General features: G+C 72.6%; 54 protein-coding genes and 2 tRNA genes (2 of these 56 cut by a window edge). 26 read left to right on the top strand and 30 right to left on the bottom strand.

Translation table 11 applies throughout. The features are described from left to right. The 8 genes from C892_RS0106190 to C892_RS0106150 form a co-directional block, all read right to left on the bottom strand. Positions 1-909: the 5' portion of a tyrosine-type recombinase/integrase gene (locus C892_RS0106190; protein ID WP_017556513.1), read on the bottom strand. Its footprint begins 372 nt before the window's first position; 909 of the gene's 1,281 nt are visible here — the first part of the coding sequence; the start codon lies at positions 907-909; its stop codon lies beyond the left edge, outside the window. Further along, positions 909-1,115, bottom strand: a complete 207-nt coding sequence (locus C892_RS0106185) for an excisionase family DNA-binding protein (RefSeq protein WP_017556512.1) — start codon at positions 1,113-1,115, stop codon at positions 909-911. Before C892_RS0106185 ends, C892_RS0106190 begins: the two co-directional genes overlap by 1 nt. Continuing rightward, a complete protein-coding gene (locus C892_RS0106180; RefSeq protein WP_026124169.1) occupies positions 1,112-2,773 on the bottom strand; it encodes a replication initiator in 1,662 nt (553 codons plus the stop codon). The genes C892_RS0106185 and C892_RS0106180 overlap by 4 nt, the downstream gene beginning before the upstream one ends. Positions 2,774-3,014: 241 nt before the next feature. Further along, positions 3,015-4,448 (bottom strand): PH domain-containing protein, encoded by a 1,434-nt coding sequence (locus C892_RS28635; protein WP_017556509.1) that lies wholly within the window; start codon positions 4,446-4,448, stop codon positions 3,015-3,017. After that, positions 4,448-4,741, bottom strand: a complete 294-nt coding sequence (locus C892_RS0106165) for a hypothetical protein (RefSeq protein WP_040685273.1) — start codon at positions 4,739-4,741, stop codon at positions 4,448-4,450. The genes C892_RS28635 and C892_RS0106165 overlap by 1 nt, the downstream gene beginning before the upstream one ends. 104 nt (positions 4,742-4,845) lie before the next feature. After that, positions 4,846-5,268, bottom strand: coding sequence for a hypothetical protein (locus tag C892_RS0106160; protein ID WP_017556507.1), 423 nt, complete (start codon positions 5,266-5,268; stop codon positions 4,846-4,848). Between the two features lie 115 nt (positions 5,269-5,383). Then, positions 5,384-6,115, bottom strand: a complete 732-nt coding sequence (locus C892_RS0106155) for a GntR family transcriptional regulator (RefSeq protein ID WP_017556506.1) — start codon at positions 6,113-6,115, stop codon at positions 5,384-5,386. A 197-nt stretch (positions 6,116-6,312) separates the two neighbouring features. After that, on the bottom strand, positions 6,313-6,561 hold the full coding sequence (locus tag C892_RS0106150; RefSeq protein WP_152513343.1) for a hypothetical protein: 249 nt from the start codon (positions 6,559-6,561) through the stop codon (positions 6,313-6,315). 362 nt (positions 6,562-6,923) lie between these two features. Between C892_RS0106150 and C892_RS0106145 the strand changes: the two genes are divergently transcribed. The 6 genes from C892_RS0106145 (at position 6,924) to C892_RS0106125 (ending at position 13,976) form a co-directional block, all read left to right on the top strand. After that, positions 6,924-8,321: a helix-turn-helix domain-containing protein gene (locus C892_RS0106145; protein WP_239647274.1), complete on the top strand. Its 1,398-nt coding sequence runs from the start codon at positions 6,924-6,926 to the stop codon at positions 8,319-8,321. Further along, positions 8,318-8,845 carry a flavoprotein gene (locus tag C892_RS0106140; protein ID WP_017556503.1) on the top strand — a complete coding sequence of 176 codons (528 nt, stop codon included), beginning with the start codon at positions 8,318-8,320 and terminating at the stop codon, positions 8,843-8,845. Before C892_RS0106145 ends, C892_RS0106140 begins: the two co-directional genes overlap by 4 nt. Before the next feature lie 133 nt (positions 8,846-8,978). After that, positions 8,979-9,761, top strand: coding sequence for a hypothetical protein (locus tag C892_RS31195; RefSeq protein ID WP_152513342.1), 783 nt, complete (start codon positions 8,979-8,981; stop codon positions 9,759-9,761). Positions 9,762-10,778: 1,017 nt separating this feature from the next. Next, a complete protein-coding gene (locus tag C892_RS31570; protein ID WP_161631980.1) occupies positions 10,779-10,985 on the top strand; it encodes a hypothetical protein in 207 nt (68 codons plus the stop codon). Positions 10,986-11,076: 91 nt separating this feature from the next. Continuing rightward, on the top strand, positions 11,077-11,526 hold the full coding sequence (locus C892_RS0106130) for a helix-turn-helix transcriptional regulator (RefSeq protein WP_017539879.1): 450 nt from the start codon (positions 11,077-11,079) through the stop codon (positions 11,524-11,526). A gap of 59 nt (positions 11,527-11,585) precedes the next feature. Beyond that, complete coding sequence (locus C892_RS0106125) at positions 11,586-13,976, top strand: ATP-binding cassette domain-containing protein (RefSeq protein ID WP_017556501.1); 2,391 nt, start codon at positions 11,586-11,588, stop codon at positions 13,974-13,976. A gap of 22 nt (positions 13,977-13,998) precedes the next feature. Here the strand turns inward: C892_RS0106125 and C892_RS0106120 are convergent, their stop codons facing one another. From C892_RS0106120 to C892_RS0106105, 4 genes are read right to left on the bottom strand one after another with little or no spacing between them, the layout of a single operon-like run. After that, the gene (locus tag C892_RS0106120; RefSeq protein ID WP_017556500.1) at positions 13,999-14,793 is read right to left on the bottom strand and encodes an ABC transporter permease; all 795 of its coding nucleotides are present in this window, start codon (positions 14,791-14,793) and stop codon (positions 13,999-14,001) included. Between the two features lie 2 nt (positions 14,794-14,795). Further along, on the bottom strand, positions 14,796-15,755 hold the full coding sequence (locus C892_RS0106115; RefSeq protein ID WP_026124168.1) for an ABC transporter ATP-binding protein: 960 nt from the start codon (positions 15,753-15,755) through the stop codon (positions 14,796-14,798). Between the two features lie 33 nt (positions 15,756-15,788). Further along, entirely contained in the window at positions 15,789-16,634 is an 846-nt protein-coding gene (locus C892_RS0106110; protein WP_017556498.1) for a DUF4097 family beta strand repeat-containing protein, read from the bottom strand. Next, positions 16,631-17,155 (bottom strand): hypothetical protein, encoded by a 525-nt coding sequence (locus C892_RS0106105; RefSeq protein WP_026124166.1) that lies wholly within the window; start codon positions 17,153-17,155, stop codon positions 16,631-16,633. The genes C892_RS0106110 and C892_RS0106105 overlap by 4 nt, the downstream gene beginning before the upstream one ends. A gap of 176 nt (positions 17,156-17,331) precedes the next feature. Here C892_RS0106105 and C892_RS0106100 point away from each other — a divergent pair, with 176 nt between their 5' ends. The 3 genes from C892_RS0106100 (at position 17,332) to C892_RS0106090 (ending at position 19,563) form a co-directional block, all read left to right on the top strand. Next, a complete protein-coding gene (locus C892_RS0106100) occupies positions 17,332-18,126 on the top strand; it encodes a VOC family protein (RefSeq protein WP_017556496.1) in 795 nt (264 codons plus the stop codon). A 161-nt stretch (positions 18,127-18,287) separates the two neighbouring features. After that, a complete protein-coding gene (locus C892_RS0106095; protein ID WP_239647273.1) occupies positions 18,288-18,884 on the top strand; it encodes a DUF1707 and DUF4870 domain-containing protein in 597 nt (198 codons plus the stop codon). Between the two features lie 97 nt (positions 18,885-18,981). Then, on the top strand, positions 18,982-19,563 hold the full coding sequence (locus tag C892_RS0106090) for a TetR/AcrR family transcriptional regulator (protein WP_040685313.1): 582 nt from the start codon (positions 18,982-18,984) through the stop codon (positions 19,561-19,563). Here C892_RS0106090 and C892_RS0106085 read toward each other — a convergent pair. Both C892_RS0106085 and C892_RS0106080 read right to left on the bottom strand, forming a co-directional pair. Further along, a complete protein-coding gene (locus tag C892_RS0106085; RefSeq protein WP_017556494.1) occupies positions 19,532-20,746 on the bottom strand; it encodes an MFS transporter in 1,215 nt (404 codons plus the stop codon). The genes C892_RS0106090 and C892_RS0106085 overlap by 32 nt on opposite strands. A gap of 144 nt (positions 20,747-20,890) precedes the next feature. Then, complete coding sequence (locus C892_RS0106080; RefSeq protein WP_017556493.1) at positions 20,891-21,451, bottom strand: hypothetical protein; 561 nt, start codon at positions 21,449-21,451, stop codon at positions 20,891-20,893. A 333-nt stretch (positions 21,452-21,784) separates the two neighbouring features. Here C892_RS0106080 and C892_RS0106075 point away from each other — a divergent pair, with 333 nt between their 5' ends. Then, complete coding sequence (locus C892_RS0106075; RefSeq protein WP_026124164.1) at positions 21,785-22,309, top strand: peptidylprolyl isomerase; 525 nt, start codon at positions 21,785-21,787, stop codon at positions 22,307-22,309. 7 nt (positions 22,310-22,316) lie between these two features. Beyond that, positions 22,317-23,225, top strand: coding sequence for a rhomboid family intramembrane serine protease (locus tag C892_RS0106070; protein WP_017556491.1), 909 nt, complete (start codon positions 22,317-22,319; stop codon positions 23,223-23,225). Positions 23,226-23,432: 207 nt separating this feature from the next. Here C892_RS0106070 and C892_RS0106065 read toward each other — a convergent pair whose 3' ends face one another. From C892_RS0106065 to C892_RS0106030, 8 genes are all read right to left on the bottom strand, one after another. Beyond that, positions 23,433-23,693 carry a cell division protein CrgA gene (locus C892_RS0106065; RefSeq protein ID WP_017539867.1) on the bottom strand — a complete coding sequence of 87 codons (261 nt, stop codon included), beginning with the start codon at positions 23,691-23,693 and terminating at the stop codon, positions 23,433-23,435. 64 nt (positions 23,694-23,757) lie between these two features. Then, complete coding sequence (gene pknB / locus C892_RS0106060; protein WP_017556490.1) at positions 23,758-25,566, bottom strand: Stk1 family PASTA domain-containing Ser/Thr kinase; 1,809 nt, start codon at positions 25,564-25,566, stop codon at positions 23,758-23,760. A gap of 45 nt (positions 25,567-25,611) precedes the next feature. After that, positions 25,612-27,075, bottom strand: a complete 1,464-nt coding sequence (locus tag C892_RS0106055) for a serine/threonine-protein kinase (RefSeq protein ID WP_026124163.1) — start codon at positions 27,073-27,075, stop codon at positions 25,612-25,614. Then, the gene (locus C892_RS0106050) at positions 27,072-28,508 is read right to left on the bottom strand and encodes a peptidoglycan D,D-transpeptidase FtsI family protein (protein ID WP_017556489.1); all 1,437 of its coding nucleotides are present in this window, start codon (positions 28,506-28,508) and stop codon (positions 27,072-27,074) included. Before C892_RS0106050 ends, C892_RS0106055 begins: the two co-directional genes overlap by 4 nt. Further along, the gene (locus C892_RS0106045) at positions 28,505-29,938 is read right to left on the bottom strand and encodes an FtsW/RodA/SpoVE family cell cycle protein (protein WP_017556488.1); all 1,434 of its coding nucleotides are present in this window, start codon (positions 29,936-29,938) and stop codon (positions 28,505-28,507) included. The genes C892_RS0106050 and C892_RS0106045 overlap by 4 nt, the downstream gene beginning before the upstream one ends. Further along, positions 29,935-31,293, bottom strand: coding sequence for a Stp1/IreP family PP2C-type Ser/Thr phosphatase (locus tag C892_RS0106040; RefSeq protein ID WP_017556487.1), 1,359 nt, complete (start codon positions 31,291-31,293; stop codon positions 29,935-29,937). Before C892_RS0106040 ends, C892_RS0106045 begins: the two co-directional genes overlap by 4 nt. After that, positions 31,290-31,790 carry an FHA domain-containing protein FhaB/FipA gene (locus C892_RS0106035; RefSeq protein WP_017539862.1) on the bottom strand — a complete coding sequence of 167 codons (501 nt, stop codon included), beginning with the start codon at positions 31,788-31,790 and terminating at the stop codon, positions 31,290-31,292. The genes C892_RS0106040 and C892_RS0106035 overlap by 4 nt, the downstream gene beginning before the upstream one ends. 271 nt (positions 31,791-32,061) lie before the next feature. Beyond that, positions 32,062-32,823, bottom strand: coding sequence for an FHA domain-containing protein (locus C892_RS0106030; protein WP_449406514.1), 762 nt, complete (start codon positions 32,821-32,823; stop codon positions 32,062-32,064). Between the two features lie 236 nt (positions 32,824-33,059). Between C892_RS0106030 and C892_RS0106025 the strand changes: the two genes are divergently transcribed. Beyond that, positions 33,060-33,142, top strand: a tRNA-Leu gene (locus tag C892_RS0106025). 79 nt (positions 33,143-33,221) lie between these two features. Here C892_RS0106025 and C892_RS0106020 read toward each other — a convergent pair. Beyond that, positions 33,222-33,680: an SSI family serine proteinase inhibitor gene (locus C892_RS0106020; RefSeq protein ID WP_017556485.1), complete on the bottom strand. Its 459-nt coding sequence runs from the start codon at positions 33,678-33,680 to the stop codon at positions 33,222-33,224. A gap of 105 nt (positions 33,681-33,785) precedes the next feature. Between C892_RS0106020 and C892_RS0106015 the strand changes: the two genes are divergently transcribed. The 7 genes from C892_RS0106015 to pheA all read left to right on the top strand — a co-directional run bounded on the left by C892_RS0106015 (position 33,786) and on the right by pheA (position 39,541). Beyond that, on the top strand, positions 33,786-34,118 hold the full coding sequence (locus C892_RS0106015) for a rhodanese-like domain-containing protein (protein WP_017556484.1): 333 nt from the start codon (positions 33,786-33,788) through the stop codon (positions 34,116-34,118). Positions 34,119-34,158: 40 nt separating this feature from the next. Next, a complete protein-coding gene (locus C892_RS0106010; RefSeq protein ID WP_017556483.1) occupies positions 34,159-36,099 on the top strand; it encodes a PAS domain S-box protein in 1,941 nt (646 codons plus the stop codon). A gap of 79 nt (positions 36,100-36,178) precedes the next feature. Further along, the gene (locus C892_RS0106005) at positions 36,179-36,736 is read left to right on the top strand and encodes an ATP-binding protein (RefSeq protein WP_239647272.1); all 558 of its coding nucleotides are present in this window, start codon (positions 36,179-36,181) and stop codon (positions 36,734-36,736) included. A 117-nt stretch (positions 36,737-36,853) separates the two neighbouring features. Further along, positions 36,854-37,207 carry an STAS domain-containing protein gene (locus C892_RS0106000; protein ID WP_193374741.1) on the top strand — a complete coding sequence of 118 codons (354 nt, stop codon included), beginning with the start codon at positions 36,854-36,856 and terminating at the stop codon, positions 37,205-37,207. 26 nt (positions 37,208-37,233) lie between these two features. Then, the gene (locus tag C892_RS0105995) at positions 37,234-38,061 is read left to right on the top strand and encodes a glycosyltransferase (protein ID WP_026124161.1); all 828 of its coding nucleotides are present in this window, start codon (positions 37,234-37,236) and stop codon (positions 38,059-38,061) included. 39 nt (positions 38,062-38,100) lie between these two features. Continuing rightward, entirely contained in the window at positions 38,101-38,589 is a 489-nt protein-coding gene (locus C892_RS0105990; RefSeq protein ID WP_239647271.1) for a DUF4446 family protein, read from the top strand. Between the two features lie 10 nt (positions 38,590-38,599). Continuing rightward, entirely contained in the window at positions 38,600-39,541 is a 942-nt protein-coding gene (gene pheA / locus C892_RS0105985) for a prephenate dehydratase (RefSeq protein WP_017556481.1), read from the top strand. 31 nt (positions 39,542-39,572) lie between these two features. Here pheA and C892_RS31730 read toward each other — a convergent pair whose 3' ends face one another. Continuing rightward, entirely contained in the window at positions 39,573-39,746 is a 174-nt protein-coding gene (locus C892_RS31730; RefSeq protein WP_017556480.1) for a hypothetical protein, read from the bottom strand. A 72-nt stretch (positions 39,747-39,818) separates the two neighbouring features. Continuing rightward, on the bottom strand, positions 39,819-40,484 hold the full coding sequence (locus C892_RS0105975) for a GNAT family N-acetyltransferase (protein ID WP_017556479.1): 666 nt from the start codon (positions 40,482-40,484) through the stop codon (positions 39,819-39,821). 58 nt (positions 40,485-40,542) lie between these two features. On the opposite strand from C892_RS0105975, the gene serS reads away from it, so the two are divergent. Next, on the top strand, positions 40,543-41,808 hold the full coding sequence (gene serS / locus C892_RS0105970; RefSeq protein WP_017556478.1) for a serine--tRNA ligase: 1,266 nt from the start codon (positions 40,543-40,545) through the stop codon (positions 41,806-41,808). A gap of 102 nt (positions 41,809-41,910) precedes the next feature. On the opposite strand, the gene C892_RS0105965 is transcribed toward serS, so the two are convergent. After that, positions 41,911-42,441 (bottom strand): bacterial proteasome activator family protein, encoded by a 531-nt coding sequence (locus C892_RS0105965; RefSeq protein ID WP_017556477.1) that lies wholly within the window; start codon positions 42,439-42,441, stop codon positions 41,911-41,913. A gap of 56 nt (positions 42,442-42,497) precedes the next feature. Further along, a complete protein-coding gene (locus C892_RS0105960; RefSeq protein ID WP_017556476.1) occupies positions 42,498-43,499 on the bottom strand; it encodes an NAD(P)H-quinone oxidoreductase in 1,002 nt (333 codons plus the stop codon). Between the two features lie 1,685 nt (positions 43,500-45,184). On the opposite strand from C892_RS0105960, the gene C892_RS32775 reads away from it, so the two are divergent. The 6 genes from C892_RS32775 (at position 45,185) to C892_RS0105930 (ending at position 53,246) form a co-directional block, all read left to right on the top strand. After that, entirely contained in the window at positions 45,185-47,683 is a 2,499-nt protein-coding gene (locus C892_RS32775) for an AAA family ATPase (RefSeq protein WP_017556475.1), read from the top strand. Positions 47,684-49,388: 1,705 nt separating this feature from the next. Beyond that, positions 49,389-51,212 carry a sensor histidine kinase gene (locus C892_RS0105950; RefSeq protein ID WP_017556474.1) on the top strand — a complete coding sequence of 608 codons (1,824 nt, stop codon included), beginning with the start codon at positions 49,389-49,391 and terminating at the stop codon, positions 51,210-51,212. A gap of 74 nt (positions 51,213-51,286) precedes the next feature. Then, positions 51,287-51,721, top strand: a complete 435-nt coding sequence (locus C892_RS0105945) for a roadblock/LC7 domain-containing protein (protein ID WP_017556473.1) — start codon at positions 51,287-51,289, stop codon at positions 51,719-51,721. Further along, a complete protein-coding gene (locus C892_RS0105940) occupies positions 51,711-52,079 on the top strand; it encodes a DUF742 domain-containing protein (protein WP_017539845.1) in 369 nt (122 codons plus the stop codon). Before C892_RS0105945 ends, C892_RS0105940 begins: the two co-directional genes overlap by 11 nt. After that, positions 52,057-52,632: a GTP-binding protein gene (locus tag C892_RS0105935; protein ID WP_017539844.1), complete on the top strand. Its 576-nt coding sequence runs from the start codon at positions 52,057-52,059 to the stop codon at positions 52,630-52,632. Before C892_RS0105940 ends, C892_RS0105935 begins: the two co-directional genes overlap by 23 nt. A 32-nt stretch (positions 52,633-52,664) precedes the next feature. Beyond that, positions 52,665-53,246 carry a GAF domain-containing protein gene (locus tag C892_RS0105930; RefSeq protein ID WP_017539843.1) on the top strand — a complete coding sequence of 194 codons (582 nt, stop codon included), beginning with the start codon at positions 52,665-52,667 and terminating at the stop codon, positions 53,244-53,246. 150 nt (positions 53,247-53,396) lie between these two features. Here C892_RS0105930 and C892_RS0105925 read toward each other — a convergent pair whose 3' ends face one another. The 3 genes from C892_RS0105925 to C892_RS0105915 all read right to left on the bottom strand — a co-directional run. After that, complete coding sequence (locus C892_RS0105925; RefSeq protein ID WP_083934321.1) at positions 53,397-54,596, bottom strand: acyl-CoA dehydrogenase family protein; 1,200 nt, start codon at positions 54,594-54,596, stop codon at positions 53,397-53,399. A gap of 303 nt (positions 54,597-54,899) precedes the next feature. Further along, positions 54,900-54,988, bottom strand: a tRNA-Ser gene (locus tag C892_RS0105920). A 543-nt stretch (positions 54,989-55,531) separates the two neighbouring features. Then, positions 55,532-55,990, bottom strand: the end of a protein-coding gene (locus tag C892_RS0105915; RefSeq protein WP_017556471.1) for a cation:proton antiporter domain-containing protein. The gene runs 1,554 nt beyond the window's last position; only the last 459 of its 2,013 coding nucleotides appear in the window; its start codon lies off the right edge, out of view; it ends in the stop codon at positions 55,532-55,534.

The following is a 55,990-nucleotide window of genomic DNA, read 5'->3' as shown; positions in this document are numbered from 1 at the left end:
GAGGCGATGCTCTCTGAGGACGGAGACCAGGCGGGAGGGCAGCTCTACCGACCGGCGTGACCGGTGCGTCTTCGGAGGGACGAACTCCAGACCGGCCCGAGTGCGCTGTAGCGTCTGCCGAACGGTCAGCCGGCCATGTGTGAGGTCCACGTCTTCCCAGCGCAGACCCAGAGCCTCACCACGGCGCAGTCCGATCCCCAGCGCGACCGCCCAGACTGCGTGCAGCCGGTCCCCCTCGGCCGCCTGGAGAAGCTGCTTGGCCTCTGCCACGGTGAGCGGCGTGATCTCGGGGTTCTCCACGCTCCCGAACTGAACGTTCTTGGCGACGTTGCGTACGATCAGGTCCTCCCGTACCGCTTGTTGAAGTGCCGTTCGGAGTAGGGCGTGTAGGTGCTTCACGGTCCGAGCCGAGGGGTAGCGCTTGCAGCACTTGCCGATCGCGCAGCAGCGTTGACGCTTGGACGGGTCACGGTGCTCCGAGGGCCGCTTGGCGTCGTGTCCGTTCGCGCAGCAGGTGCAGGTCTTACGCACCGAGGACAGCCACGTTCGGATGTCCTTGGCCGAGAGCTTCTTCAGCTTCTTCCTGCCGAGTCCTGGAGTGATGTACAAGCGGATGTACGTCTCGTAGCTCGCGTAGGTCGACGGGCGGACCTTCGGACGCGCCACGTGTTCCAGCCAGTAGGCCAGATACTGACCGACGCTCAGTGTGGTCGTCGCGGTCGGCAGGCCTTTGCGCGCGTTGGCGAGAGCTTCGGTGAGCTTGTCGTTCGCCTCGTCCCAGGAGCGGCCGTAGACGCTGACGCGGTGCCGGTCGCCGCTGAGGGTTTCGAAGTAGGCCGCGCCTTCCCAACGGCCGTCCTTGCGCTGGTAGACCGTGCCCTTGCCGTTCGGCTGGCGCTTGCGTGCCACTACGCGGCCTCCTCGTCGAGTCGCTGGGAGACGAACGAGTGCAGCCCTGCGGCGGGGATGAGCCGATGCCGTCCGGGCTTGAAGGACGGGAGGTCGCCGGTACGTAGGAGATCGAAGACCTTCCAACGGCTCATGTGCAGCAGCTCAGCAGTCTCCTGCACGGTCAGATAGGGCTTGCCGAACATCGCGGCAGCGTCGTTGCTCATGCGGCGTTCCCTTCCGTTGCCGAGAGTTGCGGGGAGCGTGCTGCGTCGAGCTGGGCCCGGCGTTTGAGGGTTTCGCCGACCGCGCGGAGGAGGCGGTGTTCGCGGGGCGGCACGTCCGGGTCGGTGGGGCGGGCGAGTTCCCAGGCGTAGGAGCCGTTGACCACCGGGAAGCCGCCGGCTTCGTCCGGGCCGGGGTCGGTGGGGTCGACGCCGAGCTGTTCGAGCACCCAGGCCAGGCGGTCTGCTTTGTGGTCGGCGAGGGTCTTGTTGGACCACTTGCGCGAGACCAGGACGCGCCGTCCGGCATAGCCCAGGTGCTGGCGCTTGTGGGCCTTGGAGCGGCAGAACCCCGGGGCCAGGCCCTCTTTGGCGCCGTCGGGTTGGATCCCGTAGCGCAGCCAGTTCGCGCAGCGGGGAGAGCAGGGTTCGAAGCGCAGGGCCTCCACGAGGCGGTCAACGTGGGCCTCCTGTGCGGGGGTTTCCACGGTGTGGCATTCGGCGATGTCCTTGGTCAGGTACTTCGCGAGGTAGCGCACGCACCGGTCCGCATCCTCGGACCCGGCCACGACGCCTTTGGCGTCGATCTGGGAGCCGAAGCGCACTACGTGGTGGGGTTCGGCGTGGGGGTCCTCGTCGAGAGCATCAAGGGCCTGTTCCCAGGTCGGCAGGACTTCCCCGGTGGCCGGGTCGCAGTAGTTGCCGGTCGCCTCGTCGAAGACGGGCAGGTGCGCCCCTTCGTAGACGGGTCCCTCGGCGGCTGGCCACCAGACCTGGTGGTAGGTGGCCGCCGCCACCTGGCGCAGCTCCGCACGCGGGAGCGTGCCTCTGACGGCCATGTGGACGTGCGGGGCGAGGCGGCGTTGGGGTTCGACCGAGGCGAAGTACTGCACGTCGAAGCCGGCCACCCGTCGGAGGTTCTGTACGAACCGGTCGATGAGCTTGGAGAAGTGCAGGGCGTCCCGCGCGGCCCGCCGGTAGTCGTAGGTCGAGGGGTCGACCGGGGTCCCGTCGCTCTTCACGCGGCCGTAGGAGTCCAGCGTCAGCGTGAGGAACATGGAGGGGCGGAAGACCTTGCCCGAGGCGGTGTCGGTGAAGGCCCGCCCCAGGGTGGAGCGCTTCATCTGCCTCTTGGGCAGGTCCGGGGCATCCTGCCGACGCCGGGTCGACCGGGACCGCCGGGACTTACCCGACGACGAGGAGGGGGCGACCGACCCGCGCAGGCCGGAGGCGGTGATCTCCTCGTCAAGGTCGGCGATCGCACCGTCGAGCGCTGCCAACTCCTCCGCCGAGGCCGTTCCCTCGTCGGCCAGGCGGTCACGTTCGGCCGTCACCACGGCCCGCTTGGCGACCCAGTCCTGTTGGACCTCGGTCGGGTCGTCGGGGGCGGGTTCGGGCTCGGAGGTGAGGTGCCAGCCCTCTTCGCACTGCGAGCGCCGCATGGACCTCTTGCGGCGGGCGCAGGCCGGGCACCGGGAGGCCAGGGTGGTCCCGCACGGAACGTCGATCACCTCGGTCGCACCGGTGGTGATGTCGGTCCGCCGCAGGGACACGGGGCGGATGCACACGCCCTTGTCGGCGGCGATCTGCTCGGCCACCTCACGCGCCAGGGGTTGCGCCATGCGTTCGGCCCTAGTGGACTTACCCGTCGGAGTCGGCATCAGCGCACCCCCGCCACGCAAGGCCTGGAGACCCGAACCGCATGCAGTCCCGAACCCCCAAACGCTCCGACCTGTACATGTGGACCGGTTGGCTGGTCTTCTCTGTGGCCCTCGTCTGGCTGACGTGGACCTGGGGCAACGGATATCGGTGGGCTTTTGCTTTCTACGCCGCCTCTTTCATCTGGTTCCTGATCCGCGACGGCCGCAAGTACCGCAGGGCGAAGGCCGCTTCCCGTGCGCATCAGGCCACCTCCCCTTCGCAGGACGAGGACCGGTAGCCGTCGGCCATGGCGTCGATGTCCTCGTCCGAGACGTAGGCCGCCCGCACCCTCGTCGGGACCTTCGAGCCCTCCAAGCGGACGAACGCCGTGCCCGGGGCCGCCGGATCGATCAGATGCGCATCGGCCCCCCGGTCCCGGGCGTCCGGGCCCAGGACCATGTCGACTTGGGTCGCCTCGTCCAACCGGAGGGCGACCTTGTCGGGGAAGAGGTTGCGCAGGTTCATGACCTCCTTGCGCGGATCCTGCAGCGCGGCGACCACCGTGAAGCCGACCGACCTTCCCTGTGAGGTGAGGGTGGCCATGGCGTTCTCGGCGCGGCGGCGGACGTCCTTGTTGGGGTGGTAGGCGGTCAGGAACGCCACCTCGTCCAGAACCACCACCTCGAACGGGTCATCAACGCTGGGAGTGTGCGAGCGGATGCGGCCGGCATAGGCATCGGCCCGCGCCTGCATGTCGGCCACGGCCTCTTCCAGCAGCTCCACACACGCTTCCCCGGAGTCGGCGTAGCGGTAGAAGAGCGGGCGCCCGTAGGACAGTTCCATCCGCTTGGGGTCCACCGCCCGCACCCGAGCCAGCCCTTCGCGGATGGCGGGGAGCATCGCGCGGATGGCCGACCAGATCACCGAACCCTTGCCCGCGCCGGTCACCCCCGCGACCAGGACGTGCGTACCGTGCAGCCGCATGGTCCAGGTGCGCCCGTCCTCACAGCGGCCCATGGGAAGCGCGCCCAGGTCCACCTCGTCGGCCGAGTCAGGGACGTCCATGGCTCCGATGGGTTCGGCGAGCATGTCCCGGCGGGGGAACTCCAGGACCACATCGAGCGGCCCGCGCACCTCCACCCGGCAGGCCGGGGCACCGAACCCGTGCGCGAGCTGGGCCGTGCGCTCTTCGAAGTCACCCGGGGCGGTGCCTGGCACGAGCTTCACGCGGACCCGGTCGGCCCACTCCGAGCAGACCACCGAGCGGATGCGGGGAAGGTACTGGCGCTCAAGGTAGGACTCGGCCAGGCCGGAGACCACGAGGACGGGTTGCCAGTGCCGCCGGTAGACCCACACCCCGCGCACCAGGGCCAGGGCCCGCAGGGCGGCCCAGCGGCGGAACGACACGGGGTGCCAGTGGCGCCAGGCGAGCCCGCCGACGACGGCGACGGTGGAGACCACCGCCGGGCCGATCCAGTCGAGGACCCACCAGGAGGCGGCCAGCACCGCCACCGAGGCGACCGAGAGCGGGTAGCGCACCGGCAGCGCCCCCATGAACGCCAGGAGGCGCCAGAGCCAGCGGCCGAGGATGAAGGCCGCCGGGGTCTGAACCACCGGGGTGGTGAAGCGCACCGCATGCGCGGGGACCGGGGTCGTGTGCTGAACCGGGGCGGCTCCGTTCGCCTTTCCGGGCATCAGTGATCACCTCCGGTGCGCAGCACGTAGGAGTCGGCCAGGCCTTCGGCACGCTGGGCCGCAAGCTCGGCGCGGGCGGCGGCCAGGTCGGCACGCGCAGCCGCGGCCGTGGCGCGGGTCTCGGGGTCACGGGTGCCGGCCGCCATGCGGCCGAGCAGGGAGGCCTTCCACGCCAGGATGTCCACCCGGGAGGCCGCCTCAGCGGCGGCCGGGACCGAGCGGTGCTCGCGCAGCGCGGCCAGGAAGTCGGCGATCTCGCGGGCCGACACACGGGCGGGCTGTTCTGCCATCATGAAGACGCACCTCTCTTGGGTTTGACCAGTTCTCAGGGGGTGAGGGGGCGGCCGAAGGTGTTGGCGCACCAGGCCGCCCCGCCGCATGTTCAGGGGCGTTCGCGCTACTCGCCGCCCTTGCCACCCGCACCGGCCGGTGCCGGAGCCTTCTGCCGTGCACCGCCGCCCGGGGCGCGCATGCCGCGTGCCCGCAGCGAGTAGGCCACCCGAGGACGCCGGCCGTTGTCGTCCACATACGGGCGCACCGCCATGTGCTCGAACTCCACCGGCCGGAACGGCACACCCGCCGCCTCATCCGGCATGGTCGGGCACACCTCGGCCGGGATCTTGACCTTCACCGACTTGGCCTTGCCCCGCGCCTCAGGGTCGGCGTCGATCACCTCCACCGCCCACAAAGGCAGCCCGGTGTCCTTGTCCATCTGGGGGCGCTTGGTCTCGAAGTCGGTGATCGCCTCCACGCTCAGCGCAAAGGCCCCGTGGGGGAACACCGTCCCGAACTCCACCGGGATCGCACCCTGAATCGCCATCAGAAAACTCCTCTTCCATACGTTCCGTCGACCACTTGTCCGGTCGAGCTGAGTACAAAATAGCGGGTCCAACACGATCGGACAAGTGGTTGAACCCTCGAACCTGTGCGCCCGGTCAGGAAGCCGGGTAGCTGTCCTCCAACTCGTGCAGGTCACCCGGCAACACGATGTCGGCCACGGCCAACACGTTGTCCGAGCCGTCCAGGATCCGCGCGAGGATGGACAGCACCGGCGCGCGCTCCCCCAGCTGCAGGAGCCGCGCCTCATCACCGGTCGCATGCCGCGCCGACAGCCGTTCTCCGATCCGGGCGGGCCGGAGCCGCTTGACCGCGTGCAGGTGCTCACGCACCCCGATACCGATCAACTGATCCTTGCCCAGATCGGTCCCGTCGGCCACGTCCAGCGGGAACCACAGCGTGACCAGCTCACTGGGCTCACCGTCGGCCATGATGACCCGCTGTCGGCGGATGGCCGGGGACCCTTCCGGGAACCCGAGTGCTTCGGCGATCGCGGCGGGGGCTCTCGTGCGTCCCGTCTCGATGATCTTCACCTCCCCTCCCTGCTCGGCGGCATCGAAGGCGCTGGCGCCCGCGTGCGAGCGCTCCACCGCGGTGGTGGGCACGCCTTTGACGAAGGAGCCGCGCCCGTGCTCCCGGTCGATCCAGCCCTCCATCCGCAGGATCTCCAGGGCGCGGACCACGGTGCTGCGGCCGGCCCCGAACTCGCGGACCATCCCCGACTCCGAGGGCAGCTGCGTGCCCGCCGGGTAGGTCCCCTCAACGATGCGTTCCTGCACCGCCTGCACGATCTGTACGTACTTCGGCGGAGCGAAGTCCATGCTCGACATACACAACCGTCCGGTCATTCCATCGCTCGTATGGTCAAGCAGCATAGCGGCGCACTCAACACCCGCCTTCCCAGGCAGGAAGGTGCGGCCCGGTAGGGGTGGCGGCCCCGGCTCCCCCCAGTGAGACACCGGAGCCACCACCCCAGCCGCACGGCCGCCGGGAAGGCGTTACCGGAGCCGCGGCCGCGCGGCCGCCTTCAGGTCTGGAAACCCACGTACCAGCGCGGGTGCCGCTTGGGCGGGACCTTGGCCACGCGTGTGCGTTCGCGGTGGCGGGCGAAGTAGACCCGGTAGCCGTTCAGGTCCTCACCGCACTCGATGACCTTCACCCCGTGTTCGGCGGCCCAGAGCCTCAGCTCCTCCAGGCCGACCTCTCGCCGGACCATGTGGACACCGTCCCCGCCGGACGTATCGGGGGCGGGATCGCGAGCATTAGGGTTCTCCATGTCAGCGCTCCTTGCCAGCGTTGGCCACGCCCCCGGACGGCGCCCACCGTCGCGGGGGTCTGTCTGTTTCAAGCCGCTTCGACACCGGTCCCACGGCAGTCGGCGCACGCGATGTAGCGGCGCGCCGGGGCCGGGCCCCCAGCAGAGCCCACGACGAGGAGCTTCCTCGGACGCAGCATCTTCCGACCGCGTCCCCGGCAGTGCTTGCACTTGGCTGTGGGGGTGTCGTTCATGGAGACGACGATTCCGGTTCCGGCCGCTCGAACCCATCCCGCGCGGGTATCCCTGCTGGGGATAATGGCCGTGGCCGATGTGACTCCCCCCGATCGGAGGCCGTGATGGCAGGGCGAGCTTGGGAGGGCGTGGCCCTACCCGCGTGGGCATGGGAGCGCGAGGAGGCCCGCAGCCTCCTGCAGGCGCGTGACGTGCCTGGACTTCTGCGGTTCGCCCAGCGGTTCGGCGGGGCGAGCCAAACCCGACTCGCATCCGCCACCGGGATATCCCAAGGGCGGATCAGCGAGATCCTGAACGGCCGCAAGTCGGTCGTCGCGTTCGAGGTCTACGAGCGCGTGGCCGAGGGCATCGGCATGCCGGACACCGCACGCATGCTCTTCGGACTGGCCCCCAAGGACGTCGCGGCCTTCATGAACCCCCGGCCAGCCGCATCGGAACCTCGGTCCGCAGTTCCCCGACAGATCCCCCCGGCGCGCGAGGAGGCAGACGAAGAGGTGCGACGCAGAGAGTTCGTCGGAATCGCCGGGGCCACCCTGTTCCAGGCCGCTACCGGCCCGACTCTGGCCCTGGACGACATCGCGGCGGCACTGACGCGCTACGCGGGAGCCCCGGAGGCCACCACCACAGGGCGATACGACGTCGCGGGTCTGTCGAGAGACGTGCACAGGGCCAAGGCCGGCTACCAGGCATGCCACTACACAGCGGTCGCCAAGCGCCTTCCGAACCTGCTCACCCGCTTGGACGACGCCGCATCGGCCTTGGAGGGCGACGAGCGCTTGCGGGCGCACACCTTGCGCGCCGAGGCCTACCACGTCGCGGCCAGCGTCCTTCTCAAGACCGAGGAACGCGGACTCGCATGGCTCGCAGCCGATCGGAGCATGCGTGCAGCCCGGGACAGCGAGAACCCGACGACCGCCGGAGCAAGCGCACGCGTATTGACCCGCGCACTCATGCGCGACCGCCATTATCGCGCCGCAGCGGATCTCGCATCGGAGGCCGCGCAACGAGTCGCCGAGGGCACCGAAGAGCACACGCCGGACTCCCTGTCCGTCTACGGGGCTCTTCTCCTCAGCGGGTCCGTCGCTGCGGCCCAGCGGGAGGACCGCGCCCAGGCGTTCACTCTGCTTGACGAGGCCGAGGACGCCGGGCGCAAGCTCGGAGGCGACCACAACTACCAGTGGACGGCCTTCGGCCCTACGAACGTGCTTCTCCACCGGGTGAATGCCGCGGTGGAACTAGGTGACGCGGGCAGCGCCATCGACTACGCGCGCCGCATCGACCTGGACAACGTCGACGTCACCGAGCGCAAGGCGATGCTCTTCGTCGACGCATCCCGCGCCTACAGCCAGTGGGGAAAACTCGACAAGGCCTATCAGGCACTCGCCACCGCCGAGCAGATCGCGCCGGAAGAAGTCGGCGCCCGCCCGATGGTGCGCGGCCTGTTGGGCGACCTCCGGTCCCGCTCGACCGGCCATCTGCACACCAGCATCAATCAGCTAGCCGAGAGGACAGCCACAACCCGATGAGCGCCGAGAAGAAAACCGTCTACGTCGTCGTCTGCGCTGCAGGACCCGCAGGCGACGTAGGCAAGCTCATCGACATGGCCCACGAACGCGGATGGGACGTTCAGGTAATCGCGACGCCGTCCGCGCTTGCCTTCATCGACACAGATGCGCTGGAAAAGCAAACAGGCCGCTCTGTCCGCAGCGAGCACCGCGCGCCAGGATCCCCGCGCAGCCCCAAAGCCGACGCGATCATCGTCGCCCCCGCCACCTTCAACACCATCAACAAGCTCGCGAACGGCATCGCCGATAACTACGCCTTGGACGTAGTCAATGAGGCGATTGGGTTGGACATTCCCGTCGTCATCCTTCCGTTCACGAACGTGGCTTACACGAACCGCACCCCGTTCCAGCGCAGCATTGACGCACTCCGCAGTGAAGGCGTCCCAATCCTCATTGGCCCGGAAGGTTTCGAGCCACATGATCCAGGCAGTGGAGCCGCCACGCGCGACACCTTCCCTTGGCATATTACTTTGGCATCACTATGAGCAGCGGAACCCCAGGCTTCCTCTCAGGTCAAGGAATTTATCGCTCGAATGAGATAAGTGAGTGACCTTGAATTCAAATCCCCCCAACAGAATCCCCCGGTCTCAACGAAGGTGGCGGGGAGATCTCCCCTCCATGCTTACCGATGAAGCCGCCACTCTAGCGGCGCTCACTTCATTCATCGATGCTACAGTGGAATGCTATATCGCACACACATCTCTTCCTTTTGATTATTCAAAAGGAAAGAGTATTCCAAACCCCAATTTCATTATGACCAAAACTGATTGGGATGATCGGGGCGACTCCACAATCCATCAACTACGCAAGGCGCGAAACGTAACCCTCCTTGGTCGCTTTTCAGATAATGGGCTAGTGAGAGTCAATTTCACGGCTCGCAACTGGGAGTACGTGAACAGAAGCGAACTGTCCGTAAAAGCCGTATCCGATCTCACTTCAGACCTGCGCAGTGCAGCCCGTTCGCGTCTAACTGGCTCTGGAATGGCTGCGCTGGTTGGCTTCTTTCCAATATTGACTTACTTCGCGATAGGTTTCGCAGACTACTTCGCGGCATACATTCTTGACCCGCAGTTCCGGGAACAAGTAAGTCAGAGAACCGACCCCGCAGAGTCCAATGTATTCATATACATTCCTGCCGAAAAGATCATCCCCCTTACACTCTTTCCGTGGCCGGTATTCATCATTGCCTCTTTGGGTATATTGAGTCTGCGATTCTTTTCCGGAGGCCTTCGGACATGGCCTCAGCAACTCAACTCGACATTACTGCATTACACACTTTACAATCTCCGAACCACGTTCATTCCCAAGGTAACCGAAGGGCTCGGCAACAAACTCTTGTTCGCTGCGATCGGCGCGGCCCTCATCTACATCACTACAGGAAACGTTGAAGTTCCTTGGTAACATTCCCATTGATTGCCGAATTCGGCTGTATGAGATCAAGGGCGACGGCGCTCCCGCGCCGTCGCGGCCTGCCCGCACGCGGGCTGGGGCTGCGGGCTGCCGCCCGGTCCCCAGCCCGCGTGCGGTCGGCCGGAGCCACTGGGGCGCCGTGGCCGCTCTCGTCACCGCCTCAGCACTCGGCGCGCCGTCGCCCAGAGCGGATGGATTGGAGCGCGGCCGACCGCCTACGCCGAGTCCCGACTTGAGGACGTGTGGAACCAGGGGGCTACCGCCCCCGTGGACCCCCGGATCCCGGAGCACCCGCTTGCGCGATGCTGCTCTGTCTGTGGTCCGGACCGATCGCGCAATCGGGCACTCCGGACCGGCTGCTTGGTCGTCCGCCGCTGGGGTCCCGGGACGGCGCCGGCACTTCCGCCAGGGCGCGCGGGAGTGACGGCCAATCGAGCCGTTGGCCGAGGTCAGAGGAACGCGGTGACGGCAGTGTTTGACGGCAACCGCGGCTCACTCCGGAACACGCGCGCGAACACGCCCACGCGGCTGGGCGCAGGCCAGCGGATTTCGAGGCAGGACGGAGAAGCCCCGCGCGGAGTTTGCATACCAGAGGTCAGGGGTTCGACTCCCCTTGGCTCCACCCTTGTCGACGGCCGTCCTCCTGCTCAGGGAGGGCGGCCGAAGCACGTTCGGTGCACATGCGTCCGGCCCGGACCATGCGGCGGACCGCTTGTCGCCATGTCGCTTCGTGGCCTTCTCGACCGTGCAGGGGGCCGCCTCCGGCCGGTCGCCTTCTGCCGCGCACAGAAGCGGGTGTCCGTACGTTCGGGCCTGCGGGCAGGATGAGCGGCATGAGGCTCGCCAAGTTCGGCCATGCGTGCGTCCGCCTGGAGAAGAACGGCCGCTCGATCGTGATCGACCCCGGGGCGATGACGCCCGAACCCGCGGCGGTGGCGGGGCACCGGTCAGCCCCTCATTCCGGATCGGAGCGCAATGCGGCAGGTGGGCGAGCGCAGCAGAGCTGTGGTGCGGACTCTCAGGCGCTACGGGGTTCTCGTCCTCCTCGGGGTCGCCCTCACACTGGTCGCGATCCATCACTTCTTGGGAGACGGCTCCTGGCAGGGGTACGTCAAGATGGTCGGCGCCGCCGTCTTCATGTGGGCAGGCCATGTGGGACTGGTCCTCATCGGATCGGGGGGCAGGCTTCCCCCGGCCGATGACGAGCATGATTAGCGCTCCGCCATGGCGCCGAGGTCCTCACGGGGTCGGGGGCGGCCGGTTCCGGTTCTGGGCATCTCCGGGGCGCTGTGTCAGAATCGTGCCCGTGAGCAGCATCGATGCCGACGGGCAGCGCTTGCGGGAGCTGGTCCTGCTGCGCCGTGTGCGCGACCGGATCGACCGGGAGTACGCCGAGCCGCTGGACGTCGAGGCACTGGCCCGCGGGGTGAACATGTCGGCCGGCCACCTGAGCCGGCGGTTCCGGGCCGCCTACGGGGAGTCCCCGTACTCGTATCTGATGACGCGGCGGATCGAGCGGGCCATGGCCCTGCTGCGGCGGGGGGACCTGAGTGTCACCGAGGTCTGCTTCGATGTGGGGTGCTCGTCGCTGGGCACGTTCAGTACGCGCTTCACCGAGCTGGTGGGCGTGTCTCCCAGCGTCTACCGGCGCCAGGCCGGCGGCGGGCCCGAGGGCATGCCCTCCTGTGTGTCCAAGCAGGTCACCAGACCGGTCAGGAATCGAGAAGCCCGCCGGGACGGCCCCCGTCTAGCGTGATCTCCACGGACACGGGGCCGGGCCGCGAGGACCGCCCCCGCCCAACGGATGGAGAGACGATGAGCACGGCTCCGAGGACGGACGGGCGCCCGTCCGAGCAGCATGTCGCCGACAGCCACGACATGATCCGCGTGCACGGCGTACGCGAGAACAACCTCAAAGACGTCAGCATCGAGATCCCGAAGCGCCGGCTGACCGTGTTCACCGGCGTCTCCGGATCGGGCAAGAGCTCGCTGGTCTTCGACACGGTCGCCGCCGAGTCGCAGCGCCTGATCAACGAGACCTACAGCGCGTTCCTGCAGGGCTTCATGCCGACGCTGCCGCGCCCCGACGTGGACGTGCTCGACGGGCTGACCACCGCGATCATCATCGACCAGCAGCCCATGGGCAGCGACCCGCGGTCCACGGTGGGCACCGCCACCGACGCCAACGCGATGCTGCGCATCCTGTTCAGCCGGCTCGGCGAGCCGCACATCGGGCCGCCCAACGCCTACTCCTTCAACGTGGCCACCGTCCGGGCCAGCGGCGCCATCACGGTCGAGCGCGGCGACCGGAGCAAGGCAGAGAAGGCCACCTTCTCGCGCCTGGGCGGCATGTGCCCCCGGTGCGAGGGCCGCGGCCAGGTCACCGACTTCGACCTCACGCAGCTCTACGACGACTCCAAGTCGCTCGCCGAGGGCGCGCTCACCATCCCCGGCTACACGATGGACGGCTGGTACGGCCGCATCTTCATGGGATCCGGGTTCCTCGACCCGGACAAGCCGATCCGCGACTACTCGGACAAGGAGCTGGACGCCCTCCTGCACAAGGAGGCCACCCGGGTCAAGGTCGACGGGGTGAACGTCACCTACGAAGGGCTGATCCCCCGGATCCGCAAGTCGTTCCTGTCCAAGGACCGGGAGGCGATGCAGCCGCACATCCGGGCCTTCGTGGACCGGGCCATCACCTTCACCGACTGCCCTGAGTGTGGAGGCACCCGGCTCAGTGAGGCCGCCCGCTCCTCCAAGATCAAGGGCGTCAGCATCGCCGACGCCTGCGCGATGCAGATCAGCGACCTGGCCGGTTGGGTGCGCGGCCTGGACGAGCCGTCGGTGGCGCCGCTGCTGGCCTCACTGGGCGGGACCCTCGACTCCTTCGTCGAGATCGGACTGGGCTACCTCTCGCTCAACCGCCCCTCGGGCACGCTCTCCGGCGGCGAGGCGCAGCGCATCAAGATGATCCGGCACCTGGGGTCCTCGCTCACCGACGTCACCTACGTCTTCGACGAGCCCACCATCGGCCTGCATCCGCACGACATCCAGCGGATGAACGACCTGCTGCTGCGGTTGCGCGACAAGGGCAACACGGTGCTGGTCGTCGAGCACAAGCCCGAGACGATCGCGATCGCCGACCACGTCGTCGACCTGGGGCCGGGCGCCGGGACGGACGGGGGCACCGTCTGCTTCGAGGGCACCGTCGAGGGCCTGCGCGCCTCCGGAACCGTCACCGGGCGGCACCTGGACGACCGGGTGGCGCTCAAGGAGTCGGTGCGCTCTCCCAGCGGCGCGCTGGAGGTGCGCGGCGCCTGCGCCCACAACCTCCGCGACGTCGACGTGGACATCCCGCTCGGGGTGCTGGTGGCCGTGACCGGGGTGGCGGGTTCGGGCAAGAGCTCGCTCATCCACGGGTCGGTGGCCGGCCGCGAGGGCGTGGTGGAGATCGACCAGACCCCCATCCGCGGCTCCCGGCGCAGCAACCCGGCCACCTACAGCGGCCTGCTCGACCCGGTCCGCAAGGCGTTCGCCAAGGCCAACGGGGTCAAGCCGTCCCTGTTCAGCGCCAACTCCGAGGGCGCCTGCCCCGAGTGCAAGGGCGCCGGGGTGACCTACACCGACCTGGGGGTGATGGCCGGGGTGGCCGTCACCTGCGAGGAGTGCGAGGGCAAGCGGTTCCAGGCGGCGGTGCTCGACTACCGGCTGGGCGGGCGGGACATCAGCGAGGTGCTCGCGATGTCGGTGGCCGAGGCCGAGGCGTTCTTCGGCGCGGGGGAGGCGCGCACCCCCGCCGCGCACCGGATCCTGCGCCGCATGGACGACGTGGGCCTGGGCTACCTGCACCTGGGCCAGCCGCTGACCACGCTGTCCGGCGGCGAGCGGCAGCGGCTCAAGCTGGCCGCCCGGATGGGGGAGAAGGGCGGCGTCTACATCCTCGACGAGCCCACCACCGGCCTGCACCTGGCCGATGTCGAGCAGCTGCTGGCCCTGCTGGACCGGCTGGTCGACTCCGGCACGTCGGTGATCGTCATCGAGCACCACCAGGCGGTCATGGCGCACGCCGACCGGATCATCGACCTGGGCCCCGGCGCCGGGCACGACGGCGGCCGGGTGGTCTTCGAGGGCACCCCCGCCGAGCTGGTCGCCGCCCGCTCCACGCTCACCGGGGAGCACCTGGCGGACTATGTGAAGGCCTGAGCGGACCCCGGCGGCCGGCCGTCTAGACCGAGGGGTCGCGGCCGTACAGCCGCTTCGCCCAGAGGTAGCCGCCCAGCGCGATGACGCCGCACCAGCCGAGCGCCAGCGGTACGGAGTCCCCGGCGCCGGTCCCCGCCAGCAGCCCGCGCAGGGTCTCGATGACGGGGGTGAAGGGCTGGTACTCGGCGAACCACCGCAGCCCGGCCGGCATCGTCTCGGTGGGTGCGAAGCCGCTGCCGAGGAAGGGCAGGAACATCAGCGGCATCGGCACGTTGCTCGCGGTCTCGACGCTGCCCGAGGCCAGGCCGAGCGCCACCGTCAGCCAGGTGAGGGCGAAGGCGGCCAGGAGCACCAGCCCGGCCGCGGCGAGCCAGCCGCCCGGACCGGCGGACGGGCGGAACCCCAGGAGCAGCGCCGCCCCGACGACGACCGCGACGCTGAGCACCGTCTGGATCAGGCTGCCGACGACGTGGCCGGTGAGCACCGAGACCCGGGCGATGGCCATGGTGCGGAACCGGGCCACGATGCCCTCGGTCATGTCGGTGGCGACGGAGATGGCCGTCCCCTGGGCGGTGGAGGCGATCGTCATCAGAACGATTCCGGGGACCAGGTATTCGAGGTAGGCGGCGCGCCCGCCCGAGGCGCCGCCCCCGAGTCCGGTGCCCATGGCGTCGCCGAAGACGTAGACGAACAGCATCATCAGGAGCAGGGGCGTCCCGACGAGCATCAGCGTGACGGAGGGGGAGCGCCACAGGTGCTTGACCTGGCGTCCGACCATCGTCGCCGAGTCGCCGACGGCGTGGGTGAGTGCGGTCATGGTCAAGCCGCCTTTCGCTGCTCGTCGTCGGTGCCGGTGAGGGCCAGGAACACGTCGTCCAGGTCGGGCGTGTGCACGGACAGCTCCTCGGCCTCGATCGCCTCGGCGTCGAGGCGGTCCAGGAGCGAGCGCAGCCCGGTGACGCCGCCGTCGCCGGGGACCTGAAGGGCCAGGGCCTCCTCGTCGCGGGTGCCGCCGAGGACGCGGGCGGCGGCGTCGAGGCGGTCGGCGGCGGCGAAGCGCAGCCGGACGTGGCCCCCGGGGACCCGGCGCTTGAGCTCGTCGGCGGTGCCCTCGGCGGCGATGGCGCCCCGGTCGAGGACCGCGATCCGGTCGGCGATCCGGTCGGCCTCCTCCAGGTACTGGGTGGTGAGGAAGACGGTGGTGCCGTCGGCGGCCAGGGTGCGGATGATCTCCCACAGGCCGCGCCGGCTGCGCGGGTCCAGGCCGGTGGTGGGCTCGTCGAGGAAGAGCAGGCGGGGCTCGCCGACCAGGCCCATCGCCAGGTCCAGGCGGCGCCGCATGCCCCCGGAGTAGGCGGCGGCGGGCTTGCGGGCGGCGTCGGCCAGGTCGAAGCGCTCCAGCAGCTCGGTGCTGCGCCGCCGGCCGGTGCGCCGCCCCAGGCGGTGCAGGTCGGCCATCAGCCTCAGGTTCTCCTCGCCGGTGAGCAGGCCGTCGACCGCCGGGTACTGGCCGGTGACGCCGATCCCGGCGCGCACCGCGTCGGGGTCGTGGGCCGGGTCGTGGCCGAGGACCTCGATCCGGCCGGCGTCGGCGCCGATGAGCGTGGTGAGGATCTTGACCACGGTCGTCTTGCCGGCGCCGTTGGGGCCCAGGAGGGAGAAGACCCTCCCGGCGGGGATCTCCAGGTCGATGCCGTCGAGCACGGTCTGCTCGCCGTAGGACTTGCGCAGCCCGGCGACCGACACGGCGGTCGCGGTTCGTGCGGGGGGCGGTGTCATCACTGCCTTTCGCTCGGGGGTTCGGCGGACGGGTCAGGCGCGGCGGACCACGACGTCGCCGAAGCGGGCGCGCGCGTGCACCTCGACGGTGTCCTCGGAGCTCTCCGGGCCGTCGGCCTCCTCCAGGGAGCTGCGCACGGTCCCGTGTTCGGAGGCGGCGTCGATCCAGGCGGCGGTGCCCGAGCGGATGCCGACCTCCAGCTCCCCGTAGGAGGAGCGCAGGTCCACGCGGCCGCGGACCGCCTCGCCGAGCAGGATGTTGCCGTGGGCGGCCTTGGCCTCGACGGAGTCCAGGACGCGGTCGGCGGTGAGGTCGCCGGTGGCCGAGGCCATGTGCAGGGAGCCGGTGGCCGTGCCGACGGTGATGGTGCCGGTGGTGGTCTTCAGGGCGGCGGTCCCGTCCATCTCCTGGACGCGGATGCGGCCGGTGCCCGTGGTGATCTCGGCCTTCCCGGCCAGCCGGTCCAGCAGGACGTTGCCGGTGGAGAGCCGGACCCGGGCGCCGCCCAGGCGGCCCTCGCCGCGGACGTTGACGAAGTCGGCGCGGACCTGCAGGTGCGAGTCGGCGGGCAGCTCGACGGTGATCTCGACCATGCCCTTCTGCAGCATCCGCCCCAGGCCGCTCTTCTGGGTGGCCACGGTGAGGCGGCCACCGGAGCAGTCGACCTGGACCTGGTCGGCGGCCCGGACGTCGGCGTCCTTGCCGGGGTCGAGGGGGCGGACGCTGACGGCGGTGTCGGCGCGGTCGGAGGCGGTGATCTGCAGGCCTCCGGCCACGACGTCGATGTCGGCGGTGATGGGCCCGGGGGTGTCGAACGTGGTCACGGCGGTCTCCTCGCTGTGGTTCCGGTGGTGGCGGTGGTGGCGGTGGTCGGTCATCGGACCCACCCGGTGTAGCCGCGCCCGACCTGGCGGCCGGTGACGCGTCCGGACGGCTGGTCGGTCCCGCCGCCGAGGGCGGAGCCGACCGCGCGCACCAGCCAGGCGTTGACCGAGAGGCCTTCGAGCCGGGCGGCCTCCTCGACGAGCGGCTTGAGGCGGTCGGGCAGGCGCAGGGTGATCCGGGAGGTGCCGCCGTCCTCGGCCTCGGGCGGAAGCGGGCGGGGCGACGCCGCCGGTTCGGGCGCCTCGGCGCCGGCGGGGCCGGCCGGGTCGGCCGGGGGCGGCGTCACGATGAAGTCGGCCTGGCCGCCGCGCAGCCGGACCTCGACCGAGGCGGGGGCGATGTCGCGGGTGATCTCTTCGGCGGCGGAGGACAGGGCGTCCAGCAGGGCCAGGCGCGCGGCCGGCTCCAGGGCTGCGGTCAGGCGCTCGGCGATCGCCCGGGTCTCCTCCCCGCCGGCTTCGGCGGCCGTCACGAGTTGGCGGCGGAGGTCGTCCACATACGGTGTGAGGTCCATGACGCCACTATGGTGTCACAACTGACGTCGCGTCAAGGGTTTGATGGCGTCATGGCGGCGTCAAGCGGGCTTTGCCGATTCGAGGGCGAGATCGTCGGAGGGGCGGGCCACACTCGGAGACAGTCCGGGTGCACCGGATGCACCTGCCACCGATCAGACGGCGGAGGACACACGCCATGATCACCACCGATTTCCTGCCCGGATCGCCCTGCTGGGTCGATCTCGGCGCCCCCGATCCGCAGGCCGCCTCGGACTTCTACCGGGCGGTCCTGGGCTGGCGGACCCGGTCCGCCGGGCCCGACGCGGGCGGCTACGCCTTCTTCACGTCCGAGGACCGGACGGTCGCCGCGCTGGGCCCCCTGACCGAGGAGGGCGCCCGGTCCGCCTGGACGGTCCACTTCTGTGTCCCCGACGCCGAGGCCACCGCCGCCGCGGTGGAGAAGGCCGGCGGCGCCGTCCGCGTAGCACCGATGGACGTCATGGGCCTGGGCGTGCTCGCGCACTTCACCGACCCGCAGGGCGGGCGGTTCGCCGTCTGGCAGTCCCAGGACTTCGCCGGATTCGACGCCGCCGACACCCCCGGCGCCCTCGACTGGGTGGAGCTGTGGACCACCGACTCCGCCGGCGCCCGCGCCTTCTACGACGCGGTCTTCGGGTGGTCCTTCCAGGACACCGAGCTGCCCGGTGGCGGAGGCACCTATACCCTGCTCACCCCGGCCGGCGCCGGGGAGGAGCGGATGCACGGCGGCATGATGCAGATGGCCGCCGCCGACCTGGCGCTGACCCAGGGCGACGCCGACTGGCACCCGGTCTTCCAGACCGAGGACTGCGCGGCCGCCTCGGCGGCCGTGGCGCCGGCCGGCGGCCGGGTGCTCATGGGCCCGGAGGACGCACCGGGCGTGGGCCGCCTCGCGGTGTGCACCGACCCGGCCGGCGCGGACTTCGTCCTGCTGCAGCCGCGGCCGGAGTGAGCCGTACCGCATCGATGGCGGGGGGCGGTGCCCGTGGATACGCTGAATCCGGGCCGTCCCCCGCTTCAGGGTCGCGTCAGGGCCATCCCCGATGCGGGCCGCCGCGCGCGGCGGGCACCATGGAGGGGCAGGGGCGATCCGGCGAGCGGTGAGGAGTGAACGTGGCCGTGCATGATCCCATCCCGCGTCCGGGGCAGGTTCCGCAGATCCGGCTCACCCATGCCGACCGGGACCGGGCCGCAGAGCGCCTGCAGGAGGCCTACGCCGAGGGGCGGCTGGACGAGTCCGAGCTCGACGAGCGGCTCTCGGTCGCGATGGCGGCGAAGTTCCCCGCCGAGCTGGAGCCGCTCTTCTCCGACCTGGCGGTTCCCGGCGGCGGCCCCGCGGCGGCGCCCCACGCGCCGCAGCCGCCGGCCGCGCCCGAGGGGCGGCCCTCCGGCGAGGACAAGGTCTGGTCCGCGGCCGCGCACGCCTCCGGCTACTTCCTGCTCCCCGTCGGCCCGCTGCTGGTCCTGCTGCTGCGCGGCGACTCCTCGCCCTTCGTGCGGCGGCACGCCATGGAGGCGCTGAACTACCAGCTGACCGTGCTCGTCGGCTCGGTCCTCGGGTTCGGCCTGTTCTTCCTCATCCTGCCGATGCTCGCGGCGATGCTGCTCCTGCTGGGGTGGGTGTTCCTGCCCGCCGTCGCCGGGCTGGTGGCGCTGTTGGGCGGCGGCTGGAAGTACCCGCTCACCTGGCGCCCGGTCAAGGACAAGTGACCCCTCCCCCGACCGGCGCGGCCGGCCCCGCCCCCGTGCGCGCGTAGTCTGGAAGACAGACGGGTCTGTACAGTCCGTGCAGAGCGAGGAGGCCCTGATGAGCGCGCAGAGCCCGGCGGCGCAGAGGATCCTGGACACGGCGTCCCGGCTGTTCTACGAGAACGGCATCGACACCACCGGTGTCGACACGGTCATCGCGCGCTCCGGTGTCGCCAAGATGACCCTCTACAAGCACTACGGGTCCAAGGACGAGCTGGTCGCCGCCTATCTGCGCCGGCGCGACGCGCTCTGGCGCGAGCACCTGGCCTCGGCGGTCGAGGCCCGCACCGACCCGCGGGAGCGGCTCACCGCCGTCCTCGACACGCTGCAGGAGTGGCTGGCGGGCGAGACCGAGCAGTACCGCGGGTGCGCCTTCGTGAACGCGGCCGCGGAGGTCTCCGACCCGGACCACCCGGCCCGCGCCGTCGTCGCCGACCACAAGCGGTGGATGCGCTCCTATCTGGACCGGCTGGCCGCCGCGACCGGTGCCCGGGACCCGCACGCCCTCGCCGAACAGCTCTTCGTGGTCCTGGAGGGCGCCCCCGTCACCGCCGTGGTGCACGGGTGCGGTGCGGCGATGGCGGCGGCCCGGGGCGCGGCCGAGGCGCTCATCGCCGCCCACTGCCCCGAGCGGGGGTGATCCCGGCGCCGGCCGCCGCCACCGCGGCCGCGACCAGGAACGCCTCCGGCAGGGACGCCCGGTCGGCCACCAGGCCGACCAGCGGGGAGCCGGCGGTCTGCCCGGCGGCGATCATCAGGAAGGCCGCCCCCACGCCGAAGGACGGCGCGTCCGGGTACAGCCGGATCCCCCACATCAGCAGGAGCCCGGTGAGCGCGGTGTAGACCGCGCCGAACAGGGCGGTCGCGGTGAACAGGGCGGCGGGGCCGAGGGCGCCGGGCAGCGCGCCCGGGGCCAGCGCGGGCACGGCGGTCACGGCGGCCGCGGCGAGCATGGCCGCCGCCCAGGCGCCGGCCGGGCCCAGGCGGTCGGTGAGGTCGCCGGTGAAGGCGCCGAGGACCCCGGTGGCCCCGAGGCAGATCCACATGGCGACGGAGGCGGTCGGGCCCAGGCCCCCGTGGGTGAGGGCGAGTTCGCGCCCGAAGGTCCACACCGCCGACCCGGCGAGGCCCATGGCGGCCGCGGCGGTGAGCATCCGGGCGGAACCGCGGCGGCCGAGCGGGGAGGGCAGGAGCGGGGTCCGGGCCGTTTCCGGCCCGGCAGGGTCCCTTGTGCGGCCGGGCGGCAGGGTACGGGCGTTCCACAGGGTCACGGCCAGGGCGAGGGCCGAGAAGGCGAGCCAGGCGGGGCGCCAGTGGGCCCCGGCGGCGAGCGCGACCGGGCCGGAGACGGCCACCCCGAGGCCGGTGCCGGCGTTGACGATGTTCTGCATGCGGTTCCGCAGCCGCGGGGCGACGCGGTGGGCGATCGCCTCGGCCAGCGGAGGGGAGGCCGCGCCGGTGCTCGCGCCGCCGATCAGGACGCCGGCGGCGAGCGCCGCAGGGCCGGGGGCGGTGGCGACCAGGGCGGTCCCCGCGGTGGCGAGCGCCCCGGCGCCCAGGGCCACCCGGCGCGGCGGAAGGGATCCGGAGGCCAGCATGGACACCGCGATCGCGGCGCAGTAGGCGGCGTAGCCGCCGGAGGCGATGAGCCCGGCGGCCGGGGCGCCGAGTCCGAACTCGTCCCGGAAGGCGGGGACGAACAGGCCGTAGGCGAAGCGGGCGATGCCGTAGGTGACGGCGATCAGGGCCGTCCCCGCGGCGGCGAGCCGGACCGGCCGGCCCAACCGGGGCCGCGCGGGGGAGGAGGTGCCGGTGAACGTCATGCCGCGAGTATAGACAGACAGGTCTGTCTATTTCGAGAAGGGGGAAACGTCTCCCACGTCACACTCACGGCCGGGAAACGGCGACGGGGCCGCCGCGAAAGGTTCGCGGCGGCCCCCGTCGGTCGTCGGGCCCGGGGCCCGGGGTCACTTCTTGGCGGCGCCGTCGGCCTCGGGGCCGGCGCCGACGCCGGCGACCTCCTCGGTCTTGGCCTTGGCGGCCTCCTTGGCGTCCTGGGCCTTGGACTGCAGCTGCTCGCGGGTCTCGCGGACCTGCTCGCGGGCCTGGTCCAGGTTCTCCTGCCACTCGGCGTCCTGGGCGGCCTTGCGCAGGCGGATCACGCCGTAGACGGTGGCGGCGCCGAGCGCGGCCACGCCCACCAGCACCACGGCCTTGGGCACGCGGCGGCCGCCGTGGCGGGCCGCGATCAGGCCGCGGCGGGTCCGGTTCGGCTCCACCCGCTGGGCGGCGGTGGCGAGCAGGTCGGCCACGCGCGGGGCGACGGTGTCCTCGACACGCAGTGCGGCGGTCTCCAGGCGCGGCGCGGTCCAGCCGCGGGCGCGCAGAAGACCGCGCTCGGCCCCCGCTCGCGCCTGGCCGGCGTAGGGCTCAAGGCGCTCCTTCTGCTCGCGGGCGAGCTCCTGGAGACGCGCCATGGCCGCCTCCGCGTCCAGCTCCGCATTGCGACGCTTCATCTGGATGGCCACGGTGAACTCCTTTGCTTGAAGGATATGGACAACCCCCTGCCCGCTGGCGCCGGTTCCCATGCGCCCGGGCGGGGTCACGCCGCTCACACCGGCGGGCGCCCCTCCGCCGGGGTACGGCCTGAGCGGGCGTTATGCACGCGTTATATCAACATAGGCGTCCCAAGGCGGACACCGGGCGTTCAACACGCTCCGCGGCTCTCCCCTCCGACGCCCCGGACCGCGCCCCCGTTCCCCCCGCCGGCCCCTCCCGCCCCGGTGCGCCGAAGCCTTCGGGGGACGGGGCCCGTGCCCGGTAACGTGGGGGCGTACGCAACGGCGATGGAAAGGCACGTGGTGTCCGACGCAAACGGACAGCCCAAGGCGCGGCTGAAGACCAACCAGGGGACGATCGTCGTCACGCTCTTCGCGGACAAGGCTCCGGAGACGGTCGACAACTTCATCGGACTGGCCGAGGGGACCCGCCAGTGGGTCGACCCGACCACCGGCAAGCCGAGCAACGGCAGGCTCTACGACGGGACGATCTTCCACCGGGTCATCGAGAACTTCATGGTCCAGGGCGGCGACCCGCTGGGCAACGGGCGCGGCGGCCCCGGCTACAAGTTCAAGGACGAGTTCCACGACGCGCTCAAGTTCGACCGCCCCTACCTGCTGGCGATGGCCAACGCCGGGCCGAACACCAACGGGTCGCAGTTCTTCATCACCGTGGGCACCCCGGACTGGCTGAACAACCGGCACACCATCTTCGGCGAGGTCGCCGAGGGCGCCGAGATCGTGCAGGCGATCTCCGAGGTGGCGACCAACCCGCAGGACCGGCCGCTGGAGGACGTGGTCCTCGAGTCCGTCGAGATCGAGCGCTAGGTCCCCGATGGCCGCGGACCCCTCTCCGTCCCCGGGCACGGGTGCGGCTCCGGTGTGCTACCGGCACCCGGACCGCCCCGCCCGCATCACCTGCACCCGCTGCGAGCGGCGGATCTGTCCGGACTGCATGCGCGACGCCTCGGTGGGCCACCAGTGTCCCGAATGCGTCGCCGAGGCGAACCGCCGCACGCCCGCGCCCCGAACGGTCTTCGGCGGGCGCACCACGGCGGCCCCGTACGCCACCTGGACCTTCATCGGCCTGATGGTGGCCGGGTTCGGCGTCCAATCGGCGAACTGGGACGTCACCGGGCTGTTCGGGATGAACGCGCTGGCCGTGGTCTTCCTCGGCGAGTGGTACCGGATGATCACCGCGGCGTTCCTGCACGGCGGCCTGATGCACCTGGCCTTCAACGCGTTCGCCCTGTACGTGGTGGGGCGCCAGCTGGAGGCCTGGCTGGGCCACGCGCGGTACGTGGCGCTGTGGGTGCTCAGCGCCCTCGGCGGCTCGGCGGTGACGCTGGTGGTGACCGCGGTGACGGCCGTGGCGTCCGGCGCCGTGCAGCCGCAGCTGTCGGTGGGCGCCTCAGGGGCCGTGTTCGGCCTCTTCGGGGCGGTGCTGGTGCTGGGCCGCCGACTCGGGCTGGACACCCGGTTCGTGCTGCTGCTCTTGGCGGTGAACCTGGTGATCACGTTCATGCCGGGCCTGAACATCGCCTGGACCGCGCACGTGGGAGGGCTGCTGACCGGCCTGGCCCTGGGGGCCGGGTTCGGCTACCTGCCCCGGGGCCGGGAGGGTTCGGGGAGGGACCGCGGCTCCCGTAAGGCGGCGACGCACCTGGTCGTCGCCGGGGGCTGGACGCTGCTGATCGCGGTGGCGTCGGTCGTGAGCACGGTGGTGCTGCTCAGCATCGTGTGACCGGTCGTGACGGCGAAGGGGCGGGACCCGTCGGGTCCCGCCCCTTCCGCGTGCGCGCGCCGGTGCCTCAGAGCACGGCGATGCGCTCGCGGCGGGGCGCCGCGAGTCGAACACATCTTCCCACAGGCTGTGGACAACCATGTGGACAGAACCGTGCCGGGTTGTGGACAAACGTCCGATTCTCCCTACTGAGCAGGGAAAACGGGCTCAATGCCAGCGTGTGGACAAGATGACGCAGATGATGATCCCGCCGAAGCCGATGGCCAGGTTCCAGTTGCCCAGTTCCGCCATGAACGGGATCTTCCCGTCCACCCCGGCGATGTAGTACGTCGCGATCCACAGCACGCCCGCGATGCCGAACGTGAGCATCGTCGGCACCAGCCATCGCGGGCTGACCTTGGGCTTGACCGCTTCCGCCGGAGGCGTGTAGACGGCCTTCTTCTTGCGATCGTTGCGGGACTTGGGCACGGTCGCTGCTCCAATTACCAATCGGCCGGAACGGGCGCGTTGCGGGGACCAGTCTACGCCCGGGTCAGTCCCGGCGGCCCCACGGGAGACCGCCGGCCTCGTCGCCCTCGCCGCCGTCTCCGCCCTGGCCGCCGTCATCGTCCCCGTCGTCGCCGCCCTGGCCGTCGTCGCCGGTGGGCGGGCCCGTGGGGTCCTGCGGCTGACGGGCGAGGGTCACGGTCACCAGGCTCCCCGGCTCGACCTCCTGGCCGGACTGCGGGTCCTGGGCGATGACCGTACCGGGCTCGGCCTCGGGGTCGTCGGCCTGCTGGAAGGAGCTGTTGAGCCCGGCGTCCGAGAGCAGCTGGGCCGCCTCCTGCTGGGTGCGGCCTTCCAGGTCGGGCACCTCCACGGTCCCGGTTCCCTCGGAGACCACCAGGTCCACCGCCGAGCCGGGCGCGGCCTCCTCCCCGGAACCGGGCGAGGAGCGGATCACCACGCCCTCGTCGTAGTCGTCGGACTCCTCGCGGGAGACCTCGCCGACGGACAGGTCGCGGTCCTGCAGCTCCTGCTTCGCGTCCTCCTCGGTCATCCCGGCCAGCGACGGCACCTGCACCGCCTCGGGCCCCGAGGAGATGTACACCGTGATGTCGGAGTCCGCGGGAAGGGTCTCGCCCTCCTCCGGGTCGGTCCGGGTGGCCTGCCCCTCGTCGTAGTCCGCGCTGGGCTCGCTCTCCTCGGAGACGCTCCCGGTGAAGCCCTCCTCCTCCAGCGTCTGCTGCGCCTCGTCGAAGGACTGCCCGGCCACGTCGGGAACGGTCAGGCTCGCGGGCTCGTCCTCGCCGCCGCCGCCGTCGTTCCCGGTGCCGTTCATCAGCAGGAACCCGGCCAGGGCGAGCGCGGCCACGACCGCCAGGCCCAGCAGCACCCACAGCGCCGTCTTGCCGCCCCTGCCGTCGCGCCGGTCGTCGTAGTCGTCGCGGTCCTCGTCCACCGGCGGCAGCGCCGTGGTGGACCCGGCGGCGCCCATGGCCATGGTGTCGGGCGCCGGCTGCATGCCCTGCAGCCCCCGCTCCAGGTCCTGGCGCATCTCCTCGGCGCTCTGGTAGCGCTCGTCCCGGTCCTTGGCCATGGAGCGCAGCACGACCGCGTCCAGCCAGTCCGGGATCTCGGGGTCGACGTCGGCCGGCGGCACCGGGTCCTCGCGCACGTGCTGGTAGGCGATGGAGACCGGGGAGTCGCCGGTGAACGGCGGGCCGCCGGTGAGCAGCTCGTAGAGCACGCAGCCGGTGGAGTAGATGTCGCTGCGGGGGTCGACGCGCTCGCCGCGGGCCTGTTCGGGGGACAGGTACTGGGCCGTGCCGATGACCTGGGAGGCCTGGGTCATGGTGGCCTGGTCGTCGTTCATCGCCCGCGCGATGCCGAAGTCCATCACCTTGACCTCGGCCTGCCGGGTGAGCATCACGTTGGCCGGCTTGATGTCCCGGTGCACGATGCCGTTGCGGTGGCTGTACTCCAGCGCCCGCAGGATGCCCTCGGTGATCTCGGCGCACCGCTCGGGCAGCAGCCGCCGCCCGTCGTCGAGGATCTCCTTCAGGGTGCGCCCGTCGACGTACTCCATCACGATGAACGGCAGCGGCACGCCGTCCACGATGTCCTCGCCGGTGTCGTAGACCGCGATGATGGACGGATGGTTCAGCGAGGCCGCCGACTGGGCCTCGCGCCGGAACCGCTCCTGGAAGGTGTGGTCCCGGGCCAGGTCGTGGCGGAGCGTCTTCACGGCCACCAGCCGGTCGAGGCGCAGGTCGCGGGCGCGGTGGACCTCCGCCATGCCGCCGCGCCCGATGAGGGCGTCGAGCTCGTAGCGTCCGCCGAAGAGCCGTGGCTGTGACATGTGCTGAACAGTTCCTTGTGTCGTCGCGGTGGCCGGGTCGTCGGGTCAGGGTCCTTCGCCGGCGTCCCCGCCGTCGCCGGGTTCGTCGCCCCCGGGTTCCTCGCCGCCGCCGGTGTCGTCGTCGCCCCCGTCCGGCGGGGGCGTGTCCCCGCCGCCGGGGTCGGTGCCCTCGTCCGGGGAACCGGTATCGGGCGGCGGCGTGGTCTCCGGGTTCTCGGTGGGCGGCGGCTCCTCGGTGACCGGAGCCTCCCCGCCGTTCTCGGGCGGGACGTATCCGCCGTCCCCGCCCTGGCCGGTCCCGGTCGCGTCGTCCTGCGTCTGCTGCTGCGTCTGTTCCTGCGAGGGTTCGGAGGGGGTCGGCGAGGGCGAGCCGTCCCGCTGCTCGTTGCCGACGCTGCGCCCCTCCTGGCCGCCTTCGTTCCAGTAGGCTCCGGCGAACGCCACGCCGACCACCACCGCCACCGCCGCGACCACGGCCGCGATCACCAGCGGGAGGCGGGCGCGCAGGCCGCCGGATCCGCGGGCCACCCTATCCGAGGAGCGTTCCCGGTCCGCGGACCAGGACCCCGTGGCGGTGCGCTGGGCCGACGGGTTCGCCACCACGGTGCGCGTGGGGTCGGTCAGGTCCATGGCGGTGGTGGCGCCCAGCTCCTCGGCGGCGCGGCGCAGCGTCTGCACCGCGCGGGCCACCTCCCCGGCCGACTCGGGCCGGTCCGCGGGGTCCTTGGCCAGCAGCGCCAGCACCAGGTCGGCCAGCGGCGCCGGCAGGTGCGCGGGCAGCGGCGGGGGCGGCTCGCGGGTGTGCGCCAGGGCCAGCGCCAGGGGGCTGTCGGCGGTGAACGGCGGCTGCCCGGCCAGGCACTCGTAGGCCACCACGCCCAGGGCGTAGATGTCCGAGGCGTGCGTGGCGGGGCGGCCGGAGGCCTGCTCGGGGGAGATGTACTGGGCGGTGCCCATCACCATGCCGGTCTGGGTGAGCGTCACCGACTCCTCGCCGCGGGCGATGCCGAAGTCGGTGAGCTTGACCGTGCCGTCGTCGGTGACCAGCAGGTTGCCCGGCTTGATGTCGCGGTGCACCACCCCGCGGGCGTGCGCGGCGGCCAGCGCGGCCGCGGCCTGGGCGACGATGTCCGTCGTGACGCCGGGCTCCAGGCCCTCGTTGCGCTTGAGGATGGAGGAGAGCGGTTCGCCGGGGACCAGCTCCATGATCAGGAACGCCCGGTCGTCCTGCTCGCCGTAGTCGTAGACCTGGGCGATGCCGGGGTGGGACAGCCCGGCGGTGATGCGCGCCTCGGTGCGGAACCGCTCGCGCGAGGTGGGCTCGGCCATCTGCGCCGGGTGCAGCAGCTTGACCGCCACCGGGCGGTTCAGGAGCGTGTCGGTGGCGCGCCAGACCGTGCCCATGCCGCCGGAGCCGATCTGCTCGTCGAGCTGGTAGCGGCCGCTGAGGACGGTGCCCGACAAGCCCGTGGGGTCGTCGGCGGCGCCACCGGGGTCGTTGTCGCTCACTCGTTGATCACAGCTTCCATGATGCCCTTGGCGATGGGGGCGGCGAGGACGCCGCCGCTCTGGCCGCCGTGCTCGACCACGACGGCCACCGCCACCTGGGGGTCGTCTGCGGGCGCGAAGGAGATGAACCAGTTGTGCGTGGGGCCGCTGCCGGTCTCGGCGGTGCCGGTCTTGCCCGCCACCTGCATGCCGGGGATGGCGCCCTGGCTGCCGGAGGCGTCCTCGCCCTCGGTCACCAGGACCATCATGTCCGTGAGGTCGTCGGCGGTCCGGCCGCTGACCGCGGTGGAGAGCTTCTCGGGCGTGTGGCCCTCGATCGTGGACAGGTCGGAGTCCTTGACCGAGTCGACCAGGTAGGGCTTCATGACGTCGCCGTCGTTGGCGACGCCGGCGGCGACCATCGCCATCTGCAGCGGGGTCGCCTCGACGTCGGCCTGCCCGATGCCCGAGCGCCCGAGCAGGTTCCGGTCGGTCTCGTTGGGGTAGTTGCTGCCGAGCACGGGGATCGGGACGTCCATCTCCCCCTGGTTGAACCCGAAGGCGTCGGCCTGCGCGGTCATCTTGTCCGCGCCGAGCTCGATGGCCCAGTTGGCCATCGAGGTGTTGCAGGACTGCTCGATGGAGTGGGCCAGGGGGTCGGGCTGCCCCCCGTTGCACGGCCCGTCCCAGGCGTTGGGCAGCGGGGCGCCGAGGTCGATGCTGGCCGGGGCGTCCATCGTGGAGTCGGGGTCGGCGCCGTTCTCCAGCGCGGCGGCCGCGGTGACCACCTTGAAGGTGGAGCCCGGCGGGTAGCGCTCCTGGAGGGCCCGGTTGAGCACCGGCTTGCGCTCGTCCTCGGTCAGCTCCTCCCACCGGGAGTTCGCCGCCTCGGTCTCGGTGAGGCTGCTCACCCCGTTGGGGTCGTACGTCGGGTTGGAGTACAGGCCCAGGATGGCGCCGGACTCCGGGTCGAGCGCGACCGCCGCGCCGTTCTTGCCCAGCGACTCGAAGCCGTCCATGGCCGCCTGCTGGGCGGCGGGGTCGATGGTCAGCTCCACGCTGGCGCCCTGCGTCTCGGCGCCGGTGATCGTGTCCATGAAGTTGCGCACGGCCAGCCGCTCGTCGCTGCCGTCCAGCAGCGAGTTCTCCGTCTTCTCCACACCCTCGGTGCGGATCGGGAAGGTGCCCACGGCGTGCGCGTAGAGCCCGTTGGCAGGGTAGTGCCGCTGGTACTGGTCGCTGTCCTCGCTCACCGGCTCGGAGTAGGCGACCTCCTCGCTGCCGATCAGCACCGGGCCGCGCGGGTTGGTCAGGACGTCGATGTACTGCCGGGAGTTGAAGGGGTGGTTGCGCAGCGATTCGGCCTGGAACGCCTGGATCCAGGTGACGTTGAGCAGCAGGACGCCGAACAGCGCCATGCTGAAGATCGCGAGCCTGCGGATGGGCGTGTTCATCGTTGGATCACCTGGGTCGCGCCCTCGTCCTGGATGGCCTGCGGGGCGGGCTTGCGGGCGTTGTTGCTCATGCGCATCAGCAGGGCCAGCATGACCCAGCTGGACAGCAGCGCCGATCCGCCCTTGGCGACGAACGGGATGGTCGCACCGGTCATCGGGATGACCCGGGTGACGCCGCCGATGACGACGAACGTCTGGAAGCCGATCAGGAACGAGATGCCCGAGGCGAACATCTTGATGAACAGCTCCTTGGAGGCCAGCGCGATGCGCATGCCCCGCTCCACCAGCAGGGTGAGGGCCAGCAGCATGACCATGACGCCGGTCAGCCCGAGCTCCTCACCGAAGGCGGTGAAGATGAAGTCGTTCTGCACCTCGTAGACGAAGCCGGGCTTGCCGCCGCCGAGGCCGGTGCCGGTCATCCCGCCCTCGGCCATCGCGAACAGGCCGCGAACGAGCTGCTGGCTGTTGCCGGCGGTGTTGCAGAAGGCGTCCGGGTTGGCCAGCGCGGCGTCGGTGCAGTACACCTCCGGGTCGAAGGCGTTGAGCCAGGTCACCATGCGGACCCGGAAGTGGTGCACGAACGGGTAGAGCAGCGCGCACGCCCCGAAGAAGGCGGCCAGGCCGATCACGATCCACGACGACCGGTGCGTGGCCACGTAGATCATCGCCAGGAAGGTGCCGAACAGCATCAGCGAGGTGCCCAGGTCGTTCATCAGGATGACCAGGACGATGATGCAGAAGCCCCACATGACGGCCATCGGCGCCATGTCGCGCATGCGCGGCAGGTCCAGGATCTTGAACCGGCCGACCTTGACCTGCTTGCTGGCGAGCGAGAGCACGTCGCGCTTGCTCACCATGTAGCCGGACAGGAAGATGACCAGCGCGATCTTGGCGAACTCCGAGGGCTGCAGGCTGGTGAAGCCCAGGTTGACCCACTGCCGGGCGCCGTTGACCGTCATGCCGATGCCCGGCAGGAGCGGGAGCAGCAGGAGCACCACGGCGGCGAGCGCCATCAGGTAGGGGTAGCGCTGGAGGGTGCGCGGTTCCTTGAGGAAGAAGATGATGCCGGCGAAGACCGCCATGCTCGCGGCGGTCAGGATGAGCTGGTTCATCGGGCCGGCGCCCTCGATCTCCCCCTGCTCCAGGCGCCACAGCATCGCGATGCCCAGCCCGTTGAGCAGGGTGGCGATGGGCAGCAGGAGCGGGTCGGACCAGGGCGCGAAGAAGCGGATGAACACGTGCGCCAGCAGGGCGAGCCCGCCGAACAGCCCGCCGTAGAGGAACAGCTGGGGCGGCATCTCGCCGTTGCGGGTCAGCCCGGTCTCGATCAGGGCGTACAGGGTCAGGCCGATGGCCAGCAGGGTCATGGCCAGCTCGGCGTTGCGCCGCTTGACCGGCGGGAGCGCGAGGCTGTTCGACGCGGCGCTCACCGGGGCTCTCCGGACGGATCGTCGGAGGTGCGGGTGTTCTCGGCCGAGTCCTCGGAGGAGTCGGCGGCACCGGTGTCCTCACCGCTGCACTCGGGGTCGCTGCCGCACTGGTCGGCGGCGGTGCGCAGCTCCTCGACCTGGGAGTCGGCCTCGCCCCGGTCGGAGAACTCGATGGTGCGCTCGACCGCGCCGCGCTCGGTGGTGGGCAGCGCGTCCAGCGCGATGCCGGTGTCCTCGATCTGCTCGGCGAGCCGGTAGCCGGCCACGTCGGTGTTGATGCCCTGGTACAGGCCGACGGTGCCGCCCTCCTCGGAGACGCCGATGAAGTACCGGCCGTTCAGGTAGGAGGTGCCCAGGTACCAGCCGGCGCCGGCGATCAGGGCGACCACGACCAGGAACGCGGTGACCATGGGCCACCAGCGCCGGGGCCGCGGCGCCTCGTCGTCCTCGTCCCCGGGGGGCGCGTCGGAGCCCATCCCGGGGGGCCGGGTCATCTCGGCGGTGTCCCCGGCCGAGCGGTTCAGGCCCTGGGCCCGGCCGGCGGGGGTGTCCGGCGTCATGGCCGGCTCGCGGCGCTGGTCGGCGGCGCCGACCACGGCCGCGTCCCGGGTGGGGCCGACCGGGTCGGTGGCGCTGTCGATGACGTCGGCGACCACCGCGGTGATGTTGTCCGGGCCGCCGCCGCGGTTGGCCAGGTCGATCAGGCGCCGCGCGGCCGCGTCCGGGCTGCGCTCGGCCTCCAGGGTCTCCTTGATGGTGGCGGCGCTGACCACCCCGGACAGCCCGTCGGAGCAGAGCAGGTAGCGGTCGCCGGGGCGCGCCTCGCTGATCGCGATGTCGGGGTCGACCTGGGAGCGGCCGTCCAGGGCGCGCAGCAGCAGGGAGCGCTGGGGGTGGGTGGCGACCTCCTCCTCGGTGATCTTGCCCTCGTCCACGAGGGTCTGCACCAGGGTGTGGTCGTGGGTGATCTGCCCGAACTCACCGTCGCGCAGCAGGTAGGCGCGGGAGTCGCCGATGTGGATCATGGCCACCCGGGCGCCCGACCACAGCATCGCGGTCAGGGTGGTGCCCATGTTCTCCAGCCGCGGCTCCTCGCGGACACGCTGGGCCAGGGTGGTGTTGGCGGCCTCGACGGCGCGCTGCAGCGCGTCCGTCATGTTCTCGGTGGAGGGGACGTCGTCGTCGAGCGGCATCAGGGCCGAGATCGCCATGGCGCTGGCGATCTCGCCCCCGGCGTGCCCGCCCATCCCGTCGGCGACCGCGAGCAGGTACGGCCCGGCGTAGCCGGAGTCTTCGTTGCCTTCGCGGAGGCACCCTACGTCGGAGTACGCCGCGTAGCGGAGAGCGATTGTCATTTGCGCAGTTCCAGGACCGTTTTGCCGATGCGGATGGGTTGCCCCACCGAGACGGGCTGGGGGCGGGTCAGCCTCTGCTGGCCGAGGTAGGTTCCGTTCGTCGAGCCCATGTCCTCGACGAACCAGCGGCCGTTCTCGGAGTAGATCCGCGCGTGCCGGCCGGAGGCGTAGTCGTCGTTGATGACGAGGGTGGCGTCCTTGGCGCGGCCGATGAGGATCGGGTGGGGGCCGAGGGGGAGGGAGTTGCCGGCCAACGGGCCCTTGGTGACCACGAGGGAGCGCGGCTCGTTGCGGCGCCCGCGCGGGGCCTTGGGGGCGGCGGGGCGCCGGGGGGCGCTCGTGGCGTCCTGGCCGGAGGGGGAGGATCGGGAGCGCCGTTTGGACTTGGCGGGGGCGCCGAGCAGGTCGGTGCGGATGACGCCGACCGCCATGAAGACGAACAGCCAAAGCCCCGCCAGGTAGGCGATCTTGATCAGCATGAGGGTCAAGTCGGACATCGAACTGCTCTTCAGCCCCTGTCGTGCTCTGGCGGGCGGCGCCGGCGCCGCCGCGTTCTCTCGGCCCGAACCCTAGGAGATCGTGTCGGAAAAACCCAACGGACCGGAAGCTCCTGGTCGGTTCCCTCTCTTCTGCTCTCCATGGTCTCGGCCGCCCGGCCTCCGTCGGCGGGCTCCGCTCCCGTACAGACGCGGCGGGAGCGCGTTCGGTTCGCTCTTTTTCCCGGGAACCGGCTCTGCCGCCGGGGCGGGTGCGGCCTCTGGTCGCGGCCTAGTCGCGGCGGAAGGTCATGGTGGTGCGGCCCAGGCTGATGCGGGTGCCGTCGACCAGCCCGACCCGGCGCACCTGCTGGCCGTTGACGAAGGTGCCGTTGGTGGAGCCGAGGTCGACCAGCACGGCCTCGTCGTCCTCCAGGCGGATCTCGGCGTGGTGCCGGGAGACCCCGTTGTCCACCAGCCGCAGGTCGCAGTCGGTCCCCCGGCCCAGCAGGGTGACCGGAGTGGTGAGCTCGAAGGACTGCTGCATGCCCTGGCCGGCGGTGCTGCCCTCGGCGGTGGCGCCCCCGGGGGAGATGAGCAGGCGGGGCTTGCCGGGGGCGGACTCGGCGCCGCGCGGCGCGTCGCCCACGGGCCGGCGGATCTCGCCGCTCTCCACGGTGGAGCCGCGCACCACGCCGGAGCGGATGCGGAAGCGGCCCGTCTGCAGCTCGGCGTCGGAGGAGAAGTGGACGCGCACCGGTCCGACGAAGGAGTAGCCCTGTTCGGTGGCGTAGTCCCGGGCGAGCTTGGCCAGCTCCTGGCCGATGCTGTCGGCCATGGCCTCCATCTGCTCGCTGTCGGCGGCGGAGAGCTCGACGATGAAGTCGTTGGGGACCAGGGTGCGCCCCTGGGCGACGATGGCCGCCCGTTCGTCCATCTCACGCTGCACCGCGCTGGCGATCTCGACGGGCTCGAGCTTGGACTTGAAGGCCCGCGCGAAGGTGCCTTCGATCATGCCTTCAAGGCGCCGCTCGAAGCGTTGGAGCACTCCCACGAGGTACCTCCCTTACTCCACTCCGGTCTAGAACGATCGTAACCGGGTAACCGCGTCCACTGTTTCACGTGCATCGGCCGTACCGCTTCCGGAGGGGGTCGGGGGGCCGGCGGAAAACGTGTGCGGACCGGTCCCGGAACCGTGCTAGCCTTATTCATGTCGCCAGGCGGACGGCGCCGGGAACACCGGAAAGCCCGAGCACCGGCCACTGGAGACACCTTATGTATATGTCACTCGGGCGGGTGGCGGAACGGTAGACGCGCACGGTTCAGGTCCGTGTGTCCGAAAGGACGTGAGGGTTCAAATCCCTCCTCGCCCACAGACGGAGGGCCCCGTCCCCGGATCGGATCCGGGGACGGGGCCCTTTCTCGTGTCCGGGGCCGGTGATCACAGGGGGATCAGGGGGCGAGCACCGCCCCCATGTCCTCGTAGCGGTCGATCTCGCAACCGCCGGACTTGTCGAACTCGGTGGAGACCTCGGTCTCCCCCACGTGGCCGCTCACCTCGGCCACTTCCGGCCCGCCCATCTGGAAGGTGCAGGCCTGGTCCTCGGGGACCTCCTCGAACCCTTCGGCCCCCACCTCCTCCAGGTCGGCGCAGGCCGCCTCGGGGTCGGGGTGGTCGCCTCCGGCGGGACCGCAGGTGAGGGTCCAGCTCTTGGGGTCGGTGTCGCCCTCGGCGGGCGGGTCGTCGGCGTAGGTGATCTCGATGGACAGCTCGGTCGTCGGGGCGCTTGGGGTGTCGGGGCCGTCTTCCGGCGCGGTGACCGTGGTCCCTCCGCACGCGGCCGCCGTGCCGAGCACGGCGGCGAGCGCGCCTGAGCGGACCAGCGCGGCCGCGAGGGTGTGCGTGCGCATACCCTTTGGACGCGGGGCGCTACGGAGCGGTTCCATCCGTTCGGTTCGTTTCGGGCCCGTGCGGAGCCCCCGACCAACCGACGTCGTGATGAGGGGTAGCCCCAGGTGTTCGAGCAGAGTGTTCCCGTGGTCGAGGTCGGCACCGTCCCCGAGGACGGGTACGTGCTGGACGTGCGGGAGCAGGACGAGTGGCGGGCCGGGCACGCGCCCCAGGCGGTGCACATTCCGCTGCACGACCTCGCCCAGCGCGCCGGGGAGGTGCCCCGGGACCGCCAGGTGTACGTGGTGTGCCGGGTCGGCGGCCGCTCCGCCCAGGCGGTGCAGGCGCTCAACGAGGCCGGCTGGAAGACCGCCAACGTCGCCGGGGGCATGCAGGCCTGGGCGCTGGCGGGCCGCCCGATGGAGGCCGAGGGCGGGGCCGAGCCCCGGGTCGCCTGACCCGCGTGATCCGCGGGCCGCGCGGTGGCACTATGGCCGGGTGATCCCCGATGGCCTGGAGCTCAGCGCCGACGCGGTCCTGGCGTCCTGCCCGGACGCGATGGTCGCCGTGGACGCGCGGCTGCGCGTGGCGGCGTGGAACCCCGCGGCCGAACGTCTCTTCGGGTGGTCGGCCGCCGAGACGCTGGGCCGGCCGGCCCCGATGGTGCCCTCCGAACTGCTCGCCGAGGAGCACGCGGTGCTGGAGCGGGCGCGCGCCGGGGGGCCGGTCTCCATCCTGACCCGGCGGCTGCGGCGCGACGGCACCGCGGTGGACGTGCGGGTCGACACCGGCCCGCTGCACGGCGCGGACGGTGCGCGCGCCGGCTGGCTGCAGGTCTTCCGCCGCGACGGCGACCACGGGGAGCTGCGCTCGCACGCGGCCGAGCGGGCCCGGCTGGTGCGGCGGCTGACCGACGTGGCCGCCGACATCAACGCCGACCTGGACCTGGGCGCGGTGCTGGACCGGATCGCCCGCAGCCTGGCCGAGCTGACCGGCGCCGACGCCGGGGGGTTCGCGCTGATCGAGGGCGACCGGCTGCGCCTGGTCAGCCTGAGCGGCCTGTCGGAGCACCTGAAGGGCTACACCGCCCCGCTGGAGTCGAGCCTGTTCGGGGAGCTGCTGCGCAGCGGCCGGTCGGTGCTGCTGGCCACCGACGACAACGGCAGCCTCGACGACCTGATCTGGGCCGACCTGGACGGGCTGCACACCATCGCGCTGGGGGTGTCCTCGGTGCAGGGCCGGCCCTACGGTGCGCTCTACGCCCTGTACAGCGGGCGCAGGGTCGGCCACGTGGAGCTGGAACTGCTGGAGCTGCTGGCCGCGCACGCCGGGGTGGCCCTGGGCAACGCCATGGCCTACCAGGAGATGGTGCGTCGCCGGGCCAAGGAGCACGCGGTGGTGGAGTCCAGCGCCGACGGCATCGCGGTGCTGGACGGCCGGGGCCGGGTGCGCAAGTGGAACCGGGCCGCCGCCGAGCTCACCGGGGTCGCTCCGGCGCGTGCGGCGGGGCGCCCGCCGCCGTTCCCGCTCCCCGAGGGCGAGGGCGAGTCGGTGCGGCACCGCCTTCCGGGGGGACGGTGGGTGGAGATCCTGGTGACCGGGATCGGCGGTACCGAGGAGCGGGTGGTCGACTTCCGGGACATCACCCAGGCCAAGGAGCTGGAAGAGGAGAAGGACCTCTTCATGGCCACGGCCGGGCACGAGCTGCGCACCCCGGTCACCGTGGTCCAGGGGTTCGCCGGGACGCTGGTGCAGCGCTGGGAGCAGCTGGACGACGCGGCCCGCAAGGACGCGGTGCGCACCATCGCCGAGCGCTCCTCGGTGCTGGCGCGGCTGGTGGAGAACCTGCTGCTGGGCGCGGCGGCCGAGGGCGACCTGCGGGTCGGGGCCGAGGAGTTCGACCTGCGCCGGCTGCTGGACGAGGCCGCCGGGGCCTTCTCCTCTTTCTCCGCGCGCCACACGCTCCGCCTCGAGGCGCCCGACCGGCTGCCGGCGGCGCTCGGCGACCCGGTGGCCACCGACGTGATCGTGGGGCAGCTGCTGGAGAACGCGTTCAAGTACTCCCCCGACGGCGGCAGCGTGCGGATGGTGGCCCGGGCCGACGGCGGCCTCCTGGTGGTGGACGTCGAGGACGAGGGGGTGGGCATCGCCCCCGGCGACGAGGAGCGCATCTTCGGGCGCTTCGTACAGGGCGATGCGGGGGACCGTCGGCGTTTCGGCGGGATCGGCCTGGGTCTGTACATCGTGCGCCGGCTGGCGCGCGCGCAGGGCGGGGACGTCACCGCGGATTCGCGCCCTATTGGGGCGCGGATGAGACTCACATTACATTCGGCGTCCTCGCGGGACGGGGCGGCGGACGACAGTGCCGGAGAGGGCGGGGTTTCGGTCCGAACCGCATCGCGGCCGGAGTCGGACGCGGGCCCGGACCAGGGGCGCTGAGTGTTTCCCTCCCCGGTGAACGGGGCATTTCGGCCCTGGCGGGCTTCAAAGCCGATGCTTTGCCGATAACCGGCGAAAGATGTACCGAGTTCTTCGGGAGACGGGGCGCGTGATGGACGGCTGCTGTGCCGCCGGTGAGCGGGGCGAGGTACGGGAGGACGACATGGCGAAGGCGGTGATCGTTCCCTATGCGCCGTCGAGCGTCACCAGCGCGCGGCAGCGGCTCTGTGCCGAGCTGGAGGACGGCGGCCTGGAGGCCCCGTGCGTCAACGACGCCGCCCTGGTGCTCAGCGAGCTGCTCAGCAACGCCCTGAGGCACGCCTCCCCGCTGCCTCCGCCTTTCCCTCCCGACTCCGTGCAGGTGGGCTGGGAGGTGGCGGACGCCCCTGCGGGCGGGGTCCGCCTGGAGATCCGGGTGTGCGACGGCGGCGCGCCCACGCTGCCCCGGATCGCCCGCCCCTCCCCCTCCGCGCTCGGAGGCCGGGGGCTGGGCATCGTGGAGCAGCTCGCGCGCCGCTGGGGGACCGAGGTCGACGGGGCGGTCACCACGGTGTGGGCCGTCCTGGAGCTGGGCGCCGGGCGGGACGGCGAGGCCTCGGCGCTCGTCTCCTCCCGGACGCGCGTGATGTCCGGCTGAGACGGGGCCGAATCCCGTATCGGGCGATCCCGGGCCTTCGGCCCCGGATGGACGTCAAGTGGCGAAACACCGGTCACCAGGTGGCCAGGTCCGCGCCGTGCCGCTACAGTCACGACTGTGGAGTTGAAGATATCGAGTCAGTCTCACGCGGATTGCGCGGTGGTAACCGTCCGCGGTGAGGTCGACCTGTACACGGCACCGCAGCTGCACAGCGCGCTCGTCGACGCGCTCGACGACGGGGCCCACCGGCTCGTCGTGGACATGTCCGGGGTGGAGTTCTGCGACTCCACGGGCATGAACGTGCTGCTGTCGGGCATGAAGCGCTCCCGGGAGAAGGGCGGCGACCTGGAGCTGGCCGCCCCGCGGCCGGCGGTGACCAAGATCCTCGAGGTCACGGGTCTGGACGGGGTCTTCACCGTCATCGACTCCACCGACGGACTCCCCCTGGCGCCCTCTTCCGCGCACAACTGACCGCTCACCTTTTCGGAGGGGCACCGATGGGCAGTGCTCCGCATGGGCCGGGGGTCGCGGCCGTGATCGCCGCCAAGGACGAGGCCGACCGCATCGGCGCCACCGTGCGCGCGGTGCGCGGACTCCCCGGCGTGGACCTGGTCGTGGTCGTGGACGACGGATCGGCCGACGCGACCGCCGAGGCGGCGCTGGCGGCCGGCGCGCGGGTGCTGCGGCACTCCCGCAACCGGGGCAAGGGCGCGGCCATGGAGAGCGGCGCCGAAGGGGTGCGGCTGCTCGAGGCCGGCACCGCCGAGGGGGCGCCCCGCCACCGCCACCTGCTCTTCCTCGACGCCGACCTGGGCGCCACCGCCTCCGGGGCCGTCCCGCTGATCGGGCCGGTCGAGCGCGGCGAGGCCGACATGGCCGTCGCCCTGTTCCCCGCCACCCGGATGCGGCTGGGCGGCCACGGCTTCGTGGTGCGGCTGGCCCGGGACGGCATCCGCCGGGCCACCGGCTGGGAGCCCGAGCAGCCGCTGAACGGGCAGCGCTGCCTGACCCGCGCCGCCTTCGAGTCCGCGCTGCCGCTGGCGCACGGGTTCGGGGTGGAGACCGGGCTGACCATCGACGTGCTCCACGCCGGCCTGCGGGTGGTGGAGGTGGAGGTGCCGCTGGAGCACCGGGCCACCGGCACCGACCTGCGGGCCCAGGTGCACCGGGCCCGGCAGTTCACCGACGTGGCGCGGGCGCTGGCCGCCCGGGAGCTGGCCCCGGCGCTGGCCCGGAGGCTGCGCCGCACCGGCCGGGAGGCGTCGGCGACCATAAGGTCCGTTTCGCGAAAAATCCAGCAAAGTCGCCGTAGAGATTACGAGTAGTCATGCTCCATGAGCGTGCCGTGGCGGTACGCTCGCAGCGTGTTGACTTCGCTCCTCGCCGCGATCGGCGTACTGGCGGGCCTGGGCGGGCTGGCGGTCGGCGGGTACGCGCTCTGGCGCACCCGCAGGGCCGCCGACGACTGCCGCGACCTGGTGCACCGCCTGCTTCCCGAAGGCAGCGGCGTCGACGTCCGGGCGATCCGGGACGTCGGCGTGGTCCGCTACGACGCGCTGGAGGAGATGTCCGGCGCCCGGTCCTTCTCCCTCGCGCTGCTCAACGCGGCCGGCGACGGCATCGTCGTCACCTCGATCAACGGGCGCACCGAGTCGCGCACCTACGCCAAGGCGGTGCGCGGCGGGGACGCCGCCGAAGAGCTCTCGCCCGAGGAGTACCGGGCGATCCGCACCGCCCGACTGGGCCGGCACCCGGAGGCCGGCGGCGCCTTCCCGGCGCCCGAGGACTCCGGCGCCGTCCGCACCCTGGTCCCCGGCGCGCGCCCCGCGGGGCCGCCGCGGTCCCGGGGGTAACCTGCGAGTCATGCCGAACCGCTACGCCTACCTCGGCCCCGAGGGCACCTTCACCGAAGCCGCCCTGCGGGCGCTGCGGCCCGACGCCGCCGACGCCGCCCTGCTCCCCTGCGCGGGGGTGGACGCGGTCTTCGGCGCGGTGCGCCGCGGCGAGGCCGACGCCGGGGTGGTGCCCCTGGAGAACTCGGTGGAGGGCGGGGTGCCCACCACCATGGCCGAGCTGATCAACGGCGACCCCCTGCTGATCACCGCCGAGGTGGCGGTCCCGGTGGAGTTCACCCTGTTCGGCCGCCCGGGCGCGGCGGTCGGCGACGTCAAGCGGGTGGCCACCCACCCGCACGCGCTGGCCCAGTGCCGCCGCTGGCTGGCGGCGCACCTGCCGGACGCCGAGGCGCACACCGTCTCCTCTACCGCCGCAGCGGCGCAGTCGGTCGCCGAGCCCGGCTCGCCCTACGACGCGGCCATCTGCGCCCGCATCGCCGGCGAGCGCTACGGGCTGGCCGCCCTGGCCGCGGGCATCGGCGACCGGGCCGAGGCGGCCACCCGCTTCGTGCAGCTGTCCCGCCCCGGGCCGCCGCCCCCGCCGACCGGTGCCGACCGCACCTCGCTGGTCGCGTTCCTGTCCGACGACCACGCCGGCGCGCTGGCCGAGCTGCTCGACCAGTTCGCGGTGCGCGGGGTCAACCTGACCCGGCTGGAGTCCCGCCCCACCGGCGACGGGCTGGGCCGGTACTGCTTCTGCGTGGACGCCGACGGGCACGTCGCCGACGCGGCGGTCGGCGAGGCGCTGATGGGCCTGCGCCGCATCTGCACCGACGTGCGCTTCCTGGGCAGCTACCCGCGCGCGGACGAGTCCGCCGACCTGACGCCGTTCCTGCCGGCCCGCACCACCGAGGCCGACTTCCAGGAGGCGGCGCGGTGGCTGGAGGACATCCGCGCGGGCCGGGTCTGAAGAGACGGCGCCCCGGCCCGCGCGCCCGCGGTCAGGCCTGCGGCCCCACCGCGCGATCGGTGTGCATCGCGCGCATCAGCTCGGCGCGCACGGCGGCCTCCAGGGCCTCGTCGTCGGGCGCCACGGAGTCGAGCTGCTCCAGCGCGGCCAGGAGCTCGGCGGCGGTCATGGCGCCGAGGGGCTTCATCGGCCAGGTCAGGGTCATCGGGTCCCTCCTCCTCTACCGGCGGGGCGGTCCGGACCCGCCGTCACCGGTAGAGACCCGGCTACCCGCGGCCTATGACGCGGATTCGGGGATTTTTTCCGCGCCGAGCATCGCGGCGCAGGCGGCGACCCCCTCGGCATGCGCCTCGACCCGGCGGTGGGACTGCCACGCCGCCCGGTCGAGCACGAACCGCTCCTCGGTGCGGGCGGTGCCCCGCACGGCGACGCGGTCCGCCCCGTCGGACCGGTAGCCCAGCCGCTCGGTGATCCTGCGCGATGCGGCGCCGCCGTCCAGGACGGCGGTGCGCGCCGTCCGGGCGCCCAGGCCGGCGAAGGCCAGGTGGAGCACGGCCGCGCGCATCTCGGTGCCCAGCCCCCGGCCCTGGTGGGGCAGGCCCAGCCAGGAGCCGGTGGAGACCTCCCGCACCACGGCGAAGTCCGTGGCGGCGATCTCCTGGATGCCCACGGGGGACCCGTCCGCGAAGACGGTCAGCTGCAGTCTCCAGTCCTCGGGGCGCCACTCGGCCTGCGCCTTCCAGAAGTAGGTGAGGACGCTGCGGGCGCGCTCGGCCGGCGGGGCGTCGGTCCACGGTGTGCGGAAGGGCATGCGCTCCGGATCGTGCACGCCTCCGGCCGCCACCGAGGCGAGCGCGTCCAGCTCCTCCAGGTCCGGAAGGCGCAGTTCCAGCCGGGGCGTGGTGATCCGCAGGCCGTACAGGGGCCAGTTCGCCAGGTCCATCGCATGATCGTCGCACCGTCGGCGGACGGCGCGGCCGCCGGGGCGGTACCCTGCACACGTGATCGACCTCCGTGCTCTCCGAGACGACCCTGACCGCCTCCGCGCCTCGCAGCGGGCCCGCGGCGAAGACGACGCCGTCGTCGACCGCCTGCTGGAGCTGGACTCGGCCCGCCGATCGGCCCTGTCCCGCTTCGAGTCCCTGCGGGCCGAGCAGAAGAGCGTGGGCAAGTCGGTCTCCAAGGCCGCGCCCGAGGAGCGCGAGGAGCTGCTCGCCAAGGCCAAGGGCCTGGCCGCGGACGTCAAGGAGGCCGACGCCGAGGCCGGGCGCCTGGCCGGGGAGCTCGACCGGGTGCTGGCCGGGGTCCCCAACATCGTGGAGGAGGGCGCGCCCGCGGGCGGCGTCGACGACTTCGTGGTGATGGAGGAGTCCGGAACCCCCCGCGAGTTCGACTTCACCCCCCGCGACCACCTGGAGCTGGGCGAGATGCTCGGCGCCATCGACACCGAGCGCGGCGCCAAGGTGTCGGGCGCGCGCTTCTACTTCCTCACCGGCCCCGGCGCCCGCCTGGAGCTGGGGCTGCTCAACATGGCCCTGCAGCGGGCCATCGCGGGCGGCTTCACCCCGATGGTGCCGCCGGTGCTGGTCAAGCCCGAGACCATGGAGGGCACCGGCTTCCTGGGGGAGCACTCCGACGAGGTGTACCACCTCGCGGCCGACGACCAGTACCTGGTGGGCACCTCCGAGGTGCCGCTGGCCGGGTACCACGCCGGGGAGATCCTGGAGTCGGGGTCCTTCCCGCTGCGCTACGCCGGGTGGTCCTCCTGCTTCCGCCGCGAGGCCGGCTCCTACGGCAAGGACACCCGCGGCATCATCCGGGTGCACCAGTTCAACAAGGTCGAGATGTTCGTCTACACCCGGCCCGAGGACGCCCACGAGGAGCACCTGCGGCTGCTCGCCCGGGAGCGGGAGATGCTCGACCTGCTGGAGCTGCCCTACCGGGTGGTGGACATCGCCGGCGCCGACCTGGGCACCAGCGCGGCGCGCAAGTACGACTGCGAGGCGTGGATCCCCACCCAGGGGCGCTACCGGGAGCTGACCTCCACCTCCAACTGCACCGAGTTCCAGGCCCGGCGGCTCGACGTCCGCTACCGGGACGAGGACGGCAGGCCGCGGTTCGCCGCCACCCTCAACGGGACGCTGGCCACCACCCGGTGGATCGTGGCGATCCTGGAGAACCACCAGCGCGCCGACGGGTCGGTCGTGGTGCCGGAGGCGCTGCGCCCCTACGTCGGCCTGGACGTGCTGGAGCCCGTGAAGGGCTGAGCGCCGGGGTGCGCACAGCACACGCGGCACACGGCGGGCAGGAGAGGGGCCGGTCCCGCGGGACCGGCCCCTCTCGTCGTGCCTCCGTGCGCCTGGGTGCGCCTACAGGTAGGGACCCGATCCCGGGTTGGGCCCCTGCGCCTCCTGGCCGTGCGGCAGCGCCTTGCGCATGTTCTCCAGCTGGGCCCGGGCCGCCATCTGCTGGGCGAACAGGGTCGTCTGGATGCCGTGGAACAGGCCCTCCAGCCAGCCGACGAGCTGCGCCTGGGCGATGCGCAGCTCGGGCTCGCTCGGGGTGTTGCCGTCGGTGAAGGGCAGCGTCAGCCGCTCCAGCTCCTCCACCAGCTCCGGCGCCAGGCCGTCCTCCAGCTCCTTGACCGAGTTGGCGTGGATCTCCCGGAGGCGGTTGCGGCTGGCCTCGTCCAGCGGGGCGGCCTTCACCTCTTCGAGGAGCTGGCGGATCATGCTGCCGATGCGCATGACCTTGGCGGGCTGCTCCACCATCTCACTGAGCGGGCGCTGCTCCCCGCCCTCGCCGGACTCCGCCCCCTCGGCGCCGTCCTGGCCGCCTGCGCCGCCGGGCCCCACGATCAGCACCTGCGGCTGCTCCTCTTCGCTGAATCCGTTGTTCATCGCAAACCCTCACTCGCGGATGGTCGTACGCGGGGTGTGTCCCCCCGGGGCCGGTGTCAGGCGGTGCCCCGGTGGTCGGCGGTGAGCACGATCTTGCCGACGTGGGCGCCGGACTCCATGATGCGGTGCGCCTCCGCCGCCTGGGGCAGCGGCAGGGTCCGGTCGACGATCGGCCGCACGGCGCCCTCCTCGACGAGCGGCCAGACGTGCTCGGCCACGCCCGCGACGATACCCGCCTTCTCCTCCACGGGGCGGGAGCGCAGCGTGGTCGCGTGCACCGACTGGCGCTTGACCAGCATCCGCCCCAGGTCCAGTTCGGCCTTGCGGCCGCCCATCAGGCCGATGACCACCAGGCGGCCGCCCACGTTCAGCGACCGCAGGTTGGGGTCGAGGTAGGAGGCGCCCATGATGTCGAGCACGACGTCGGCGCCCGCGCCGCCGGTCTCCTCCTTGACGCGGGCCGGGAAGTCCTCGGTGCGGTAGTCGATGACGGCGTCGGCGCCCAGCTCGCGGCAGCGCTCGGCCTTCTCCGGGCCGCCGACGGTGGTGACCACCCGGGCGCCCCGGGCGCGGGCCAGCTGGATCGCGAAGGTGCCGATGCCGCTTCCGCCGCCGTGGACCAGCAGGGTCTCGCCGGCGGCCAGTCCGCCCACCATGAACACGTTGGACCACACGGTCGCCGCGGCCTCGGGGAGCGCCGCGGCCTCCGCGAGGCCGATCCCCCGGGGCACGCGCAGCAGCTGGCCGGCGGGGACGGCCACCCGCTCGGCGTAGCCGCCGCCGGCGAGCAGGGCGCAGACCGGGTCGCCGACGCCGTGGCCCGTGCCCTCGGTGCCGGGGCCCAGGGCGGCGATGTGCCCGGAGCACTCCAGGCCGGGGTAGACGGGGGCGCCGGGGGGCGGCGGGTAGCTGCCCTGGCGCTGGTTGACGTCGGCCCGGTTGACCGCGCTCGCCGCGACGTCGACGAGGACCTCGCCCGGACCGGGGACCGGGTCGGGGACCTCGTTCCAGGACAGGACGTCGGGGGAGCCGGGCTCACTGATCTCGATCGCGCGCATGCAAGGAAAGCTACCCACCCCGGACGGGTGGTGGACAGCGCGGCGGAGCGTGATCTTCCGGCCTTCCGCAGGCCGCGCCCGCAGGGCGTCCGCCCGCGGGGATCCGGGCGGGGCGGGGGCGCGTCGAAGGGGGAGGGGGCCGAGACGGTGCGAACCACGGCTGCGGCAACCCCTGTCGTACAGGGGGAGGCGAGTGCGGATCGGGGCGCGCGCCGTGCCGCTGCCGCTGGGTTTTATCTTTGTTGACTGAGGTGAGAAAACCGACGACGCTGGGTGTCCGAATCGTCCGCTTCCTCTGACCCCCCGCGGGTCTCGGCCCCGGCGCTGCACATTCACGCCCCCTGAAACGCGTTTTGAGGAGAACCTCCGTGGCACAGAGAGATCACGACGGTCCGGAGCCCCGCACTCCGCGTCCGCCGGAGGACGGGCGTGACCATGGGGCGGGCGCCGTGCCGGGGGACGACGTCGACGGCCACGGCTGGTCGCCCGAGGAGGGGACCGGCCAGTGGTTCGGCGACGGGGGGATGCTCCCTCCCCCGCCGTACGCCCTCGACGGGGGCGCGCCGCCGCCCCCGCCCTACGCCGTTCCCAGCGGCGCGGGCCCCGAGGCGCCCGCGCCCGTGTACCCCGAGCCCGCGCCCGAACCGCCCGCCGACCCGGCCCCCGAACCCGCGGCCGGAGCGCCCGCCCCGCAGCAGCCCTGGGCCCCCCACCCCCAGGGAGCTCCGCAGCCGCAGCCCGTGCAGGAGGCGCAGGACGCGCAGGGCGAACCGGAGGAGGCGGTCGCGGCGCAGGAGCCCGCTCCGCAGTCGGGGCCGCCGTCGGGGCCGCAGGCCGGGCCGCCCCCCGGGCCGGACTCCGCACCCGGCGATCGCGCACCGTTCAACGGCGGCGCCCCGGGGCCGCACCAGGCGCCGCAGAGCCCGTACACACAGCCGGTGCCGCCGAACGCGCCCCCGCACGCACCACCGAACGCGCCGAACAACCCGCGGCAGACCCCGCCTCCCGGGCCGCCGAGCAACGCGCCGCACGGTGCGCCGCCGCAGCGCCCCACCGCCCCGCCCGGTCCGCCCCAGGGCCCGCAGCAGAGCGCGCCGCAGGGCGCGCAGCGACCCGCCCCCCGGCCGGGCCCCCAGCAGGGGCCGCACCCGCAGGCACCGCAGGGGGCGCAGCCGCCGCGGCCGCCCCAGGGGCCGCACGCAGCGCCGCCGCAGGGGCCTCCGGGCGGGCGCCCGCCGCAGGGGCCGCCCGGCCCCCCGCGTCCGCCGTACGGCCCGCCGCAGGGCGGCCCCGCCCAGCAGGGGCGCCCGCCCGCGCAGCCGCCCCACGGGCCGCACGGGCAGCAGCGGCCGCCGATGCCTCCTGGGCCCCAGCAGGGCCAGGGGGCGCCGCAGGGACCGCACGGGCAGCAAGGGCCCCAGGGGCAGGTGCCGCAGCACCCGCACCCACAGGCGCCCCAGCACCCCCAGGCGCCCCAGCCGCCCCAGGCCCCGCAGGCGCAGGCCGCTCCGACGGCCCCGCCCGCGCAGGCCGCTCCGCCCGCGCCCGACGGCGCCGCGGGCACCGGAGCCGTGCCCGCGTTCGATAGGCGCGGCGGGGACGAGGTTCCCGAACCGGAGCAGCTTCCCCCACTCGCCGCGTCCGCCCCCGGTCCGGCAGAAGGCGCGGAAGGGGCGGAAACCGGTGTGCCCGGTTCCGAGACGGACGGGCCCGAGCGGACCGGGGAGACGCCCGTGGCGGACGCCGCCCCCGAGGAGGCGGTGGCCGAGGAGGCGGAGGCGCCGCTCCCGGACCTGCCCGACGCGGCGCCGCTGCCCGACGACGACGGCGGCGAGCCCGAGACGACCGTGCGGTTCGAACCGGACGCCTCGGGCGCTCCGGATGCCACGGCCTCCGCGGCTTCTCCGGGCGTCCCGGAGCGGCCGGTGGACGAGCAGTGGAGCGAATTCCCGTCCGCCGCCCAGTCCGGCCAGGCGCCCCAGGACTCGCGTGAGGGGACGCCCCCCGAGGCGTGGGCCGACGACGCGGCCGACAGGACCGTGGCCTCCGACCCCGGTCTGGTGGCCGCCCCTGGGCGGGAGGACGCGGTCGACGAGGTCGCCGGACCGGCTCCGGAAGGGGCGTTCGGGACGGGGCCTCAGTCGGCCCATGCCCAGGAACCGGGTGCCCCGTCCGTCGTCGAAGGCGTTCAGGAACAGTACGGTCAGCCGCAGCCCTGGGACGCCCAAGGGCGTCCGGCGGAGGACGCCTATGGAACCGGGCCGCAGGCGCCGGTTCACGGTGACGGTGTCGCCCAGGGGGCGGAAGGGGCGTACGGGCAGTATCAGCCGCCCGTGGACGCCTATGGGACCGGTCCTCAGGCGCCTGTGCAGGGGGAGGCGTCGTATGGCGCTGTCCCCGACGGGGCTCAGCAGTGGGAGCAGGGTTTCGGAGCCGCTCCCGAAACGGCGGTCGGCCAGGAACCGCAGGCTTATGGGTGGGGCCCTGAGCAGGGGCAGCCGCCCGTGGGCGCCTACGGGACGGGCCCTCAGGCGCCTGTGCAGGGTGAGGCGTCGTATGGCGGTGCTGGCGAGGGGGTGTACGGGCAGGATGATCCGTACGCTCCGGCCGGTGCCTACGGCACCGGCCCCCAGCCGCCTGTGCAGGGGGAGGCGCCTTACGGTGCTGCCCCCGACGGGGCCCAGCAGTGGGAGCAGGCGTATCCCCAGGAGCAGGCGTACGGTCAGGCGCCCGTCGCCGGCCAGGAGCAGCCTGGGCAATGGGCGCCCCGACAGCCGTACGCGCCCGGCTATGGAGCGGCAGGCCAAGGCGGCCAGGCTCCCGCCTGGGGAGCCGAGCAGGGCCAGCCGTATGCCGGTGCTTATGGCACCGGGCCCCAGCAGGCGGCGCACCAGCAGCCTGGCCAGTGGGAGGCTCAGGCCGACCCGTACGCTCCTGCGGAGCAGGGATATCCCGCCGCCGGTGCTTATGGCACCGGGCCCCAGCAGGCGGCGCACCAGCAGCCTGGCCAGTGGGAGGCTCAGGCCGACCCGTACGCTCCTGCGGAGCAGGGGTACCCCGCCGCCGGTGCTTATGGCACCGGGCCTCAGCCCGTGCAGGACCACACCCAGCAGGGGCAGTGGGGCGCGCCTGCGCAGCAGGGTCCTCCCGCGTCGCCGTACGGCCCCTACACCGGGGCCCAGCAGCCCTACCAGCAGCCGCAGCAGGGTTACGCCGCCTACCCCGAGGTCGCGGGGCAGCAGCAGGCGGGGAGCGCCGAGGAACTCGACGCGGCCTCGCTGGTGCGCGGCGGGCCTCCCAGGCGCAAGCCCGGGAGGGGGTGGCGCCGCGCCGTGCACGCCGCCTCCTTCGGCCTGGTCAACCCGGGGGAGTCCGCGGACGAGAAGCGCCGCAACGAACTGGTGGCCCGCGCGCGTACGCACGTGGCCGGCGGCCACCACCGGGTGGCGGTACTCAGTCTGAAGGGCGGTGTCGGCAAGACGACCACGACCGTGGCGCTCGGGTCGATGCTCGCTTCGCTGCGCGGGGACCGCATCCTGGCGGTCGACGCCAACCCCGACCGGGGCACGCTCTCGGACAAGGTGCGCCTGGAGACCGCGGCCACCATCCGGGACCTGCTCAACGAGCGGCACACCATCACCCGGTACGCCGACATCCGCGGGTTCACCTCCCAGGCGCTGAGCCGGCTGGAGATCCTGGCCTCCGACCGCGACCCCGCGGTCTCCGAGGCCTTCAGCGAGAACGACTACCGCGAGGTCTCCCGCCTGCTGGAGCACTACTACTCCATCTGCATCACCGACTGCGGCACCGGTCTGCTGCACTCGGCGATGCGGGGCGTGCTGGGCCTGGCCGACCAGGTGGTCCTGGTCAGCTCGCCGTCCGTGGACGGGGCCCGCAGCGCCAGCGCCACCCTGGACTGGCTGGAGGCGCACGAGTACGGCTACCTGGTGCGCGGCGCCGTGGTCGTGCTGTCGATGGTGCGCACGAGCGGGAAGAGCAGCGTCGACCTGGACCGGTTGGAGCAGCACTTCGCCAGCCGCTGCCGGGCCGTGGTGCGGGTGCCCTGGGACCCCCACCTGGAGGAGGGCGCCGAGGTCGACCTGGACCGGTTGGCTCCGGGCACCCGTGACTCCTACCTGCGGCTCGGCGCCACGGTCGGCGAGGCCTTCGCCTGGCCCCGCTGACCGCCGGACCGCACGCCGCCCGGGCCGCCCGAACGATCAGGCGCCCGGGCGGCGTCGTCTTGTCACCCGGTCGGGGTCATCTGCGGGTCTGCCGCCCGCAGGGGCCGGTTCCCCGGCTCCACCCCCATCGCGAGGGGCCGCCGCCCCGTGGTCCTGCCCCTGTCGCAAGGGCGGCCCCCCGGTTCCCGGGGGCCAGAGGGCGGACTCCACGGGCTTGGAGAAGGACAGCGGCAAGACAGGTGAGACGAGGTGGGCCGTTCCCCGGGCCTGGTTGTCGACCGCAGGCATCTCGCAATCGGGGTGGGTGAAGCAGCAGCGACGACGAAGGCCGGCGGCCCGCACGGTAGCGCTGTCGGGCGGCGGGCCTCTCGCGGTCCGGGAACAGCGGCGACGACGGGACGGCTGGTTCCCCGCTCCGGGCTGCCTGCCGGGCGCCGGGGCCCTTCGGTGCAGGGGAGGGGCCGCGACGACGAGGATGGGCGGTTCCCCGGTGTTGCCGGTCGGCTGCCGGTTGGTCGGTGGTGCGGGATGGAGGCGGCGACGGCCCAGCGGATACCCCGCTCGCGCCTGTCGGCCGGGCGGCGGGCCGCCGGGGTGCAGGGAGATGGGTAGCGACGAATGGGCGCGGGGTCGTGTCCGCTGGGGTGGTGGAGCTTTCGGCTGCGTCCTTGTGAGCGGTGCGGCCGCTGCGGCGTGATCGGCGGCCCCGCCCCGGGTGCGCGCTGCCTTCCTTGTCGTTGATCTCGGGAAAGTCGGGGTAATACCGGCCGGTATTACCCCGACTTTCCCGAGATCAACGGGGGTGTCGGTGCGGGCGGCAGGCAGTGCCCCCGGGGGGCGGCAGGCCCCCGGCGGCCGACCTGCGACACCGGGGAGCCGCCCCGCTTCGTCGCCGCCTTCCCCCCTTTCGCCCCGGCGGCCCGGCACCCGGCCGGCAGGCGTGGGCGGGGTACCTGCCGTTCCGCCGCCGCCCATCTCCCCGCACTCCGGCGGCCCGATGCCCGGCCGGGGCCCATGAGCGGGGTACCAGCCTGCGCCGTCGTTGCCGCTGTTGCCGGACCGCGAGCGGCCCGGCGGCCGACCGGCAGGCCAGGGGAACCGCCCCTCCTGCTCGTCGCCGCCCTCCCCCCCCTTTCGCCCCGACGAGCCGCCGCCCGGCCGGGGGCCGTGAGCGGGGAACCTGCCGTTCCGTTGCTGCTGTTGCCGGACCGCGAGTGGCCCGGCGGCCGACCGGCGCCCCTCGGGGAACCGCCGCGCCTCGTCGTTGCCGCCTTCCCCCTGGCACTCCGGCGGCCCGGTACCCGGCCGGGGCCGTGAGCGGGGCACCGGCCGCTCCGTCGTCGCCTTCCGGTCCGGTCCCGGTCGGGGGGCTTCCGGGCAGCTCGTCCGGGTAGCTCGTGCGGATGGGGTGGTGTGGGTCACTCGTGGCGGGTATTCATGTCCATTATGTTGCTCGGTGTCTGAATCTGGAACAAGGTCGTAAAAGGTGTCGGCGTCGCGGCGAATGGGGGCCCAGACGTCGGCTCACGTCGTGTTACGGGTGGTGTTCCCGATCGCGGGAGGGGCGCAGCCGCAGGGGTTTTCGGGGTCGGGAGTCGGGCGGGTGAATTGCGCTCGTACGGAATGAATATTGTCCGCATCAGGGTCGGAGAGGTCGTATCGTGATCCCTGTTGCCGATCCGACCCCATGCGACCGAGGACTGCGATGTCTGAATTCTCCCCGACCGTCGCGGGCGCCTCCGGGGATGCGCCGGTGCTGGGCGAGGAACCCGGCGCCGAACCGGGCGGTTTCCGCTCGGCCCACGTGTGGATCTCCGTCCTCCCCGCCCTGCTGGTCGCGCTCATCGGAACCGTCGCCATCGCGGCCCTGCTCACCGCGCCCCCCTCGGACATCACGGTGGCCGTCGTGCTCATCGCGGCCGGCGCCTGCACGGCGCTGGTGCTGGCCGGGGCCGTGCTGCTGGCCGAGCGCGCCACCTCCAGGGTCGACCAGGCCGCCGACGCCCTGCGTCGGCGCAGCGAGCGCACCCGCGGGGAGCTGGTCCGGCTGTCCGAGCGGATCGAACGCGGCGAGGACGTCCGGCCGGTCGCCGAACCCCGCCTCCCCTCCGGCGGTGACGCCTACGCCCTCCTGGCCCACGAGCAGCGCGCCGCCCTGACCGCCGCCTGGAACGCCGCCGTCCGCGCCCACCACGCCCACAGTGCCCGGTCCGGAAAGGGGACCGCCGAGGCCGCGCCGGCCCACCGGGACCCGGCCCCCAGCGGCGGCGTCCCCACCCCGAACCTGGGCACCGGGCAGCAGGTCGAGGTGTTCGTCAACGTCGCCCGCCGCATGCAGTCCCTGGTGCACCGCCAGATCGGCCTCCTCGACGAGCTGGAGGCCCAGGTGGAGGACCCGGACCTGCTCAAGGGCCTGTTCACCATCGACCACCTCGCCACCCGGATGCGCCGCCAGTCCGAGAGCCTGGCCGTCCTCGGCGGCGCCTCCTCCCGGCGGCGCTGGAGCCGCCCGGTCAACCTCTACGAGGTCCTGCGCTCGGCCGTGGCCGAGGTGGAGGACTACTCCCGGGTCAAGGTGGTCCCGCCCTCCGGCGGGACGCTGGCCGGGGGCGCCGTCGTGGACGTCATCCACCTCATCGCCGAACTGGTGGAGAACGCCACCAAGTTCTCCCCGCCGCGTACCCGGGTGCTGCTGCGCACCGAGGAGGTCGGCGCGGGCATCGCGGTCGAGGTGGAGGACCGCGGCCTGGGCGTTCCGCCCGAGGAGCGGCGCCGGATGAACGAGCTGCTCGCCGATCCCGACCGGGTCGATATCGGCGAGCTGCTGCGCGACGGCCGCATCGGCCTGTTCGTGGTCGCCACCCTGGCCCGCAAGCACGGCGCCCGGGTGCAGCTGCAGCCCAGCGTCTACGGCGGCGCCCTGGCGGTGGTGGTCCTGCCGTCGGCGCTGCTGGGCACGGCCGACGAGCGGCCCCGGCGCCGGGCCGCGCCGACCGCGGAGCAGGAGCCCGCCGCGGTGCAGAACCCCGCGCCTGCGCCGAACATCCCCGCGGAGCGGCCCGCTCCGGCTGTGGCCCAGGCCCCGCCCCAGGCCCCTGTCCCTCCGCAGACTCCGGCGCCGCCCCGGGACGCGTCCCCGGGGCCGATGCCCTCCGCGCAGTCGGCGGTGGTCACCTCGGCCTTCGAGCGCGCGGGCGCGGCCCGACCGGCGCCGCCCCCGCCGCCCGCACCGCGGCCGGCCGCGACCGAGGGCACTGAGGGCGCTCAGGGCGCCGCGGTGCCGCCGGACAACTCCGCGCGGCCGCCGCTGCCCGAGCGGCGCGTCCAGGAGAACCTCGCCCCGGAACTGCGCCGCCCCGACCCGTCCCCCGGCCACGCCGACCAGCCCGGTCGGTCCGGACCGCCCGGGAACGCCGGCGGCCCCGGCGGCCCCGGCGGCGACGTGCCGTCGCTCGGCCTCATGGCCGCCTATCAGGGGGGCTTTCGCCGTGCCGAGCAGGAAGGCGGTGACGACGCCCCCAGCGCCTAGGGGCCTGACCCGGGGGAGAACGCCCCCAGCCGATCTTTCGAGTGATCCGTCCCCTTGAAAGTGAGTCCAACACGATGGTGAGCCCTGCGCCCCCGGGTCCGGATTCGGACCTCGCCTGGCTGCTGAGCGGCCTGGTCCAGCGCGTCCCGCACACCCGCAGCTCCGTCCTGCTGTCCTCGGACGGCCTCACCAAGGCCGCGCACGGCCTGGACCGCGAGGAAGCCGAGCAGCTCTCGGCGATCGCCTCCGGTCTGTTCTCCCTGGCCCGCGGGACCGGCGTGCGGTTCGGCGACGGCGACGCGGTCCGCCAGGTCGTCGTCGAGCTGGACACCACCCTGCTGTTCGTCGCCTCGGCCGGCTTCGGGTCGGTCCTGGCGGTGCTCGCCGACCGGGAGGCCGACGCCGGCGTGCTCGGCTACGAGATGTCCCAGCTCATCAAGAGCGTGCGGCCGTTCCTGGCCACCCCGGCACGGTCGGCCCCCGAGACCGCGGGCGGCCATGGCCGCTGACGACGAACCCCTCATCGACGAGGACGCCGGCCGCCTCGTCCGCCCCTACACCGTCAGCAACGGGCGCACCGCGCCCACCCGCAAGCTGGACCTGATGTCGCTGGTGGCCTCCACCGGCCGCGTGGGCCAGGGCGACCTGTCCCCCGAGTACGCCCGCACCCTGCGGCTGTGCAAGGGGCCCACCTCGGTGGCCGAGGTGGCCGCGCACCTGCGGCTGCCCGCCGCGGTCACCAAGGTCCTGCTGTCCGACCTGGTCGACGCCGGGGCCGTGGCCGCCCAGGCGCCCGGCCCCACCGCCGACCCCTCCGACGGACGCCTACTGGAGATCCTGCTCGATGGCCTACAGCGACGGCTCTGACCCGTTCCCGACCGCCGTCAAGGTCCTGGTCGCAGGCGGCTTCGGGGTCGGCAAGACCACCTTCATCGGCTCCGCCAGCGAGATCGAGCCGCTCAGCACCGAGGAGCTCATCACCGCCGCCAGCGCCGGCCACGACGACCTGCACGGGGTCGAGGACAAGACGACCACCACCGTGGCGTTCGACTTCGGCCGCATCACCATGGACCCCGGGCACGTGCTGTACCTGTTCGGCACCCCCGGGCAGGACCGCTTCTGGTTCATGTGGGACGAGCTGTCCAACGGGGCGCTGGGCGCGGTCGTGCTGGCCGACCCCCGGCGCCTTCAGGACTGCTTCGCGGCGGTGGACTTCTTCGAGCACCGCCGCATCCCCTTCCTGGTGGCGGTCAACGAGTTCGACGGCGCCTACCGCTACACCGACGGGGAGGTGCGCTCGGCCCTCAAGCTCGGCGAGGCGACCCCGGTGCTGATGTGCGACGCGCGCGACGCCCGATCGGCCACCGAGGTGCTCATCGGCCTGGTCCGCCACCTGATGTCCGCCCCCGCGTCCCCCTAGCACTGCGAACCCTGCGGAAATTGGAGTCCCCCGTGACCGACGCATCCGAAGGACACATCATCGTCCCCGAAGACCGGGAGGCCGCCGAACGCGTCGCGCGCCTGGAGGAGCTGGGCCTGGGCTCGGGGCCCGACGCCGAGTTCGACGCCTTCGCGCGCGAGCTGGCCCAGGCCGCCGGCGCCCAGTTCGCGATGGTCAACTTCATCAAGGAGGACCACCAGTACTTCGCCGGGCTGTACGTCTCCGACAGCGCCCAGCGCGGAACGGTCCTGAGCACCGAGGCCAGCGCCGCCGACACCCCCGACCGGGTGATGGAGCGCGACCACGGCTACTGCCCGCACGTGGTGGCCCGCCGGCTGCCGCTGGTGCTGGACGACGTGTGCGACTACCCGCGGTTCGCGGGCAACCCGGTGGTGGACGAGATCGGTATCCGCTCCTACATGGGGGCGCCGCTGATCGACCGGGACGGCACCACCCTCGGCACGATCTGTGTGGTGGACCGGGAGGCCCGACCGTGGGGGCGACCGGGCCTGGAGCTGATCAAGGAGCGGGCCGCCGAGCTGATGGCGATGGTGCACCGGCGGGTGGGCCCCGAGCAGGCCGCGGCCGAATAGCGCCGCCGGGAGCGCGGTGCCCCGCACCGCGCTCCCCGTGTCGTCCACGGTGGCCGGGGGCCGTGGCGGTCCGCCGCCGTGTGCGCCCCCGGGCCAGGGACCGGAGCCCGGCGGCGTCGGTGCCGCAGGGGTGCGGCACCGGTGCGGCGCTCAGGCGGAGGCGTACTCCGGGGCGAACGGCGCGGCGAGCCGCTCCGACCACTGCCCCTTGGACGAGCCGAGGCCGAACTCGGCCAGGCGCAGCAGCTGGATGTCCGAGGTGCCGGCCGGGGCGAAGATGTGCTGGGCGTCGCGCACGTACCGCTCCAGCGGGCGGTCGGTGAACAGGCCGCAGGCGGCGTGCACCTCCATGGCGTTGCGGGCGCTGTCCAGAGAGCTCTCGACGTTGACGAGCTTGGCGTTCATCAGCTCGGCGTCGCAGGGCAGCCCGTGGTCGAGCAGGTGGACCGCGTGGTAGAGCGCGATGCGGGCGGTCATCAGCCGGGACTGCATCATCCCCAGCTTGATCTTGATGTTCGGCAGCTCGGCCAGCGGCTTGCCGTAGCGCTGCTGCTCGGACGCGTAGGCCAGGGTCTCCTCGACGATCGCCTGGTGGATGCCGAGCGAGACCGCGGCCAGGTTGGCACGGCCGTAGAGGACGCTGGAGGAGTAGGCGACGGGCAGGCCGTCCCCCTCGTCGCCGAGCCGGTTGGCCGCGGGCACCCGGCAGTCCTCGAACACCAGCTCCCCGAAGCTGAAGCCGTGCAGCCCCATGGAGGGCACGTGCTCGCCGAGGGAGAACCCGGGGCGGTCGGCCTCCACGAGGAACGCGGACAGGCCCTTGGACCCGGGCCCGGTGCGCACCACGACCCCGTGCAGGTCGCCGACGTGGCTGTTGCCGACGAACACCTTGCTGCCGTTGAGGACGTAGTCGTCGCCGTCGCGCACGGCGGTGGTGGCCATGCCCAGCACGTGGCCGCCGGACTCGGGCTCGGTGACGGCGATGGTGGGCAGGCAGGCGCCCGAGGCGATCTCGGGCAGCCAGGTCTTCTTCTGCCGGTCGTCGCCGAAGTGCACGATCTTGGCGACGCCCAGTTGCGAGGCCTGGGCCATGGCGCCCATGGCGCCGCTCACGCGCGAGAGCTCCTCGATGATGACGGTCTTGGCCAGGTGGCCCAGGCCCATTCCGCCGTGGTCGGTATCGATGGTCACGCCGATCCACCCCTGTTCGGCGATCTTGCGCGACAGTTCATATTGGACGGTCCGGGAGGCTTCCATCTCCGGTACAAGGGGGGCGACTTCGGCTTCTGCGAATGATCTGACTTCCTTTCGCAGGCGCTCATGCCGTTCGGATGTGAACGGTTCGACCAAGGGGATCTCCTCATGCGTGGATCGAAGGTGCGAAGGGGGTGCGCACAGCGGGAAGGCCTGAGCCCCAGTGGATCCAGGGTCTTCAGGCCCTACCGAGAGATCATCCTGATTTCCGTCGATGCCGAACACAAGGCCCCGGAGTCATTTCCGCATCCGGAGGCCCCCGTGAGAGGTATCACGTTTCGGTTGCGAAAAATTGCGGTACATGGACCAATTGTTGTCGCGAGAAATCCGGTGGACCTGCGTAAATCCGGTTCATGGAACGAGAAAGGCCCGCCCCCTGAAGGGGGCGGGCCCGAACTGCGGAGGGTGTGGGATTCGAACCCACGAAGCCCGGTCAAGGGCTTGATGCTTTTCAAGAGCATTGCACTAGGCCGCTATGCGAACCCTCCGTGGACACGGTTCCGGGCACCGGGCACCGCCCGGCGGCACGACCGCGCTCCGCGCTCATGCTAGCTCACGCTCCGCGCCTCAGGGGAGTCGGGAGCCGGGGACGCCGGGCGGGTGTGCGTGCTCCCCGTGTTCCCCCTGCTCCCCGTGGACGTGTGCGTCCCCTTCGGGGAACGGGTCGTCGGGGCGTCCATGGGCGGTTCTTCCGCGATCGATTGAAAATGATGATCATATTCAATCGACGCCGTCCTGTCGCGCCCGCAGGCCGCTCCCCGCACCCCCTTCGGTCGCCCTCGCGGGGCGCGTCCCCGAGGCCGGTGAGCGGATTGCGCTCGGCTGCTACGGAACAACGGAACAAACGGAACGAACGCGAAGGCGGCGGCTCCGGAGCCCGCGCGCAGCGGTCCATCGCGCTCGGGACCTGCGGGTCCGGAGTGCTCCGATCGACGCTCTCCGGCGCTCCGCGCCATCGTTGTGTCAGTTCCGCACAGCCAACGAAAACCTCGGTCGACGCTTCCGTCGGCGCTCAGGGGCGGGTGCCCGGGTCAGTCCGCGGCCGGCATCGTCGTGCGGTCCTCGAAGCACCAGGCCCACTCCTCGCCGGGTTCGGCGGAGGCGGCGACCGGGTGGTCGCGGTCCGCGGCGTGGGCCGAGGCGTGCCGGGACGGCGAGGAGTCGCAGCAGCCCACATGGCCGCAGGTCAGGCAGGTGCGCAGGTGGACCCAGTCGCGTCTGCCCTCGCGCAGGCAGGCGGTGCACCCCGCCGAGCGGGGCAGCACGGGGCGGATGCCGGGGGCGTGCGGGCACGCGGCCTGCGGATCGGGACGGAAGTCCACCACCGTGTCGGTCGCCGGGCGGTCCCCCGGCGCGGCCGGCGCCGTCCCCAGGCGCCGCAGCACCGTCGCGCACACCCGGTCGGCGACCGAGGCCGGGGCGTCCACCACGCGGTCGGCCCCGGCCCGGGCCAGGGCGCGCGGGTCCGGGACGTCGACCGGGCACACCGC

Origin of the sequence: Nocardiopsis baichengensis YIM 90130, assembly GCF_000341205.1 — a bacterium.
GTDB classification, from domain to species: domain Bacteria; phylum Actinomycetota; class Actinomycetes; order Streptosporangiales; family Streptosporangiaceae; genus Nocardiopsis_A; species Nocardiopsis_A halophila.
The sequence above is the reverse complement of the archived record's forward strand: the minus strand, read 5'-3'. Positions and strand labels throughout refer to the sequence as shown.

Excerpts from the sequence above, each read along its gene's own strand:
- C892_RS0106155 (WP_017556506.1), bottom strand. The coding sequence starts at position 6,115 with ATGTCGAGCATGGACTTCGCTCCGCCGAAGTACGTACAGATCGTGCAG.
- C892_RS0105945 (WP_017556473.1), top strand. The coding sequence starts at position 51,287 with ATGGTGAGCCCTGCGCCCCCGGGTCCGGATTCGGACCTCGCCTGGCTG.
- C892_RS0106005 (WP_239647272.1), top strand. The coding sequence starts at position 36,179 with ATGTACCGAGTTCTTCGGGAGACGGGGCGCGTGATGGACGGCTGCTGT.
- C892_RS0106085 (WP_017556494.1), bottom strand. The coding sequence starts at position 20,746 with ATGACGTTCACCGGCACCTCCTCCCCCGCGCGGCCCCGGTTGGGCCGG.
- C892_RS0105950 (WP_017556474.1), top strand. The coding sequence starts at position 49,389 with ATGTCTGAATTCTCCCCGACCGTCGCGGGCGCCTCCGGGGATGCGCCG.
- C892_RS0106035 (WP_017539862.1), bottom strand. The coding sequence starts at position 31,790 with ATGTCCGACTTGACCCTCATGCTGATCAAGATCGCCTACCTGGCGGGG.
- C892_RS0105975 (WP_017556479.1), bottom strand. The coding sequence starts at position 40,484 with ATGGACCTGGCGAACTGGCCCCTGTACGGCCTGCGGATCACCACGCCC.
- C892_RS0106110 (WP_017556498.1), bottom strand. The coding sequence starts at position 16,634 with ATGACCGACCACCGCCACCACCGCCACCACCGGAACCACAGCGAGGAG.
- pknB (WP_017556490.1), bottom strand. The coding sequence starts at position 25,566 with ATGTCACAGCCACGGCTCTTCGGCGGACGCTACGAGCTCGACGCCCTC.
- pheA (WP_017556481.1), top strand. The coding sequence starts at position 38,600 with ATGCCGAACCGCTACGCCTACCTCGGCCCCGAGGGCACCTTCACCGAA.
- C892_RS0106120 (WP_017556500.1), bottom strand. The coding sequence starts at position 14,793 with ATGACCGCACTCACCCACGCCGTCGGCGACTCGGCGACGATGGTCGGA.
- C892_RS28635 (WP_017556509.1), bottom strand. The coding sequence starts at position 4,448 with ATGCCCGGAAAGGCGAACGGAGCCGCCCCGGTTCAGCACACGACCCCG.
- C892_RS31730 (WP_017556480.1), bottom strand. The coding sequence starts at position 39,746 with ATGACCCTGACCTGGCCGATGAAGCCCCTCGGCGCCATGACCGCCGCC.
- C892_RS0105940 (WP_017539845.1), top strand. The coding sequence starts at position 51,711 with ATGGCCGCTGACGACGAACCCCTCATCGACGAGGACGCCGGCCGCCTC.
- C892_RS0106020 (WP_017556485.1), bottom strand. The coding sequence starts at position 33,680 with ATGCGCACGCACACCCTCGCGGCCGCGCTGGTCCGCTCAGGCGCGCTC.
- C892_RS0106150 (WP_152513343.1), bottom strand. The coding sequence starts at position 6,561 with ATGGAGAACCCTAATGCTCGCGATCCCGCCCCCGATACGTCCGGCGGG.
- C892_RS0105935 (WP_017539844.1), top strand. The coding sequence starts at position 52,057 with ATGGCCTACAGCGACGGCTCTGACCCGTTCCCGACCGCCGTCAAGGTC.
- C892_RS0106100 (WP_017556496.1), top strand. The coding sequence starts at position 17,332 with ATGATCACCACCGATTTCCTGCCCGGATCGCCCTGCTGGGTCGATCTC.
- C892_RS0106140 (WP_017556503.1), top strand. The coding sequence starts at position 8,318 with ATGAGCGCCGAGAAGAAAACCGTCTACGTCGTCGTCTGCGCTGCAGGA.
- C892_RS0105960 (WP_017556476.1), bottom strand. The coding sequence starts at position 43,499 with ATGCGCGCGATCGAGATCAGTGAGCCCGGCTCCCCCGACGTCCTGTCC.
- C892_RS0106180 (WP_026124169.1), bottom strand. The coding sequence starts at position 2,773 with ATGCCGACTCCGACGGGTAAGTCCACTAGGGCCGAACGCATGGCGCAA.
- C892_RS0106185 (WP_017556512.1), bottom strand. The coding sequence starts at position 1,115 with ATGAGCAACGACGCTGCCGCGATGTTCGGCAAGCCCTATCTGACCGTG.
- C892_RS0106050 (WP_017556489.1), bottom strand. The coding sequence starts at position 28,508 with ATGAACACGCCCATCCGCAGGCTCGCGATCTTCAGCATGGCGCTGTTC.
- C892_RS0106115 (WP_026124168.1), bottom strand. The coding sequence starts at position 15,755 with ATGACACCGCCCCCCGCACGAACCGCGACCGCCGTGTCGGTCGCCGGG.
- C892_RS0106160 (WP_017556507.1), bottom strand. The coding sequence starts at position 5,268 with ATGGCGATTCAGGGTGCGATCCCGGTGGAGTTCGGGACGGTGTTCCCC.
- C892_RS0106040 (WP_017556487.1), bottom strand. The coding sequence starts at position 31,293 with ATGACAATCGCTCTCCGCTACGCGGCGTACTCCGACGTAGGGTGCCTC.
- C892_RS31195 (WP_152513342.1), top strand. The coding sequence starts at position 8,979 with ATGCTTACCGATGAAGCCGCCACTCTAGCGGCGCTCACTTCATTCATC.
- C892_RS0106090 (WP_040685313.1), top strand. The coding sequence starts at position 18,982 with ATGAGCGCGCAGAGCCCGGCGGCGCAGAGGATCCTGGACACGGCGTCC.
- C892_RS0106070 (WP_017556491.1), top strand. The coding sequence starts at position 22,317 with ATGGCCGCGGACCCCTCTCCGTCCCCGGGCACGGGTGCGGCTCCGGTG.
- C892_RS0106165 (WP_040685273.1), bottom strand. The coding sequence starts at position 4,741 with ATGATGGCAGAACAGCCCGCCCGTGTGTCGGCCCGCGAGATCGCCGAC.
- C892_RS0105995 (WP_026124161.1), top strand. The coding sequence starts at position 37,234 with ATGGGCAGTGCTCCGCATGGGCCGGGGGTCGCGGCCGTGATCGCCGCC.
- C892_RS0105965 (WP_017556477.1), bottom strand. The coding sequence starts at position 42,441 with ATGAACAACGGATTCAGCGAAGAGGAGCAGCCGCAGGTGCTGATCGTG.
- C892_RS0106105 (WP_026124166.1), bottom strand. The coding sequence starts at position 17,155 with ATGGACCTCACACCGTATGTGGACGACCTCCGCCGCCAACTCGTGACG.
- C892_RS0106125 (WP_017556501.1), top strand. The coding sequence starts at position 11,586 with ATGAGCACGGCTCCGAGGACGGACGGGCGCCCGTCCGAGCAGCATGTC.